This is a genomic window from Ensifer sp. 22460, assembly GCF_052044935.1.
Lineage (GTDB): Bacteria > Pseudomonadota > Alphaproteobacteria > Rhizobiales > Rhizobiaceae > Ensifer.
Genome location: NZ_JBQENZ010000015.1, coordinates 1 through 56,835, shown reverse-complemented (window position 1 = coordinate 56,835; position 56,835 = coordinate 1). Strand labels below are relative to the sequence as shown.

The 56,835-nt window shown below is 63.1% G+C and carries 52 protein-coding genes and 1 pseudogene (1 of these 53 only partly in view); 26 read left to right on the top strand and 27 right to left on the bottom strand.

The window, feature by feature from the left end:
* The 3 genes from ACTJKM_RS19275 to ACTJKM_RS19265 all read left to right on the top strand — a co-directional run.
* Positions 1-42: the 3' end of a HugZ family pyridoxamine 5'-phosphate oxidase gene (locus ACTJKM_RS19275; RefSeq protein WP_058321164.1), read on the top strand. 702 nt of this gene lie to the left of the window's left edge; 42 of the gene's 744 nt are visible here — the last part of the coding sequence; its start codon lies beyond the left edge, outside the window; the stop codon is at positions 40-42.
* Positions 43-161: 119 nt separating this feature from the next.
* Positions 162-506 (top strand): ArsR/SmtB family transcription factor, encoded by a 345-nt coding sequence (locus ACTJKM_RS19270; protein WP_058321165.1) that lies wholly within the window; start codon positions 162-164, stop codon positions 504-506.
* A 185-nt stretch (positions 507-691) separates the two neighbouring features.
* Positions 692-1,726, top strand: coding sequence for a Gfo/Idh/MocA family protein (locus ACTJKM_RS19265; protein ID WP_058326523.1), 1,035 nt, complete (start codon positions 692-694; stop codon positions 1,724-1,726).
* A gap of 38 nt (positions 1,727-1,764) precedes the next feature.
* On the opposite strand, the gene ACTJKM_RS19260 is transcribed toward ACTJKM_RS19265, so the two are convergent.
* Positions 1,765-2,853, bottom strand: coding sequence for a Gfo/Idh/MocA family protein (locus ACTJKM_RS19260; protein WP_057254317.1), 1,089 nt, complete (start codon positions 2,851-2,853; stop codon positions 1,765-1,767).
* 162 nt (positions 2,854-3,015) lie between these two features.
* The gene (locus ACTJKM_RS19255; protein WP_156436817.1) at positions 3,016-5,268 is read right to left on the bottom strand and encodes a glycoside hydrolase family 9 protein; all 2,253 of its coding nucleotides are present in this window, start codon (positions 5,266-5,268) and stop codon (positions 3,016-3,018) included.
* Between the two features lie 272 nt (positions 5,269-5,540).
* Here ACTJKM_RS19255 and ACTJKM_RS19250 point away from each other — a divergent pair, with 272 nt between their 5' ends.
* Both ACTJKM_RS19250 and ade read left to right on the top strand, forming a co-directional pair.
* Positions 5,541-6,866, top strand: a complete 1,326-nt coding sequence (locus tag ACTJKM_RS19250) for an aspartate aminotransferase family protein (protein ID WP_058326521.1) — start codon at positions 5,541-5,543, stop codon at positions 6,864-6,866.
* A 129-nt stretch (positions 6,867-6,995) separates the two neighbouring features.
* Complete coding sequence (gene ade / locus ACTJKM_RS19245; protein WP_057253014.1) at positions 6,996-8,693, top strand: adenine deaminase; 1,698 nt, start codon at positions 6,996-6,998, stop codon at positions 8,691-8,693.
* Positions 8,694-8,717: 24 nt separating this feature from the next.
* Here ade and aac(6') read toward each other — a convergent pair whose 3' ends face one another.
* A complete protein-coding gene (aac(6'), locus tag ACTJKM_RS19240; protein ID WP_058326520.1) occupies positions 8,718-9,182 on the bottom strand; it encodes an aminoglycoside 6'-N-acetyltransferase in 465 nt (154 codons plus the stop codon).
* Positions 9,182-10,816 (bottom strand): beta-galactosidase BglA, encoded by a 1,635-nt coding sequence (bglA, locus tag ACTJKM_RS19235; RefSeq protein WP_440637829.1) that lies wholly within the window; start codon positions 10,814-10,816, stop codon positions 9,182-9,184. Before bglA ends, aac(6') begins: the two co-directional genes overlap by 1 nt.
* Positions 10,817-11,013: 197 nt before the next feature.
* Here bglA and ACTJKM_RS19230 point away from each other — a divergent pair, with 197 nt between their 5' ends.
* Positions 11,014-11,931, top strand: coding sequence for a sugar kinase (locus ACTJKM_RS19230; protein WP_057253009.1), 918 nt, complete (start codon positions 11,014-11,016; stop codon positions 11,929-11,931).
* Positions 11,932-12,219: 288 nt separating this feature from the next.
* Here ACTJKM_RS19230 and der read toward each other — a convergent pair whose 3' ends face one another.
* The gene (gene der / locus ACTJKM_RS19225) at positions 12,220-13,653 is read right to left on the bottom strand and encodes a ribosome biogenesis GTPase Der (RefSeq protein ID WP_057253007.1); all 1,434 of its coding nucleotides are present in this window, start codon (positions 13,651-13,653) and stop codon (positions 12,220-12,222) included.
* Here der and ACTJKM_RS19220 point away from each other — a divergent pair.
* Positions 13,634-13,933, top strand: coding sequence for a hypothetical protein (locus ACTJKM_RS19220; protein ID WP_156436816.1), 300 nt, complete (start codon positions 13,634-13,636; stop codon positions 13,931-13,933). The genes der and ACTJKM_RS19220 overlap by 20 nt on opposite strands.
* Before the next feature lie 51 nt (positions 13,934-13,984).
* On the opposite strand, the gene ACTJKM_RS19215 is transcribed toward ACTJKM_RS19220, so the two are convergent.
* Together ACTJKM_RS19215 and ACTJKM_RS19210 are read right to left on the bottom strand one after the other, a co-directional pair.
* Complete coding sequence (locus tag ACTJKM_RS19215; protein ID WP_057253003.1) at positions 13,985-14,653, bottom strand: tetratricopeptide repeat protein; 669 nt, start codon at positions 14,651-14,653, stop codon at positions 13,985-13,987.
* Between the two features lie 280 nt (positions 14,654-14,933).
* Complete coding sequence (locus ACTJKM_RS19210; RefSeq protein WP_058321172.1) at positions 14,934-15,521, bottom strand: NnrU family protein; 588 nt, start codon at positions 15,519-15,521, stop codon at positions 14,934-14,936.
* Between the two features lie 221 nt (positions 15,522-15,742).
* On the opposite strand from ACTJKM_RS19210, the gene ACTJKM_RS19205 reads away from it, so the two are divergent.
* On the top strand, positions 15,743-16,750 hold the full coding sequence (locus tag ACTJKM_RS19205; RefSeq protein ID WP_082663451.1) for a polysaccharide deacetylase family protein: 1,008 nt from the start codon (positions 15,743-15,745) through the stop codon (positions 16,748-16,750).
* A gap of 21 nt (positions 16,751-16,771) precedes the next feature.
* On the opposite strand, the gene sbmA is transcribed toward ACTJKM_RS19205, so the two are convergent.
* The 5 genes from sbmA to glpK form a co-directional block, all read right to left on the bottom strand.
* Positions 16,772-18,040, bottom strand: coding sequence for a peptide antibiotic transporter SbmA (gene sbmA, locus ACTJKM_RS19200; protein ID WP_058321173.1), 1,269 nt, complete (start codon positions 18,038-18,040; stop codon positions 16,772-16,774).
* A 163-nt stretch (positions 18,041-18,203) separates the two neighbouring features.
* Positions 18,204-19,403: an MFS transporter gene (locus ACTJKM_RS19195; RefSeq protein ID WP_197423418.1), complete on the bottom strand. Its 1,200-nt coding sequence runs from the start codon at positions 19,401-19,403 to the stop codon at positions 18,204-18,206.
* Positions 19,404-19,538: 135 nt separating this feature from the next.
* Positions 19,539-20,288, bottom strand: coding sequence for a type I methionyl aminopeptidase (gene map, locus ACTJKM_RS19190; RefSeq protein ID WP_057252997.1), 750 nt, complete (start codon positions 20,286-20,288; stop codon positions 19,539-19,541).
* A 100-nt stretch (positions 20,289-20,388) separates the two neighbouring features.
* Positions 20,389-21,447, bottom strand: a complete 1,059-nt coding sequence (locus ACTJKM_RS19185) for an LLM class flavin-dependent oxidoreductase (RefSeq protein WP_057252995.1) — start codon at positions 21,445-21,447, stop codon at positions 20,389-20,391.
* 165 nt (positions 21,448-21,612) lie between these two features.
* Positions 21,613-23,100, bottom strand: coding sequence for a glycerol kinase GlpK (glpK, locus tag ACTJKM_RS19180; protein ID WP_057252993.1), 1,488 nt, complete (start codon positions 23,098-23,100; stop codon positions 21,613-21,615).
* 255 nt (positions 23,101-23,355) lie between these two features.
* Between glpK and ACTJKM_RS19175 the strand changes: the two genes are divergently transcribed.
* The 3 genes from ACTJKM_RS19175 to xdhB all read left to right on the top strand — a co-directional run bounded on the left by ACTJKM_RS19175 (position 23,356) and on the right by xdhB (position 28,055).
* On the top strand, positions 23,356-24,132 hold the full coding sequence (locus ACTJKM_RS19175; RefSeq protein ID WP_058326518.1) for a 3-hydroxybutyrate dehydrogenase: 777 nt from the start codon (positions 23,356-23,358) through the stop codon (positions 24,130-24,132).
* A 108-nt stretch (positions 24,133-24,240) separates the two neighbouring features.
* Complete coding sequence (xdhA, locus tag ACTJKM_RS19170; protein WP_440637823.1) at positions 24,241-25,716, top strand: xanthine dehydrogenase small subunit; 1,476 nt, start codon at positions 24,241-24,243, stop codon at positions 25,714-25,716.
* 2 nt (positions 25,717-25,718) lie between these two features.
* Positions 25,719-28,055, top strand: coding sequence for a xanthine dehydrogenase molybdopterin binding subunit (xdhB, locus tag ACTJKM_RS19165; RefSeq protein WP_058326567.1), 2,337 nt, complete (start codon positions 25,719-25,721; stop codon positions 28,053-28,055).
* 18 nt (positions 28,056-28,073) lie between these two features.
* Here xdhB and ACTJKM_RS19160 read toward each other — a convergent pair whose 3' ends face one another.
* Positions 28,074-28,394 carry a hypothetical protein gene (locus ACTJKM_RS19160; protein ID WP_058321176.1) on the bottom strand — a complete coding sequence of 107 codons (321 nt, stop codon included), beginning with the start codon at positions 28,392-28,394 and terminating at the stop codon, positions 28,074-28,076.
* 29 nt (positions 28,395-28,423) lie between these two features.
* Here ACTJKM_RS19160 and ACTJKM_RS19155 point away from each other — a divergent pair, with 29 nt between their 5' ends.
* From ACTJKM_RS19155 to ACTJKM_RS19140, 4 genes are all read left to right on the top strand, one after another.
* Complete coding sequence (locus tag ACTJKM_RS19155; protein ID WP_057252987.1) at positions 28,424-29,338, top strand: LysR substrate-binding domain-containing protein; 915 nt, start codon at positions 28,424-28,426, stop codon at positions 29,336-29,338.
* Positions 29,339-29,411: 73 nt separating this feature from the next.
* Positions 29,412-30,650, top strand: coding sequence for a urate hydroxylase PuuD (gene puuD, locus ACTJKM_RS19150; RefSeq protein ID WP_057252985.1), 1,239 nt, complete (start codon positions 29,412-29,414; stop codon positions 30,648-30,650).
* A complete protein-coding gene (gene guaD, locus ACTJKM_RS19145; protein ID WP_058326517.1) occupies positions 30,647-31,963 on the top strand; it encodes a guanine deaminase in 1,317 nt (438 codons plus the stop codon). The genes puuD and guaD overlap by 4 nt, the downstream gene beginning before the upstream one ends.
* A gap of 115 nt (positions 31,964-32,078) precedes the next feature.
* Entirely contained in the window at positions 32,079-33,215 is a 1,137-nt protein-coding gene (locus ACTJKM_RS19140; RefSeq protein ID WP_057252982.1) for an alpha-hydroxy acid oxidase, read from the top strand.
* Between the two features lie 218 nt (positions 33,216-33,433).
* Here ACTJKM_RS19140 and uraH read toward each other — a convergent pair whose 3' ends face one another.
* The 4 genes from uraH to puuE form a co-directional block, all read right to left on the bottom strand.
* The gene (uraH, locus tag ACTJKM_RS19135) at positions 33,434-33,796 is read right to left on the bottom strand and encodes a hydroxyisourate hydrolase (protein ID WP_058321179.1); all 363 of its coding nucleotides are present in this window, start codon (positions 33,794-33,796) and stop codon (positions 33,434-33,436) included.
* A gap of 59 nt (positions 33,797-33,855) precedes the next feature.
* Complete coding sequence (locus ACTJKM_RS19130) at positions 33,856-34,362, bottom strand: ureidoglycolate lyase (protein ID WP_058326516.1); 507 nt, start codon at positions 34,360-34,362, stop codon at positions 33,856-33,858.
* An 87-nt stretch (positions 34,363-34,449) separates the two neighbouring features.
* Positions 34,450-34,953, bottom strand: a complete 504-nt coding sequence (uraD, locus tag ACTJKM_RS19125; protein WP_058326515.1) for a 2-oxo-4-hydroxy-4-carboxy-5-ureidoimidazoline decarboxylase — start codon at positions 34,951-34,953, stop codon at positions 34,450-34,452.
* Positions 34,953-35,882 (bottom strand): allantoinase PuuE, encoded by a 930-nt coding sequence (gene puuE, locus ACTJKM_RS19120; protein ID WP_057254309.1) that lies wholly within the window; start codon positions 35,880-35,882, stop codon positions 34,953-34,955. The genes uraD and puuE overlap by 1 nt, the downstream gene beginning before the upstream one ends.
* A 192-nt stretch (positions 35,883-36,074) precedes the next feature.
* Here puuE and ACTJKM_RS19115 point away from each other — a divergent pair, with 192 nt between their 5' ends.
* On the top strand, positions 36,075-36,563 hold the full coding sequence (locus ACTJKM_RS19115) for an NUDIX domain-containing protein (protein ID WP_058326514.1): 489 nt from the start codon (positions 36,075-36,077) through the stop codon (positions 36,561-36,563).
* Here ACTJKM_RS19115 and ACTJKM_RS19110 read toward each other — a convergent pair.
* The gene (locus ACTJKM_RS19110; RefSeq protein WP_058326513.1) at positions 36,532-37,332 is read right to left on the bottom strand and encodes a DUF1045 domain-containing protein; all 801 of its coding nucleotides are present in this window, start codon (positions 37,330-37,332) and stop codon (positions 36,532-36,534) included. The two genes, ACTJKM_RS19115 and ACTJKM_RS19110, sit on opposite strands and share 32 nt — an antisense overlap.
* Before the next feature lie 270 nt (positions 37,333-37,602).
* On the opposite strand from ACTJKM_RS19110, the pseudogene ACTJKM_RS19105 reads away from it, so the two are divergent.
* Positions 37,603-37,969 (top strand): annotated as a pseudogene (locus ACTJKM_RS19105) (PRC-barrel domain-containing protein).
* Positions 37,970-38,036: 67 nt separating this feature from the next.
* Here the strand turns inward: ACTJKM_RS19105 and ACTJKM_RS19100 are convergent.
* Entirely contained in the window at positions 38,037-39,179 is a 1,143-nt protein-coding gene (locus ACTJKM_RS19100; protein WP_058326511.1) for an NAD(P)/FAD-dependent oxidoreductase, read from the bottom strand.
* A gap of 39 nt (positions 39,180-39,218) precedes the next feature.
* On the opposite strand from ACTJKM_RS19100, the gene mnmD reads away from it, so the two are divergent.
* Positions 39,219-39,950 carry a tRNA (5-methylaminomethyl-2-thiouridine)(34)-methyltransferase MnmD gene (gene mnmD, locus ACTJKM_RS19095; protein ID WP_058326566.1) on the top strand — a complete coding sequence of 244 codons (732 nt, stop codon included), beginning with the start codon at positions 39,219-39,221 and terminating at the stop codon, positions 39,948-39,950.
* Positions 39,951-40,201: 251 nt separating this feature from the next.
* A complete protein-coding gene (locus tag ACTJKM_RS19090; RefSeq protein WP_058326510.1) occupies positions 40,202-41,788 on the top strand; it encodes a trimethylamine methyltransferase family protein in 1,587 nt (528 codons plus the stop codon).
* 66 nt (positions 41,789-41,854) lie between these two features.
* Here the strand turns inward: ACTJKM_RS19090 and ACTJKM_RS19085 are convergent, their stop codons facing one another.
* Together ACTJKM_RS19085 and ACTJKM_RS19080 are read right to left on the bottom strand one after the other, a co-directional pair.
* Positions 41,855-42,304, bottom strand: coding sequence for a host attachment protein (locus ACTJKM_RS19085; protein WP_058321185.1), 450 nt, complete (start codon positions 42,302-42,304; stop codon positions 41,855-41,857).
* A 126-nt stretch (positions 42,305-42,430) separates the two neighbouring features.
* Positions 42,431-43,105 (bottom strand): helix-turn-helix transcriptional regulator, encoded by a 675-nt coding sequence (locus tag ACTJKM_RS19080; protein ID WP_058321186.1) that lies wholly within the window; start codon positions 43,103-43,105, stop codon positions 42,431-42,433.
* 147 nt (positions 43,106-43,252) lie between these two features.
* Here ACTJKM_RS19080 and ACTJKM_RS19075 point away from each other — a divergent pair, with 147 nt between their 5' ends.
* The 3 genes from ACTJKM_RS19075 to ACTJKM_RS19065 all read left to right on the top strand — a co-directional run bounded on the left by ACTJKM_RS19075 (position 43,253) and on the right by ACTJKM_RS19065 (position 46,533).
* The gene (locus ACTJKM_RS19075) at positions 43,253-43,552 is read left to right on the top strand and encodes a hypothetical protein (protein WP_057252963.1); all 300 of its coding nucleotides are present in this window, start codon (positions 43,253-43,255) and stop codon (positions 43,550-43,552) included.
* A gap of 34 nt (positions 43,553-43,586) precedes the next feature.
* Positions 43,587-44,687, top strand: a complete 1,101-nt coding sequence (locus tag ACTJKM_RS19070) for a DNA alkylation repair protein (RefSeq protein WP_058326509.1) — start codon at positions 43,587-43,589, stop codon at positions 44,685-44,687.
* Between the two features lie 295 nt (positions 44,688-44,982).
* Positions 44,983-46,533 (top strand): DEAD/DEAH box helicase, encoded by a 1,551-nt coding sequence (locus ACTJKM_RS19065; RefSeq protein ID WP_058326565.1) that lies wholly within the window; start codon positions 44,983-44,985, stop codon positions 46,531-46,533.
* Positions 46,534-46,584: 51 nt separating this feature from the next.
* On the opposite strand, the gene ACTJKM_RS19060 is transcribed toward ACTJKM_RS19065, so the two are convergent.
* The 3 genes from ACTJKM_RS19060 to ACTJKM_RS19050 form a co-directional block, all read right to left on the bottom strand.
* Positions 46,585-47,463, bottom strand: a complete 879-nt coding sequence (locus tag ACTJKM_RS19060; RefSeq protein ID WP_058326508.1) for a DMT family transporter — start codon at positions 47,461-47,463, stop codon at positions 46,585-46,587.
* Positions 47,464-47,641: 178 nt separating this feature from the next.
* The gene (locus ACTJKM_RS19055) at positions 47,642-48,097 is read right to left on the bottom strand and encodes a GyrI-like domain-containing protein (protein ID WP_058326507.1); all 456 of its coding nucleotides are present in this window, start codon (positions 48,095-48,097) and stop codon (positions 47,642-47,644) included.
* A gap of 80 nt (positions 48,098-48,177) precedes the next feature.
* Positions 48,178-49,047: a LysR family transcriptional regulator gene (locus ACTJKM_RS19050; RefSeq protein ID WP_058326506.1), complete on the bottom strand. Its 870-nt coding sequence runs from the start codon at positions 49,045-49,047 to the stop codon at positions 48,178-48,180.
* Positions 49,048-49,128: 81 nt separating this feature from the next.
* On the opposite strand from ACTJKM_RS19050, the gene ACTJKM_RS19045 reads away from it, so the two are divergent.
* The 4 genes from ACTJKM_RS19045 to ACTJKM_RS19030 all read left to right on the top strand — a co-directional run bounded on the left by ACTJKM_RS19045 (position 49,129) and on the right by ACTJKM_RS19030 (position 53,636).
* Positions 49,129-50,214, top strand: coding sequence for a YeiH family protein (locus tag ACTJKM_RS19045; RefSeq protein ID WP_197423417.1), 1,086 nt, complete (start codon positions 49,129-49,131; stop codon positions 50,212-50,214).
* A 235-nt stretch (positions 50,215-50,449) separates the two neighbouring features.
* A complete protein-coding gene (locus ACTJKM_RS19040) occupies positions 50,450-51,844 on the top strand; it encodes a circularly permuted type 2 ATP-grasp protein (RefSeq protein WP_058326564.1) in 1,395 nt (464 codons plus the stop codon).
* 4 nt (positions 51,845-51,848) lie between these two features.
* The gene (locus ACTJKM_RS19035; RefSeq protein WP_057252951.1) at positions 51,849-52,787 is read left to right on the top strand and encodes an alpha-E domain-containing protein; all 939 of its coding nucleotides are present in this window, start codon (positions 51,849-51,851) and stop codon (positions 52,785-52,787) included.
* A 15-nt stretch (positions 52,788-52,802) separates the two neighbouring features.
* Positions 52,803-53,636, top strand: a complete 834-nt coding sequence (locus ACTJKM_RS19030) for a transglutaminase family protein (RefSeq protein ID WP_057252949.1) — start codon at positions 52,803-52,805, stop codon at positions 53,634-53,636.
* A 204-nt stretch (positions 53,637-53,840) separates the two neighbouring features.
* On the opposite strand, the gene ACTJKM_RS19025 is transcribed toward ACTJKM_RS19030, so the two are convergent.
* The 3 genes from ACTJKM_RS19025 to ACTJKM_RS19015 form a co-directional block, all read right to left on the bottom strand.
* Positions 53,841-54,431, bottom strand: coding sequence for a hypothetical protein (locus tag ACTJKM_RS19025; protein WP_057252947.1), 591 nt, complete (start codon positions 54,429-54,431; stop codon positions 53,841-53,843).
* 232 nt (positions 54,432-54,663) lie between these two features.
* The gene (gene araD / locus ACTJKM_RS19020; protein ID WP_057252945.1) at positions 54,664-56,409 is read right to left on the bottom strand and encodes an L-arabinonate dehydratase; all 1,746 of its coding nucleotides are present in this window, start codon (positions 56,407-56,409) and stop codon (positions 54,664-54,666) included.
* A 53-nt stretch (positions 56,410-56,462) separates the two neighbouring features.
* Positions 56,463-56,835 (bottom strand): aldehyde dehydrogenase family protein (locus ACTJKM_RS19015; protein ID WP_440660726.1); only part of this gene is annotated, 373 nt, incomplete at its 5' end.

Genomic DNA, 56,835 nt, shown 5'->3' with positions numbered 1-56,835 from the left:
AGTTCCAATTTACGGGCAATTTTGCGTGAACTTTACGGTTAATCGCGGGATAGCTACCCCCATTTCTTGCAGTGGGTGGTTGCCCTTTTATGCATCACGACTAATTATCGTGCTTCGTCAACCATAACTACGTGTGATGTACTTTTCGCATGGAGCACGCAATGCAGCCACTTTCGCCTGAAAAACACGATGAAGCCGAGGTAGCAGCCGGTTTCCTCTCGGCCATGGCAAACCCTAAGCGCCTTCTCATCCTCGATTCCCTCGTCAAGGAAGAGATGGCAGTCGGCGCATTGGCCAACAAGGTTGGGCTGAGCCAGTCGGCTCTCTCCCAGCATCTTTCGAAGCTCCGTGCCCAGAATCTCGTCAGCACCCGCCGCGATGCGCAGACGATCTATTATTCGAGCTCATCCGACGCAGTCATGCGGATTCTAGGCACGCTCAACCAAATCTACGGCGACGAACAGATCGTCACCGCAGAAAAGACTCCGGTCCGCAAGTCGGCCTGATATTCGGTTCGCTCTGCGGACCCGTTCGAACAGCCCCACACGAGAAATCGCGCGGGGCTTATTCTTTTCCGGGGCATCGGCAACAAGCAAAGGCGTCAGCCGCGCCTCGGCCGTTTACCGGGCCTTGAGACTTCGGCGGCACCATGCGCCGCAGCAGGGTCGGCCGGAGCAACGGACACAAGGGAATGCGTGACAAGGTCCGTTGGGGTATTGCCGGAACCGGCACAATCGCAAACAGTTTTGCATCGGATTTCCGCTTCGCGGGTAATGCGACGCTTGTCGCGGTCTCATCCCGCAGCGCTTCGAACGCCGCGGCTTTCGCCACACGCTTCGGCGGAATCCGCAGCTCTCACGATATCGGCGCGCTCGCCGCCGCCCCCGACATCGACGCGGTCTACATCGCCTCGCCCAATGCGCTCCATCGCGACCATGCCGCCCTCTTCCTCGCGGCCGGCAAGGCGGTGCTGGTCGAGAAGCCGCTGACGACATCGGTCGCCGACGCGCGCGCCCTTGAAGACGCAGCCGCCATCAGCGGCACCTTCGCGATGGAAGCGCTGTGGACCTGCTTCCTGCCGGCAATCGCCGAGGTTCGCGCACTCCTGCGTGCAGGGAGACTCGGAACCATCCGCCATGTCCGGGCGGAACTTGCCTATGAGAAACCGTTCGACGCGAACAGCCGCTTCTTCGATCCGGCCCTGGGCGGCGGTTCCCTGCTCGATCTCGGCATCTATCCGATCGCACTTTGCCTGAACCTCTTCGGCCAGCCGAAGTCCATTGGCGGCACTTGGAGAAGCGCCCCCACCGGCGTCGATGTCTCGGCAGACGCCAGGCTGGCCTATGACGGCTTTGATGCTGACCTGAGGTGCGGTTTCGATCGAAACGGCCACAATCGCTTCGTCATCGACGGCGATCGCGGTACGCTCGTCATCGACGCGCCGTTCCTGAAGGCAAGCCGCCTGTTCGTCGCCACCAGCGCCCCGGCACGCAACCTGCTGACATCGACGGGGGAAGCGTTCTTCAGGGCTGCGCGGCGGATCCCCCTGCCCGGTCTCAAACGCTTCGACCATGCGTTTCCCGGCAACGGCCTGCAATTCGAGATCGAGGCCGCCAGCGCGGCCATCCTGGACGGCCGGCGCGAGCATGCGTTGATGCCGCTTTCACGCAGTATCGAAGCTCTGGAAATTATCGAGACGATCCGCGCCAAGGCACCCGTGGCCTGAACGCCTGCCCTTACGCGGGCAGCGCCTTCGGAAAACGCCTAGAGATCGAGCGGACGATAGTCCCGCGCGCCGCTGTTGAGCGCGAGCACGACCTCGGTCAGATGCCGCGCCGTCGCACCGGAGAAGAATGGCGTTTCGCCCTGCGCAATCGCATCCGCCTGGACTGCGATCCCCCGCACGAAATCGATCTGCGACGGAAAGGCCGGAAGCGCCGGCGCTGACGATGTCTTGGGGTAGCGCACCCTCATACCGGGGTAGAGCCGGATGGGCAGCTTGCGCCCCATCTTCCATTCCAGCCAGTCGAGACCGCGATGCATCAACGAGCGCTTGGCGCCGACCGCTTCGACATGAACGGGCGAGCGATTGTCCCAGAGATCCCGCACCACGATCGTGCCCTTGTCGCCGATAACAGTCAGCGACCGGTCGCGCGGTGCCGCCAGGCCGCAGGTGACGCGCGCCGTCACGCCCGAGCGGAACTTCAGGCAACCCACCGAGAAATCAGGGCCGAGCGTCAGCGTCTCGGTTCCCGGGCCTTTGTCCGGAAAGGTCAGGGCCGAAATGGCGCTGACCTCGGCGACCGGCCCGAAGAGCGAGACGAGCCAGCTTGCGGCGTAGCCCGCGTGCTCGAGCGTGCAGCCAACCTCGAACTCGTGCACGCCCGGCCAGCGGGCGCCCGAGCGGCTGCGCCAAGCGCGCCAGTTCGCCTTGAAGACCGGCCCATCCTCCATCTCGGCATAGACCAGACGTGGCGTGCCGATGGTCCCAGCCGCAAGCAGGCTCGCACAGAGCGCCTGCGCATCGCTAAGGCCATTGGCCGGCGCGCCGGCAAGCACCAGAGCACGCTCGCGGGCAAGCGCGACCAGTTCGCTCGCCTCCTCCACGGTCATCGCCAGCGGCTTCTCGCAATAGACGTGCTTGCCGGCGGTGAGAGCGGCGCGGTTGACCGCGTAATGGCTTTCCGGCGTCGTCAGATTGACGACGATCGAGACGGTAGGATCGGCGAGCACCGCATCCAGCGAGGCATAGGGCGAAACCTTCCAGTAGCGCGCAAAGGCGTCGAGACGCACCGCGTCGCGATCCCAGACGCCGACAAGCCGGAGCTGCGGATGATTGGCAAGCGTCGTCATGTAATAGTCGGCGACGAAGCCGGTTCCGACAAAAGCTATTCCGGTCACGCTTTCAGTCTCCTAGCGCAATTCCAGGAAAAGTGTGAAACGGTTTTCCGTCCGGAATTGCGTAATTTCAAACAGTTAGAGTATTTCACTGTTTCAATGAAATAGTGAAATACTCTAGCGCGCATCGGCAAGGAACGAGGCAACATAGGCGAGCGGCGCATTCCAGTTGATGGCGATTTCATTGGATCCATAGGCTTCGATGTCGTCGGCATAACACGTCTGCGGCGCACATCCCTTCAGGTGTTGCCGTGCGACGTCATCGACGAAGGTGGAATTCGGACCGCCGGCGAGAGAGCCAACCGGCGGGTTCGGCAGTTGCGGGTCCCGCTGGTGCGCATACCAGCGACTGTGCTGGTTCTTGGGCGCGCGGGTGCCATAGCCTGTGACGTAGGACAGTGCCATGGCATTGCGGCCGAGAATGTAATCCATGCCCTCGCGCGCACCATCGAGAAAGCTCTTCTCGCCGGAGAGATCGAAAGCGGCCGACAACACGATGATGTTCTGCAGCATCAGCTGGTTCGATCCCCAGTCGTAGCGTCTGCCCTCGGGTCGGTAGACGAGCCCGAAGGGCTCTGTTTGCTGCACCGACAGAAAATGCCGCGCTGCCGCAAGCACTGCGTTTCGGATCAGTTCACGCTCGTCGTCCGGCAAGCCCGTACCATAAAGGGCCAGTTGCAGCCGCGCGAAGCCGGCGACGTTGCGCCAGTCAAAGGCCCCGCCGGGAGACAGCGTATCCGCCGCCCAAAGCGGCGACGCCCGCAGCACGTTGAGATAGGCCTCGTCACCGGTCGTCAGATAGAGTTCGGTCGCCGCCCAGAAGAGTTCGTCCGAAATGCTGTCGTCGTCGTAGTCGCCACCACCGCCAAGTCCGTCCGACTTCGGCGCAAGGAGTGCGGGATTGGCATTGGCGGCCATCCAGGCCTTGCGCGCAGCCGCGAGCAGACGTGCCGAGAACGTCGGATTCTGATCGGCGAAAAGCCGGGCGCCCTGAGCCGCGACGGCTGCGACATCAAGCGTTGCGGCAGTCGACGGACGGTAAAGCGCCCGCGGCTGCGGATCGTCGCTCGGCAGCAACGGCGGCGCGGTCCAGGTGGTGTCGTGTACCTTGTGGTGCACCATACCGGCGAGCGGCGCGCCATCCGGAACCATCATGCGCAACAGGAACTCGAGCTCCCACCGCGCCTCGTCGAGAATGTCGGGCATGCCGTTGCCGTTTTCGGGAATGCGAGAGAGACCGTCGCGCGTCACCGGCGAAGCCGCGGCGTAGACACGCCCGCGTTCGTAGGCGGCAAGCAGTTGCGCGGCGGACAGGGCGCCGGTCACCGCGTATTTGCCGTGGTCGCCTGCGTCGTACCAGCCGCCGGAAACGTCCAGTCGATAGGAACAGGACCAGCCACCGTAAAGCGCCACGGCCTGCTTGCTGTCGAGGCATGGGACTGCCGTATCGCCCTGGTTCGGCGCCACGCCGACATGGCCTGCGGACCGGGCGTAGGCCTTGCCGGCGATCGCTGCCTTGATCTCGATGCCGCTTCGTTGCGGATAGAACCAGGAAAGCGCATCGACGCGAAGGCGATCGTAAAGATTGTCGCCGATCGAGAAGCGATCACTCGCCCAATCGCCGGACACGAGACGATAGCCATCTCCAGCCGTTGCGAAGGATGAGAAATCCGCGACCTGCGTTTCGACGCCCGCCGTCGGATCGAAGCCGCTTGGTTGCGTCTTGCCTTTGCCGACGACCTTGTCCTTGGCGTCGAGCAACTGGAAATCGATGGGGCGCTTCACATCGGCAATGAAGGTCGCGCGCTTCGGACCGCCGGTGAAGTAGCCGAGCTGGTTTACTCGAATGACGGGCCCCTCGGTCGCCCGCTTCGCCGCCTGCGACACGGCGCCGGTCGCGACCAGCGATACATCGTCAAGACAGATGCGACCGGCCTCCGCACCCCCGAGCAGCAGCACCAGTTGCGCCTCATCCGGTTCGGTTGCTTCGAACTCCACGGAGAACGGGCTGCCATCCGGCGACCCCGCCGTCGTAAACTCGGCAACGGCAGTCCAGGGATCTGCGGCCCGCTGCACCCTGACAGCGATCGCCCGCGCCGGCTTGGCGGCAATCCTCAGCGACAGGCGATAGATGCGCCCGGGCACCAGCGTCAAACCATTGACGCCGACGATCTGGCTCCAGACTTCTCCACCGCCCTGGGTCTCCACGCAGAGCCGCCCGTTTTCCCGCTCGAGGGTCGGCCCGTCGCTCGCCCAGAACGTGTCCTGCCCCTTTTCAAAGCGACCGTCGGCGATCAGTTCGGCAGCGACTGCCGGACCTGGCAGGAAGAGCGCAGCAATTGCCGCGTGTACTATCCCGAACCTCGACACGTCCCAGCTCCCGATTGGTCAGGCCGGGCCGCGGGGCGCGGGTGCCCATTCACAGGCGGCCATGGACCCGGCAAGGCATGGCAACGCAGCGTTGCCGCAAACAAGTTAAGCTAGAGAAAATTTCCAGCCAGAAGACAAAAAATCGCCACCCCACAGGCTCTCTGTGCGGGGCTTCCGAGGCTTGACGCGTCCCGGCGCGCTGATAGTTTGACCAAAGGGTAAAAAATGCGGGCGGCGAGCGCCTGACGAAGAACTGACCGAGGAGAACTGCAATGTCGAACCGTCTCAACACCCCGAATGATCTGCGCGCCTTCTGGATGCCGTTCACCGCCAACCGGCAGTTCAAGAAGGAACCGCGCCTGTTCGTCGGCGCCAAGGACATGCACTACACGACCCATGACGGTCGGACGGTTCTGGACGGAACGGCAGGTCTGTGGTGCGTCAACGCGGGCCATTGTCGCCCGAAGATCACCGAGGCGATCCGCGAGCAGGCGGGCGAGCTCGACTATGCGCCGGCCTTCCAGCTCGGCCACCCCAAGGCCTTCGAGCTCGCAAATCGCCTGGTGGATATCGCGCCCGAAGGCATGAACCATGTTCTCTATACCAACTCCGGTTCGGAATCGGTCGATACGGCGCTGAAGGTCGCGCTCGCCTACCACCGCGCCAAGGGCGACGGCTCGCGCTTCCGCCTGATCGGCCGCGAGCGCGGCTATCACGGCGTCAACTTCGGCGGCATCTCGGTCGGCGGCATCGTCTCCAACCGCAAGATGTTCGGCACGCTTCTGACCGGCGTCGACCACATGCCGCACACGCACCTGCCGGCGCAGAACGCCTTTACCCGCGGCGAACCGGAACATGGCGGCGATCTCGCGACCGAGCTCGAACGCATCGTCACGCTACATGACGCCTCGACCATCGCCGCAGTGATTGTCGAACCGGTGGCCGGCTCCACCGGCGTGCTGATCCCGCCGAAGGGCTACCTGCAGAAACTGCGCGAGATCTGCACCAAGCACGGCATCCTGTTGATCTTCGATGAAGTCATCACCGGTTTCGGCCGCCTCGGCACGCCGTTTGCCGCGCAGTATTTCGACGTCAAGCCCGACATCATCACCACGGCGAAGGGCCTGACCAACGGCGTCATCCCGATGGGCGCCGTCTTCGTCACCTCCGAGATCCATGATGCCTTCATGAATGGCCCGGAGCACATGATCGAGTTCTTCCACGGCTACACCTATTCCGGCAACCCGATCGCCTGCGCCGCCGCGCTTGGCACGCTCGACACCTACAAGGAAGAAGGCCTGCTCACCCGCGCCGCCGAACTCGCCCCTTACTGGGAAGAGGGCCTGCACTCGCTGAAGGACTGCCCGAATGTCATCGACATCCGCAATCTCGGCCTGATCGGCGCGATCGAACTGCAGCCGATCGCCGGCGAACCAACCAAGCGCGCCTTCTCGGCTTTCCTCAAGGCCTATGAGAGCGGCCTCTTGATCCGCACCACCGGCGACATCATCGCCCTGTCGCCGCCGCTGATCATCACCAAGGCGCAGATCGACGAACTCTTCGGCAAGCTGCGCGCCGTTCTCAACAGCAACATCTGAGCAGGCTGACCGCCAACGATCTTGACCCTTTCCCCGGCGACGGGGGAAGGGTTACTGTTATCTGCCACATCGAACCTGGGCGCGATCACACCGATCGCACCGGGCGCCAAAGAAAACTGGAGTTGCCTCATGTCCGAAGCGCTGGAACGTTACATCGATCAGGGCGTCGGGCGCGAACCGGCAGACATCGTGTTGAAGGGTGGGCGCTTCTTCGACCTCGTGACCGGCGAACTCGTCGCCTCCGACATCGCGATATCAGGTGACCGCATCGTCGGCACCTTCGGCAACTACGACGGACGCGAGGAAATCGACATTTCCGGCCGCATCGTCGTGCCCGGCTTCATCGACACGCATTTGCACATCGAATCTTCGCTCGTGACACCGCATGAATTCGACCGCTGCGTCCTGCCGCTCGGCATCACGACCGTCGTCTGCGACCCGCACGAGATCGCAAACGTGCTCGGTACCGAAGGCATCCAGTTCTTCCTCGATTCGGCGCTCGAAACGATCATGGACATCCGCGTCCAGCTCTCGTCCTGCGTGCCGGCGACACATCTGGAGACGTCGGGCGCCGATCTGCCAATCGAAAGGCTTCTGCCTTTCCGCCACCATCCAAAAGTCATCGGCCTCGCCGAGTTCATGAATTTCCCCGGCGTCGTGCACAAGGACCCGGTCTGCCTCGCCAAGCTCGACGCCTTTCAGGGCGCGCATATCGACGGCCACGCGCCGCTGCTGTCCGGCAAGGACCTGAACGGCTACCTCGCCGCCGGCATCCGCACCGACCATGAATGCACCTCGGCTGAGGAGGCGATGGAGAAGATCCGCAAGGGCATGCACATCCTGGTGCGCGAAGGCTCGGTCTCCAAGGATCTGCACGCGCTGATGCCCATCATCACCGAGCGCCTGTCGCCGCATCTGGCGCTCTGCACCGATGACCGCAATCCGCTCGACATTGCCGAACAGGGCCATCTCGACCACATGATCCGCACCGCGATCGCCGCCGGCGTCGAGCCATTGGCGATCTACCGCACCGCCTCGATCTCGGCCGCCCGTGCTTTTGGGCTGCGCGACCGCGGGCTCGTCGCGCCCGGCTGGCGCGCCGATCTCGTGGTGATCGACACATTGGAAAACTGCAAGGCCGAGACGGTGTTTTCCGGCGGCCGCCGCGTCACCGATGCGCTGTTTGCGACCCGAAACCCGGTTGAGCCCGTCGGCCTCGACAGCGTCAAAGCCGGCCATGTCCATGCCAGTGCCTTCGGCATCCCCGTCTCGGATGGCGATACGTCGGTCATCGGCGTGCTCCCCGGTAAGATCATCACCGAACACCGCCGCTACCGCCTGCCGGCCGTCGGCAACCAGACCGGCCTCGACCTCGGCCGCGATATCATCAAGGTCGCGGTGATCGAGCGCCACGGCGTCAACGGCAACCACGCCAACGGTTTCGTCCAGGGTTTTGGGCTGAAGAAGGGCGCGATCGCCTCGACCGTCGGTCATGACAGCCACAACATCTGCGTCGTCGGCGTCAATGACGAGGACATGGCGATCGCCGCCAACCGGCTCGGCGAGATCAAGGGCGGCTTCGTGGTGGTCGAGGACGGCAAGGTGACCGGAGAGATCGCGCTTCCGGTCGCGGGTCTGATGAGCCTCGAACCTTACGAGTCCGTCCGCGACACGCTGCACCACCTGCGCCACGCCGCTTTCGCCCTTGGCGCGACGCTGGAGGAGCCGTTCCTGCAGCTTGCCTTCCTGCCGCTGCCGGTCATCCCGCACCTGAAAATCTCCGACCGCGGACTGGTCGATGTCGACAAGTTCATGCTGATCGGGTGAGTTCCATCCCTCACCCCGGGAGCCTCAGTTGTCTGCCACGGCCGGCGACAGTTCCTTGCGGAAATAGACGACGCGCTCCGTCTCCTCGAAACCAAGCGCCATGTGCAGGCTCTGGCTCCTGAGATTGTCGGTCGCCGTGTCGGAGGCGAGTTCCTGGCATCCTTGCGAGGTTGCCCAGCGTTCCACCGCCGTGATCAGCGCACGCGCCACACCACGGCGGCGGTAACGCGGCAACACATAAATCCCTTCGAGAAAGGCCACGGGCGAGGTTTCGCAGCCGTTGACATAGTCCCGGCGGATAGACGCCTCGGCAAAACCAGCGGCAACACCAGCCTCGTCCTCGCACAGGAACGACGCATAGCGATCAGGCTCGGCAAGAGAGGACTCGACCTCCGCGCGGTGCTCCGCTTCCGGCGTATCCGGCCATAGCGCCAGACGCATCTCGACCCAGCGGCCGATGGTTTCGCCATCCATCAACAATACGCGCATCAAAGCTTCCCGCAGAAGGCCGATAATCCGTCAACCTGGATGCTACCCGCTTCGAGGCGCGCCGGATATCCGGGCAAATCCAGGGGCTCGACGACAGCGGGGGCCAGAAACGCCTGCGGTTCGCGGGTGAGATTGAAGACGAAGAGCAAGCGCTCGCCATCTTTTTCGCGAACGAAGGCCAGGAGATCGCTGTTGCTATCGAGGAAATGCATCGCGCCATCGTGCAGAACCGGTAGCGATTTGCGGAAGGCGAGCGTCGCGCGGTAGTGGCCAAGCACCGTATCCGCGCCTTCGGTCATGGCATCCACGGCCAGGCGGCGGTGTTCAGCCGGAACCGGCAGCCAGGGCTTGCCGCCGGTAAAGCCGGCATTGGCCGCCGCCTCTTCCCAGACCATCGGCGTCCGGCAGCCATCGCGGCCCTTGTAGGAGGGCCAGAAGCGGATGCCATAGGGGTCGCGCAGGTCCTCGAAAGCGAGTTCCGCCTCCGGAAGTCCCAGCTCCTCGCCCTGATAGAGACAGATCGACCCGCGTAGGCTCGAAAGCAGCATGATGGCGAGCCGCGCCACCCTCTCCCGCTCTGCTTCGTTCCGAGCGAAGCGGCTGACGTGGCGCGTCACGTCGTGGTTGGAGAAAGCCCAGCAGACCCAGCCGTCGGTGACGGCCTTCTGGAAATTCTCGACGCAGCGGCGGATATGGGCCGCGGTGAAGTCCGGACCGAGCAGGTCGAAGGTGTAGCACATGTTGAGCTTGTCGCCGCCGCCGGTATAGGCAGCCACGGTCTTCAACGAGCGGGCGCCGTCGCCCACCTCGCCCACCGTCATGCGGCCCTCGTAGCGGTCGAGCAGCGCCCGGAACCGCCTCAGGAAAGCGATGTTTTCCGGCTGGCTCTTGTCGTAGAGATGGTCCTGCATGCCATAGGGGTTGACGTCGGGCGCGTCGTTGCTGGTGGCGTCCGGATCGGGAACGAGCGGCGGGTTGTCGCGCAGATACCGGTCGTGAAAATAGAAGTTCACCGTGTCGAGGCGGAACCCGTCGACGCCGCGATCGAGCCAGAAGCGGGCGGCATCGAGCACCGCGTCCTGTACCGCCGGATTGTGGAAGTTGAGGTCCGGCTGCGAGCCGAGGAAATTGTGCATGTAGTACTGCTTGCGCACCCCGTCCCACTCCCAGGCGGGGCCGCCGAAGATCGACAGCCAGTTGTTGGGCGCAGTGCCATCCGGCTTCGGATCGGCCCAGACATACCAGTCGGCTTTCCCGTTCGTCCGGCTCGAGCGGCTCTCAGCGAACCAGGGGTGGCGATCGGAGGTGTGGGAAATCACCTGGTCGATGATCACCTTGAGGCCGAGACGGTGGGCCTCACCAAGCATCTCGTCGAAATCCGAGAGCGTGCCGAACATCGGATCAACGTCGCAGTAGTCCGATACGTCATAGCCCATGTCGGCCTGTGGCGAAGTGAAGAACGGCGACAGCCAGATCGCGTCGACGCCAAGCGAGGCGATATGCGGCAGCCGCCGGGTAACGCCCTTGAGATCGCCGATGCCGTCGCCGTCGGTGTCCTGAAAGGAGCGCGGATAGACCTGGTAGATCACCGCGCCGCGCCACCAATCGTCATTCGATGCCTGCCGAGACGTCATGAAATGCCCCTTGAAGACCGATGCTCCACGCCAGAGCGGGATGATGAGGAACCAAGGTGTATCGCCGCCCGGCGCGGGAGTAAACGCCGTTCCTTCCTCTCGGTCCGCCGCGAGCCCTTCACCAGAAACAATCTCTTGCCGAGATCGGCTGAGCCCCTTATCCCGTCTCAGGCGAAATCTTGTGAGGAGGAAAGTCGTTGGCCGGGAAGATGCTTGCGATCGGGGAGTGCATGGTCGAGCTCATGCAGGCGGAAGGCGGGCTGCTGCGTAAAGGTTATGCCGGCGACACCTTCAACGCCGCCTATTATGCGCGGCTGTTCATGCCTGATGACTGGACCGTCGGCTATTGCTCCGCGGTCGGCACCGACACGGTTTCCGACGAGATGCTGGCCTTCATGGCGGAAAAGGCGATCGACACGTCAGCCGTGCGCCGGATCGAGAGCCGCTCGGCCGGGCTCTACATGATCCATCTGAAGGACGGCGAGCGCAGCTTCTCCTACTGGCGTTCGCACTCGGCAGCCAAGCTGCTCGCCGACGATGCCGATCATCTGAGAAGCGCGATCGAGGGCTCCGACCTGATCCTCTATTCCGGCATCACGCTGGCGATCCTTGCACCCGACGCGGTCGAAACGCTGCTGTCGGAACTGCGCCGTGCGAAAGCGGCCGGCAGCCAAGTGGTCTTCGACCCGAACATCCGCCCGCGCCTCTGGGACGACGCCGAGCGCATGCGCCGGACGCTGACCGATGGCGCCCGCGCCGCAACCCTCGTCATGCCGAGCTTCGACGACGAGGTCACGCATTTCGGCGACGCCTCCATCGAGGCGACGATCGCGCGTTACAGGGGCCTTGGCGCCACCAATGTCGTCGTCAAAGATGGCGAGAAGGGCGTGACGCTCGCCTTCGGCGATGCGCCGATTGAGCACGTACCGGCAACACCGGTCGAACGCGTCGTCGACACCACCAGCGCCGGCGACAGCTTCAATGGCGCCTTCGTCGCCCGCCTTGTTGCAGGCGACACGCCGGCTGAAGCCGCCGCCTTTGCGGCAAGCGTCGCCGCCGGCGTCATCGGTCATCATGGGGCACTCGTCGCCCGGGAGAAGCTGCCCGTGGCGTAGGTGGCAGAAGGAAGGGCCTAACGGCGCTTCTCAGGCTGCTGATTAAGATATTTCTGATTGTTGTAAGCTTGCCGGAAAAACCTTTGCGCCAGCCAAAATCTCCGTCATTCCTGTACTTGTCACAGGTATCTAGCCGGCCCAAGTCCTTACGCTCAAGTCCTTGGGCTGAAGGGTCTCTGACCCGACGGACGTCGGGTCGCTGGATCCCCGCCACGGGGGCGAGGGGAGCTTGGGGTCGCGCTATCGCCAGAAAACCATCTTCAAGGTTTGTAGCAGTCTGGGAAGCGCCTATCGGCGCTTCTTCGCCTTGGACTCGTAAGGATTATCGCCCGCGCGGAAATGCATGCGAATCGGCACGCCCGGCAGATCGAAATCGTTGCGCAGGCCGTTGATCAGGTAGCGCACGTAGGATTCCGGCAGCGCGTCGGGACGCGTGCAGGAAATCATGAAGCCCGGCGGACGTGCCTTGACCTGCGTCATGTACTTGAGCTTCAGGCGGCGACCGGACACGGCCGGTGGCGGATGCTGAACCGTCTGCGATTCCAGCCAACGGTTGAGCCGCGCGGTGGAGATGCGGCGGTTCCAGGTCTTGTCCGTCTCGATGATGGCCTGCATCAGTCGGTCGAGACCGTAACCGGTGTGGCCGGAAATCGGCACGGCGCGGATGCCGCGCGCCTGCGGCAGGAGCCTCTCGGTCTTTTCGCGAAGGTCGGCGAGCACCGCCTGCCAGTCCTCGACCAGATCCCACTTGTTGAAGGCGAGCACCGCCGCGCGGCCCTCACGCAAGACGAGATCGACGATCTGCAGGTCCTGCTTCTCGAAGGGAATGGTCGCGTCGAAGACGATGACAACCGTTTCGGCAAAGCGGATCGCGCGCAGCGCGTCGGCGACCGAGAGCTTCTCCAGCTTCTCCTGTACCTTCGCCTTGCGGCGCATGCCGGCGGTGTCGAACATCTTGATGGTACGGCCGCGCCAGTCCCATTCGACCGAGATGGAATCGCGTGTAATGCCAGCTTCCGGCCCGGTCAAAAGTCGGTCTTCGCCGAGGAAGCGGTTGATCAGCGTCGACTTGCCGGCGTTCGGGCGGCCGACGATCGCCACGCGCAATGGCTTGGTCTCGTCATAGGCTGTCTCCGCCTCTTCCTCTTCGCCCTCTTCGTCTTTGAACGTCGGGCGCAGATCGATATCGGTCTCGGCCACGTCGTCTTCCGGCGGATAGGCCCGCTCTTCGCCGATCGCAGCGACGATCGCGTCGCGCAGGTCCAGCATGCCCTGGCCGTGTTCGGCCGAGATCGGGCAAGGTTCGCCAAGGCCGAGCGTAAACGCATCGTAGAAGCCGCCATCGGAGCCGCGCGCCTCGGACTTATTGGCCACCAGCACCACCGGCTTGCCGCGCCGGCGCAGCATTTCGGCCAAGGTTTCGTCGGCCGGCGTCAGGCCGCCCTTGGCGTCGACCAGGAACAGCGAAAGATCCGCCTCGTCGATCGCGGCTTCCGTCTGCGCCCACATGCGACCCTGCAGCGTGTCGGGCCCCGATTGCTCGAGACCGGCCGTGTCGATGATGCGGAAGCGCAGGTCGATCAGCTTTGCCTCGCCCGGACGACGGTCGCGGGTGACGCCCGGCGTATCGTCGACGAGCGCCAGCTTCTTGCCGACCAGGCGATTGAACAAGGTGGACTTGCCGACATTGGGACGCCCGACGATGGCGACGGTGAAGCTCATGGATCTATCCGTTTCCGCTTGGAGCGCGGCAGCCGATGGGCGGGGCCGCGCTCGTAATTTCGTTCTCTGCCGCATTCAGGCGGCTCGCGAGCGTTCCTCTGGGGAACTGCTCTTGTTCACGCTGTCCCCGAACGCAAAACCGCTGCGCACTTTTGCTGGAACTGCCTGTCTGTCTTTCGCAGTCCCGGACGCAAAACCGCTACGCACTTTTGCTGGAACTGCTTTAAATGCTTTAGCGCACAACCCCAAGATCGAGATCGATTTTGGGGTCATGCGCTGATTCGAAAGGGTCGTGCACCCTGTGCCCATCCACGTGGAATGGGTGGAAACCTTAGGCCTTGCCGCTGGCCGTGATCACGTCGAGCAGCATCTGGGCGCGACCGGTGATGTTGCGCGGGCTCTGCGTGTCGTCGACGATCTGCTGGAACCAGGTCTTCGCCTTGGCGTAGTCGCCGGCCTTGTAGGCCGAGAGACCAAGCGCTTCGCGCGCCGAGTGGCGCATGTTGTTCTGCGGCGTCGCAAGCTGCTCGACTTCAGCCGAAACCTGATCGTAGCTGCCGGTATCGACGAGCAGATAGGCCGCACGCAGTCGCGCCGCTTCCTGAATGGCAGCCGGAACGCTGCCGTCCTTGCCGATGGCGGAGAATGCCTTCACCGCCGCATCGGTGTCGCCCTTCTGGGCCTGAAGCGTCGCCGCGCGCAGACGAGCCAGCACCGGATAGGCGCCGTAGCCGTCTTTCTCAAGCGCGTTCAAGGCAGCGAGCGCCTCGTCCGTCTTGTTTTCCTTCGCCAGATTGAGCGCCTGCAGGAAGGCGTCGCCCGACTTCGAGGAGGCCCCCTCCTGCCAGTACTCGAACCCGACCTTGCCGATAGTGCCGAGAACGATAAGCACGGCGATCGCCGCGATGAGACCGCCGAAACGAGCCCAGATGCTCTTCATCTGGTCGGAACGCAGTTCCTCATTGACCTCGCGGATAAAGCTGTCGTCTTGGTTCGCCATCTACTGCCCCGGCCTTGCCTGCCCACTGGTACGCCATTCCGACCGTCATCGACGGGAACAGCGCACAATCTCAAACTGTTCGAGCATGCACGACGCGTTCTAGCGCACGCATCGCGCTCTCATGGATTTTGCGCCTTCTACCCGATTTTGCGGCGCTTGTAAGGGGGCCGACGTTATTTAGAGCGCCTAGGGTCGACACGAAGTCACCTCCGTCGCTCTAAATTTTTTGTTACACGCAAGTCGGGACGCAAAACCGCTGCGCACTTTTGCTGGAATTGCCTTAGCCCATCACCACCGGGGCAACCCCGATCAACCACTCGTGAAGCTTCCAGACGAAGAGCCCGTAGGCGACGAGACCGATGACGATGGCCAGCACGTCGTTCGTCGATGACTTGAACACCGGCAGCACGCGCTCCCCTGCCCGCTCGCGACGCTTCAGCGAGATGCGCAGGATCACCGCCCAGGCGAGAAACGATCCGAAAAGCAGGACCGAGGATGTCTCGCCGTTCGCCAGCAGGTGCGCCAAAGCCCAGGTCTTGATCGACAGGATCTGCGGATGCTTGACCGCCACCGCAATGCGGCCCGCCGGCAGGAAGCCTGCAGCAAGGAAGACGAAGGCGAAGAGCATCAGGAGCAGCGCTATGTGGCGCAGGAACACCGGCGGATTGTAGAGCATGCCCGTTTCGCCGCGCGCCTGGCCGAAACCATAGATGATCAGACAGAGGCCGATGAGGCTGAGGATCGCATAGATCCCCATCCAGGTGCCCTTACCGCGACTCTCGATGATGCCGGCGCGAAAGCCGGGCGCAACCACGCGGATGAGATGCATGCCGAGAAAGATGATGATGCCGAGAACGAGTATCGCCATGGGGCCACCGCTTTGTTCGAGATATCGGAGATAGCGTCGCGTGCCGAATCTGGCGCGCTTGAGTCGCTGTAGCTCTTTGATTTTCTATGCCATTCGCCCTTGGACTGATTCCAGTCCAGGTTGCTATGGAGTAGCCTTGATGGCGTCTTTTTTCCAGCCCGATCAAAGGATTGCCGCAATTTCGAACCATCTGCGACAAAAATTCATCGCTGCAGTTGATCATGATCCGAACATTTCTCGCCTTTTCCCTTGCCCTGGTTCCGGCGCTTGCGCGGGCCGAACCGGCGACGCCGGCCACCGTCCCCGCCGCTGACCGGCAGCTGGTCATCGTCTCCTTCGACGGTGCGCATGACAACGCGCTTTGGGAAAAGAGCCTGGCGATGGCCAAGCGCACCGGCGCGCATTTCACCTATTTCCTGTCCTGCACCTTCCTGATGACCAGGGCCGACGGCAAGGAGATCTACAGGCCGCCGGGCCAGAAGCCCGGCCGCTCCAATGTCGGCTTCGCCCAGAGCCGCGAGGAGATTGCAGCACGCGCCGGCCATATCTGGCAGGCCCATCTTGATGGTCACGACATCGCCAGCCACGCCTGCGGTCATTTCGACGGCAAGGGCTGGAGCAAGGCCGATTGGCAGAGCGAATTCTCGACTTTCAATGCGGCGCTCAGCGACGCCTGGAAGAAAGCCGGCAAGCCTGAGGCGGAACCGGCCGGCTGGGCGGAGTTCGCTAAGACCGGCGTCAAAGGCTTCCGTGCCCCCTATCTATCGCTAAGCGACGGCCTGCTGCCGGCGCTGAAGGCGGACAACTTCACCTATGACGCAAGCCTGGTGACCAAGGGTCCGGGCTGGCCGGCAACGAAGGACGGGCTGCCGCGCTTCGGCCTGCCGCTGATCCCCGAGGGACCGTCGCAGCGCCCTGTCATCGGCATGGACTACAATCTCTTCGTCCGCCACTCGATGGGTGTCGAGAACAAGAAGGACAGCGCCCGCTTCGAGGCGCGCACCTACGAGGCCTACCGGAAAGCCTTCGACCGCGAATATGGCGGCGACCGCATTCCCCTGCAGCTCGGCTTCCACTTCGTCGAGATGAACGGCGGCGCCTATTGGCGTGCGCTCGATCGACTGCTCTCGGAAGTCTGCGGAAAACCCGACGTCGCCTGTGTCAGCTATGCCCAGGCGTTGCCTGTCATCGAGCAGGCAAAAAAGAAGGCGGGTCGCTCCGCCTTCTGATTGTCGTAGAGAGCGCCGGCCTTAGGCCGGCTGCGCATCTTCTGCAGCGCCGCGCTCCAGATAGCGCTGGTCAATTTCCGGCAGCGGTTCGTCGGAGATTGCCGCCTCAAAGGCTCTCAGGCGCTTGTGGATCGACAGCAGCTCGATGATCGTCGACCAGTAATTCACCAGATATTGGAACGAGTTGCTGACTTCGCCGAAGGCCGTGGCGATCTGCTGCCAGATACCCATCGTGATCTTCCCGGCGACGAATGTCGGGATCAGGATGAAGTTCAGGAAAATCGCATCGAGCTGGCCATAGGAATAGCGCGCGATGTTGAAATATAGATAGTGCCAGTACATGCGGAAGTAGTTTCGGCGAACGTTGCCGAAAAGCTCCCTCACCGTGACCGGTTGCGCGCGATCCTCATTGTCCTCGCCGTAGACCAGTTCCTTGCGGTAGGCCGCCTCAACGCGCTGGTTCTTGAAGTTCAGCCCCGGCAGCTTGATACCGGCGAGCGCCAGCAGCGCCGTGCCGAACACCGACCACACGATCGCCAGCCAGAAGAGCGCGTGCGGGACTGCGCCGATGATCGGAAGGTCGGAGACGTGCTGCGACATGTTGAACAGCAAAGGCAGGAACACCACCAGCGTCATCACCGAATTGATCAAGGTAACGCCGAGCCCTTCGAGAATATTGGCGAAGCGCATCGTGTCTTCCTGCACACGCTGCGACGCCCCCTCGATGTGGCGCAGCTTGTCCCACTTCGACATGTAGAAATCGTTCATGGCGGTGCGCCAACGGAACACATAGTGGTTGGTGAAGAACGCGGTGACGACGTTCAACGTGACGCCGACGAAACCGATTTCAAGGAAGCGCAGTTGCAGCGTGTAGAACTGAGTGGTGGTAATGCCGGGCTTTCCGGCAAGCGCATCCTGCAAGAGATCGAAGAACGGACCACGCCAATTGTTGAGCGCCACTGACGCCTGCACAGCGAAGTAAGCGATGAAGATGATAAAGGCCGAGCCCCAGATCGACCAGTTCGCCCAGGGGTGATCCTTGGCGATGATCTTCCAGGCACCGCCGAATATCGCCACGAAGATGGTGAAGTAGAGATAGAACCAGAGATTGTCCGGGGTGAAGAAGTACGCAAGGCCGATCGGTGGCTTTTCGCCCGGGGCCAGTGGCGGCAGGCCAACCGCGGCGCCGATTTGCGGGCCGACCGTGTACCAGACGAGAATGCAGATAATCGACCAGAGGGCACCGGAGGTGAAGAACAGCTTCGGCTTCGGAAAGAAGGAATGGAACAAAGGGTCTACTCACGTTTCGGTAAGGCGATGTGTCACCGCTCGAAGCGCCGAAACTAGGGCAAAGCGCCGTCGTCAACAATCGGATAATATAAACGTTACTGTTTTTTCATCCGGGCAAACCACGGCGAACAAGACCTTTTTCCGCCACAGCGCATGGCACCCGTCAGCCGCTTAGCGCCGCAGAAATCCGCTTTAGTTCAGCAAGGATGACGCCGCCGCAGAGGAAGAGCACGGCTGCCGCAATCAAGGTTGGCGCGGAAAAGCTGCCGGTGCGTTCCGCCAGCCAACCGGCGACCAGGGGACCGATAATCTGACCGATTCCGAAGGCGGCGGTCATCAGCGCAAGCGCCTTGCGCGGGCTTTCCGGCGCGAGCTGCCGGCCGATCTGCAGCCCGTAAGCCGTGATCATCATGAAGGTGGCACCGAGCATCAGGCCGCCGGCAACCGGCGCATAGGGCAAGGGCAGGCTGACCGTCAGAACCAAGCCGACCGCCTCGACCAGAAGGCCGATTGCGTAAACACCGGCAAGGCCGAAGCGCGGGACGGCAAAGCGCCAGAGATAGACGGACAGTGCGGCGGCAAGGCCCGTCAGCAGCCAGGCGAGAAACTCGATGCCGTGGCCGCCACTCGGGTCACGCGCCATGGCGACGAGGAAGGTGGCAGTGATCACGTAACCGAAGCCGAAGAGTGCGTAGGTGAACGTCACCACCGTAAACGGTCGCGTCCAGCGTAGCGGCTTCTCGCGCACCGTGCCCGCACCGGACGAAGGAACGCCGGGAAGAAGTGCGGCGACGACAATGGTCCCGATCAATCCAACCAGAGCCCCGGTGAACCAGTCGCCCATGGAGGTCGTCAGGCCGGCATGACCCGCAAGTGGGTTTGCCCAGACGCAGAGCGACGAAAATGCGATGCCAAGGCCCACGCCACCGAAATGGACGGCCGGCACATGCTCCGACCGCGCGAGCAGGCCATGGCCAAGCACGATGCCGGAGATGAAGATCATGGCAAAGGCGCTGGCAAGGCCGGCTACGAACCGGATCAGCGCCAGCGCGGCGACAGAGGACGACAGCCCCATGGCCGCCAGCAGAGCCGTCGTGGCGATGAGCGATAGAAGACCGATCCGGCGCTCGTGCCCGTGCGCCCAGCCATAGGCGGCGAGAATGGCACCGGCGAGATAGCCGACGAAATTGGCCGAGGCGATGAGGCCGGCATCGCCAGGCGAGAGACCAAGATCCGTCATCATCGCCGGCAGGATCGGCGTATAGGAGAAACGACCGAAGCCCATGGCGACGGCCATGGCAATGGCGCCGGCGGTTGCCGTGGCGGAGATATTGGCCTGAAGCGGTCTGTCGAGCGTGGTCATGCCCTTTTATTGCACCGCAACACGACGCGCCACAAACGACAATAATTGAAGGACCTATTGAAGAAATCGAACGATCGCCGATTTCAATGGGTTAGAGGAGCGATGACGGCCGCGGCCCGCAATCGCATCCCTGATCTAGCCCGGCAGCGTCACCACCAACGGCCCGCCGCGCGTGACGACGACGGTGTGCTCGTATTGCACCGTTGGCGCCCTTGGATCGCTGTAGAGCGTCCAATCGTCGTTGCCGCCTTCGGCCCATTGCGCGCCCATCGACAGGAAAGGTTCGACGGTGAAGACCATGCCGTCCGTCATCCGGCGCCGTTCGCGCGGATCTGGCCAAGTGGCGATCTCGGTCGGCTCCTCGTGCAGCGAGCGGCCGATGCCGTGGCTGGCGAGGTTGGTGACGAGCGAATAGCGGTTCTTGCGGGCGAAGTCGCCGATCGCGTTGCCGATGGCCGCCAGCGGCTGGTCGGGACGCACCTGCTTGAGGCCCACCCACATCGCCCGCTTGCCGTCGCGGCAAAGCCGGTCGATCGCGGCCGTGACCGGTGGCACCGGGAACGAGGCGCCGGTATCGGCGAAGATGCCGTCCTTCTCGGCCGAGACGTCGATATTGACGAGGTCGCCCGCCTGGATCACCCGGCTGCCGGGAATGCCGTGGGCGATTTCCTCGTTGACGCTGATGCAGGTGGCGCCGGGAAACTTGTAGCAGAGCTCGGGCGCCGAGCGCGCGCCGGCCTCTTCCAGCACCTTGCGGCCGATCGCGTCCAGTTCCGCCGTGGTGATGCCGGGCTCCAGCGCCTCGCCCATCGCCTGCAAGGCATTGGCGCAGATGCGGCCGATTTCCTTCAGCCGCAGCAGATCTTCTTCGTTGTTGAGGGTCATCCGTGTCTCGCTTTCGCGCTCACATGTAGCGTGTCGCTATACGTTATGCCAGCGCCGAACGGGACGGTCGGCAATCGAACACTGAACCCGGCGTTTGAGGTCAGACGGCGGCCCGTGCCGCCGCCTTCTCTTCCGCCAGCGCCGTGCGCACCAGCGGCGCCACCCTGGTGCCGTAGAGCTCGATGCCGCGCATGATCTGGTCATGCGGCATCGGCCCGATCGCCATCTGCAGCAGGAAACGATCGTTGCGGAACAGCTTCCAGTTCTCGACGATCTTTTCCGCCACCGTCTCCGGGTCGCCAAGGAAGAGGTTCCCGTTCGGGCTGCGTGCCTGGTCGAAATGCGCCCGGTTGGTCGGTCCCCAGCCGCGCTCGCGGCCGATGCGGTTCATCACCTCTGCCTGCGGTCCGTAGAACTGGTCTGCGGCGAGGTCCGTCGTGTCGGCAATGAAGCCGTGCACGTTGATGCTGGTTTTCAGCTTGGTCGCATCCTGGCCGGCCCGGCGCGCGGCCTCGCGGTAGAGATCGAAGAGCGGCGCAAAACGGCGCGGCTCGCCGCCGATGATGGCGAGCGCCACCGGCAAGCCGAGTGCTCCTGCCCGCGCCACCGATTGCGGCGTGCCGCCAACGGCGATCCAGAGCGGCAGCACCTCCTGCAGCGGCCGCGGATAGACGCCGCGATCATGGATCGCCGGCCGCATCTCGCCCGACCAGGTGACCTTCTCGCTGTCGCGCAGCGCCATCAGCAGATCGAGCTTCTCGGCAAAGAGCTGGTCGTAATCGTCGAGAGACTGACCGAAGAGCGGGAAGGATTCGATGAAGGAGCCGCGACCGGCCATGATCTCGGCGCGGCCATTGGAGATCAGATCCAGCGTCGAAAACTGCTGGAAGACGCGCACCGGATCGTCCGAGCTCAGCACCGTCACGGCGCTGGTCAGCCGGATGTTTTTCGTCTTTGCGGCGGCAGCGGCCAGAATGACCGAGGGTACCGAGGCCGCATAGTCAGGGCGGTGATGCTCGCCAAGACCGAAAACGTCGAGGCCGACCTGATCGGCAAGCTCGATCTCTTCGAGAAGGTTCTTGAGGCGCCGCTGCCCCTCTTTGCCCTTGTCTGCCGCATTCGGATCGACATCCGCAAATGTATAAAGCCCGAGTTCCATGATGCCCGTCCTATTTCTGTTGTGACAACAGATAGTTGCCGCGCGCGTGGGCAGCAAATGCTCATCCGGGAAACGCTGTGTTTCCCGGATGAGCATGAATGGAGCCTGTGTCGGATGATTGGCAGGAACCGGATGATGCGGGCGAAAACCGCCCAGTCCTGGTTCTCAGCTCAGCGTGCGCTTGACGGCGTTGCGCCAGCCCCTGAGCTTGGCCTTTCGCGTCTTCTCGTCCATGGCCGGCTCGAAGCGATGGTCACGCGCCCAGGACTGGGCGAACGCCTCCTGCTTCGGCCAGACGCCAGCACGGCTGCCGGCAAGCCAGGCGACGCCGAGCGCGGTGGTCTCGAGAATGACGGGCCGGTCGACCGGCGCGTCGAGCAGATCGGACAGCCGCTGCATCGTCCAGTCGGAGGCGACCATGCCGCCATCGACGCGCAGCACCGTTTCCTTGCCGTTGTTGCGCCAGTCCTTGTGCATCGCCTCGAGCAGGTCGCGCGTCTGGTAGCAGACGGCTTCGAGCGCGGCGCGGGCAAACTCGGCGGGGCCGGTGTTGCGGGTCATGCCGAAGATCGCGCCGCGCGCATCCGGATCCCAGTGCGGCGCGCCAAGCCCTGTGAAGGCCGGCACCAGGTAGACTTCCTGCGTCGGATCGGCGCTCTCGGCGAGCGTCCCGGTATCGGGTGCCGCCTTGATCACCTTCAGGCCGTCGCGCAGCCATTGCACGGCAGCACCGGCAACGAAGATCGAACCTTCCAGCGCATAGGTCGTTTCGCCGTCGAGCCTATAGGCAATGGTGGTGAGCAGCCGGTTCTTCGACCGCACCATGTCCTTGCCGGTGTTGAGCAGCGCGAAGCAGCCGGTGCCATAGGTGGATTTCAGCATGCCCGGCTTGAAGCAGGCCTGGCCGATCGTCGCCGCCTGCTGGTCGCCGGCAACGCCAAGGATCGGGATGGCGGCGCCGAAGATTGCCGGGTCGGTGACGCCGAAATCGGCGGCGCAGTCCTTGACCTCCGGCAGCATGGCGCGCGGCACTTTCAGGATCTTCAGCAGTTCGTCGTCCCAGGCATTCTCCGAGATGTTGTAGAGGAGCGTGCGCGAGGCGTTGGTGGCATCGGTCACGAAGGACTTGCCGCCGGTCAGCCGCCAGATGAGAAAGGTGTCGATCGTGCCGAAGCAGAGCTCACCCTTGGAAGCGCGCGCCTGGGCCCTGTCGACGTTGGTGAGCAGCCAGTTGAGCTTGGTGCCGGAGAAATAGGGATCGAGCAGCAGGCCGGTCTTCCTGGTGAAGGTCTTTTCCAGCCCCTGCTTCTTCAGCCTGTCGCAATAGGACGCAGTGCGGCGGTCCTGCCAGACGATGGCATTGTGGATCGGATTGCCGGTTTCGCGATCCCATACGACGACCGTCTCGCGCTGATTGGTGATGCCGATGCCGTCAAGGTCGCCGGCGGTGATGCCCGCCTTGGCGATCGCTTCCTGGACCGTCGAAAGGACCGTCTGCCAGATTTCCTCAGGATCGTGCTCGACCCAGCCGGATTTGGGGAAGTGCTGCTTGAATTCCTTCTGGCTGGCGCCAGCGATCTGCTGCTGACCGTCGAAGACGATCGCCCGGCTTGAGGTCGTACCCTGATCGATCGCGAGAATATATCCGCCCATATGCCCCTCCCCGGCCACACGCATGTTTATTCACCCGTCCTCAAGGGCGGGATCTCATTTCGAAAACTTCAATACGATGGCAAAACGAATGTCAAACGAAAACAAAACGCAACCGATCGGCTTCGCTGGCCCCCGCAGCAACTCTGCGGCCCGGAGCTTAAAAACACAATTGTCAGTGCGCCCGTTTTACGCGTAGGCTGGCGCTGTTGCGCCGCAACAAAGCAGCCCGTAGCGCCACGAAGGGAGAGAGCAACAATGACGAAAACAGCGGTCATCACCGGTTCGACGAGCGGAATCGGGCTTGCGATCGCCAAGGCTTTCGCCAAGGGCGGTGCCAACATCGTGCTGAACGGCTTCGGCAGCCCGGATGAGATCAGACAAGCGACGGACGACGTCAGCGCGCTGACGAGCGGAACGGTGCTTTATCACGGCGCCGACATGACGAAACCCGCCGAGATCGCCGATCTGATCGTGACAGCAACCGAGCGCTTCGGCAGCGTCGATATCCTCGTCAACAATGCCGGCATCCAATATGTCGAGAAGGTCGAGGATTTTCCGGTCGAGCAATGGGATCGTATTATCGCGATCAACCTCTCCTCCTCCTTCCACACGATCCGCGCCGCCATTCCCGGCATGAAGGCGAAGGGCTGGGGCCGCATCATCAACATCGCTTCCGCCCATGGCCTCGTCGCTTCGCCATTCAAGGCGGCCTATGTCGCCGCCAAGCACGGCGTCCTCGGCCTGACCAAGACCGTCGCTCTCGAAGTCGCCGAAAACGGTATCACCGCAAATTCGATCTGCCCGGGCTACGTGCTGACGCCGCTCGTCGAAAAGCAGATCCCCGATCAGGCACGCACCCGCGGCATCACCGAACAGCAGGTCATCAACGACGTGATGCTGAAGGGCCAGCCGACCAAGAAGTTCATCACCGTCGAACAGGTGGCAGCGCTTGCCGTCTATCTCGCCGGCGACGATGCCGCCCAGATCACCGGCACGCATGTGTCGATGGACGGCGGCTGGACGGCACAGTAGCCACACGCACGGACACAGCCAAAAATTTCCACGGCCCTTTGCTTTTCTGCATAACCACCTAAGATCAAAGTGATTTCAGGCAATATGCAGCAGCAGGGAATGAGTGGCATGCCCCAGCCAAACGGAAGCATCAGCTTCATCCTCAACGATCGCGAGGTCGCGCTTTCCGACATCGCACCGGCCGCGACCCTGCTCGATTACCTGAGGTTGGAGCGTCGGTTGACCGGCACCAAGGAAGGTTGTGCGGAGGGCGACTGCGGCGCTTGCACCGTGCTCGTCGGAAGGCTTGCCGGCGACAGGCTCGTCTATGAAGCCGTCAACGCGTGCATCCGTTTCCTCGGCTCGCTGCAGGCAACCCATGTCGTCACCGTCGAGCATCTTGCCGGCCAGGACGGGACGCTGCATCCGGTGCAGCAGGCGATGGTCGATTTCCACGGATCGCAATGCGGCTTCTGCACGCCCGGCTTCGTCATGTCGCTCTATGGCCTGTGGCTCGCAAACGACGATCCCAGCCGCGCTGATATCGAAAAGGCGCTGCAGGGCAACCTCTGTCGTTGCACCGGCTATGAGCCGATCGTGCGCGCCGCGGAAGCGGCGGCAAAGGCGCGCGCCTCCGAAATCTTCGACCCGATCACGCGAGAACGCGAAACGATCACCGCCCGGCTGAAGGCACTGGCGCCGACCGAGACGATCACCATTCGCCAGGGCGACACCTGTCTGATCGTGCCTGCGGACGGCGACGGCCTGGCGACAGCGCTTGCCGACAATCCGGGGGCGACCGTGGTTGGCGGTTCCACCGATGTCGGCCTCTGGGTGACCAAGCAGATGCGGCCGATCAACCCGGCCATCTTCATCAACGGCATTGCCGAGTTGCAGCGCATCGAGGAGACGGAGCCGGGTCTGACGATCGGTGCCGGCGTTAGCTACACGATGGCCTATGCCGCGCTTGGCAAAGCCTTTCCCGGCCTCGGCCCGCTGATCGACCGGATCGGCGGCGAGCAGGTGCGCAACATGGGCACGATCGGCGGCAACATCGCCAACGGCTCGCCGATCGGCGACAGCCCGCCGCCCCTGATCGTGCTCGACGCCACCGTGACGCTGCGCTCGACGGAGGGTCGCCGGACGCTGCCGCTCGAAGAATTCTTCATCGCCTATGGCAAACAGGACCGTAAGCCGGGCGAATTCGTCGAAAGCATCTTCGTGCCAAGTCTTCCGGCCGGCGATCTCTTTGCCGCCTACAAGATCTCAAAACGCCGCGATGAGGACATTTCCGCCCTGCTCGGCGCCTTCCGCCTGTCGGTAGACGGCGGAGTGGTCCGCTCCGCCCGCATCGCCTTCGGCGGCATGGCCGGCACGCCGAAGCGCGCCACGAATGTGGAAACGGCGCTGATCGGCAAGCCCTGGACCGAGGAGACGGTTCGCGCAGCACAAGTCGCCTTCGAGACCGACTACCAGCCGCTCACCGACTGGCGGGCGACAAGCGACTACCGCATGCTAGCGGCGAAAAACCTCTTGATGCGTTTCTTCCTGGAAAGCGGTGGCGAGCCCGCGCAACTGGTGCGCTACGCCGCGGGAGACAGATGATCATGGACAAGTCCACCTTCGAGGAACGCAAGGCAATCCGGGGCGAGATGCACGCGGCGCAGCGCCACGACAGCGCCCACAAGCATGTCGCCGGCACCGCCGACTATATCGACGACATGCCGGAACCCGTGGGCACGTTGCATGGCGCACTCGGCATGACCGACCGGGCGCACGCGGAGATCACCGCGATGGACCTCTCGGCCGTCGCCGCCGTACCCGGCGTCGTCTGCGTGCTCACCGCCAGGGACATGCCGCATTCCAACGACATCAGCCCGAGCCACCTGCATGACGAGCCAGTGCTTGCCGATGGTCTCGTGCAGTTTCATGGGCAACCCGCCTTTGCGGTGATCGCCGAGACCCGCGACATCGCCCGCCGGGCCGCACGGCTGGCGAATATCACCTATCGCGACCTTCCGCATTTCACCGACATCCTCGACTCGGTCGCCCATGGCGGCGAGCTGGTCACCCAGCCGCTGACCCTGCAGCGCGGCGACGCCGAGGCGGAGCTGGAAAAGGCCCCACGCCGGCTCAAAGGGCAAATGCGCATCGGCGGCCAGGAGCACTTCTACCTCGAAGGCCATATCGCGCTCGCCATTCCCGGCGAGGACGACGAGGTCACCGTCTGGTCCTCGACCCAGCATCCGAGCGAGATCCAGCACATGGTCTCGCATGTGCTCGGCGTGCCCTCAAATGCGGTGACGGTGAACGTCCGCCGCATGGGCGGCGGCTTCGGAGGCAAGGAAACGCAAGGGAATCAGTTCGCAGCGCTTGCGGCGGTTGCGGCGAAGAAGCTCAACCGCGCCGTGAAATTCCGCCCGGACCGGGACGAGGATATGACGGCAACCGGCAAGCGCCATGACTTCCTCGTCGACTACGACGTCGGTTACGACGACGACGGCCGCATCCATGCGGTTCATGCCAACTATGCGGCGCGCTGTGGCTTTTCGTCGGACCTCTCCGGCCCCGTCACCGACCGGGCACTCTTCCATGCCGACAGCTCCTATTTCTACCCACATGTGAAGCTCACCTCGCAGCCGCTGAAGACCAACACGGTCTCGAACACCGCCTATCGCGGTTTCGGCGGGCCTCAAGGCATGCTCGGCGGCGAACGCATCCTCGAGGAAATCGCCTACCAGCTCGGCAAGGATCCGCTCGAAATCCGCAAGCTGAACTTCTATGGCGAGAGCGGCTCGGGCCGGGACGTCACGCCCTACCACCAGAAGGTCGAAGACAACATCATTGCCCGCATCGTCGCCGAGCTTGAGGAGAGCGCCGACTATCAGGCACGCCGTCAGGCAATCCTCGACTTCAACAAGACGAGCCGCATCATCCGCAAGGGCATCGCGCTAACGCCAGTGAAGTTCGGCATCTCCTTCACCATGACCGCCTTCAATCAGGCGGGGGCTCTGGTGCACATCTACCAGGACGGCTCGATCCACCTGAACCATGGCGGCACCGAAATGGGCCAGGGCCTCTACATCAAGGTGGCGCAGGTGATCGCCGACAGTTTCCAGGTCGACCTCGACCGGGTGCGCATCACCGCGACAACCACCGGCAAGGTGCCGAACACCTCTGCGACCGCCGCCTCCTCGGGCTCGGACTTGAACGGCATGGCGGCTCATGACGCCGCGCGCCAGATCAAGGAGCGGCTGGTCGCCTTCGCCTGCGAGCGCTGGCAGACGACGCCTGATCATGTCAGCTTCGTGCCCAACCATGTGAAGATCGGTGAAGAGCTGGTGCCTTTCCCCGAATTCATCAAGCAGGCCTATATGGGCCGCATCCAGCTGTCGGCGGCCGGCTATTACAAGACGCCGAAGATCCACTGGGACCGTGCCAGCGGCCGCGGCACACCCTTCTACTATTTCGCCTATGGCGCTTCGGTTTCGGAAGTGTCTGTCGATACGCTGACCGGCGAATACATGGTCGACCGTGTCGACTTGCTGCACGATGTCGGCCGTTCGTTGAACCCGGCGATCGACATCGGCCAGATCGAGGGCGGCTTCGTGCAAGGGATGGGCTGGCTAACGACGGAGGAACTGTGGTGGGACGACAAGGGCCGGCTTCGCACCCACGCCCCCTCCACCTACAAGATCCCGCTCGCTTCCGACCGGCCGAAGATCTTCAATGTGAAGCTCGCCGAATGGTCGAGCAATACCGAGAAGACCATCGGCCGCTCCAAGGCGGTAGGAGAGCCGCCCTTCATGCTGCCGATCTCGGTTCTGGAGGCGCTTTCCATGGCAGTCGCCAGTGTCGCGGATTATCGCGAGTGCCCGCGGCTCGATGCCCCGGCAACACCGGAGCGTGTGCTGATGGCCGTCGAGCGTCTGCGAGATCGCTGACGGCCATCAAGATTTGCCTCAAATCCGCGGCAACTCATTGATGCTGAGCAGGCGACGGGCGTTGGCCATCGCCTCCTCGTCGTCGCTATGCGGGCTATGGACATCCATGAAACCCATATCTCTCTTCATGTGGTCGGAGAGAGCGTTGACATCCAGCATCGGCTTGGGGGCAACGAGGCCGCCGAACAGGGCAGCCGTGAGCCGTATGACCGGCTCGATTGAAAGAAATGGTTTTCTTTCAGTACGTTCGAATGTGTCGCAACTCATTTCAGCACCTGTTCGTCTTGGGAAGTTGACTTGGAGGATGCCGTGGAGGAGGATCGAAATCCAATCGAACATCCGTCTGCATGCATCAAGAGAACTTATCCATGAAGATGTCGAAGCAGTTTCCGCTGAATGCGCTGCGGGTCTTCGAAGCGGTCGCCAGGCTCGGCAGTTTCACCAAGGCCGGCGAAGAACTGGGCATGACCCAGACCGCCGTCAGCTACCAGATCAAGTTGATCGAGGAGAATGTCGGCGAACCGCTTTTCCTGCGGCGCCCGCGTCAGATCTCGCTGACCGACGTCGGCCAGCGGCTGGCACCGCGTGTGACCGAAGCCTTCGAGATGCTGCAGGAAGCCGTCTCCAATGCCCGCGGCGATATCGACAGCGCGCTCCTCATCAGTTCGACCCCGACCTTCGCCTCGCAATGGCTTGCCCGCAACATCGGCAGCTTCCAGCTTGCCCATCCCAACATCGCCGTGCGGCTGACGACGAGCGACTCGCTCACCGATTTTAGCCGCGAGCCCGCGGACCTCGCGATCCGCTCCGGCGGGGGCGTCTGGCCCGGCCTCGACACCCATCCGCTCATGCGCGTCGAGTTCAGCCCGATGCTGAGCCCGGCGCTCGCCGAGACCATCGGCGGCGTACACGAACCACGTGACCTCTTGAAGCTTCGCATCATCGATGCCGGCGATCCCTGGTGGCCGATGTGGTTCAAGGCGGCCGGGGTCGACGATCCCGATCTCGAGGGACGGCCGCACAGCCGGCTTGGCGCACAGACCTTCGAGGCACGCGCAGCCGTCGCCGGCCAGGGTGTCGCCATCCTGACGCCGGAATTTTACCCCGACGACGTGGCGCTCGGCCGGCTCTACCAGCCGTTCGATCTGCGCTGCAGCGACGGCTGCGACTACTGGCTTGCCTATCCGCACGCGCGCCGCAACACGCCCAAGATCCGGATTTTCCGCGACTGGATCCTCGGCGAGCTTTGTCCGCCGAGCTTCCTGCACGCAAATAGCGCTTGACGAGAGCCCTGCCCCCTTTTCCCCTCCGTCGTTTTTGCGCAAGGTGCAGCGATAGAGACAAAAGGGGATCTGAATGTACGAGTTCGCCATTGCCTGGGAATGGCTGGCCTTTGCCGTCCGCTGGCTGCACGTGATCACGGCCATCGCCTGGATCGGCTCATCCTTCTATTTCATCGCGCTCGACCTCGGCCTCACGAAGCGCGACCACCTGCCGGTCGGCGCCTATGGCGAGGAGTGGCAGGTGCATGGCGGCGGCTTCTACCACATCCAGAAATACCTGGTGGCGCCGGCCTCGATGCCTGAGCATCTCACCTGGTTCAAATGGGAATCCTACATGACGTGGCTCTCGGGCTTCGCCATGCTCTGTCTCGTCTATTACGGCGGCGCCGATCTTTTCCTGATCGACCGCCATGTGCTTGATATCTCCGCAACCACAGCGATCCTGATCTCGCTTGCCTCGCTCGGCATCGGCTGGATCTTCTACGATCTGCTCTGCAAGTCGCCGATCGGGGGCAACACCTGGGGGCTGATGGCGCTGCTCTATGTGGCGCTCGTCGTCATGGCCTGGGGCTACACCCAGGTCTTCACCGGCCGCGCCGCCTTCCTGCATCTTGGCGCGTTTACCGCGACGATCATGTCGGCCAACGTCTTCTTCATCATCATCCCCAACCAGAAGATCGTCGTCGCTGACCTCATAGCCGGGCGCACGCCGGACCCGAAGCTCGGCGCCCAGGCGAAACAGCGCTCGCTCCACAACAACTATCTGACGCTGCCGGTCATCTTCTTCATGCTGTCGAACCACTATCCGCTGGCCTTCGCGACGGCTTTCAACTGGATCATCGCCGCACTCGTCTTCCTGATGGGCGTCACCATTCGCCACTGGTTCAACACCACCCATGCCCGCAAGGGCAAGCCAACCTGGACCTGGCTCGTCACGGCGCTTCTCTTCATCCTGATCATGTGGCTTTCGACCGTGCCGAAGGTGCTGACCGGCGGCGAGAAGGCCGAGGTCGCACCGGTCTTTTCGCGCTTCGCCGCGAACGCGCACTTCCCCGCCGTCAAGGACACGGTCTCGACCCGTTGTTCCATGTGCCATGCGGCCGAGCCGGTTTATGAGGGCATCACCCAGGCGCCGAAGGGCGTTGTGCTGGAAAGCGACGCGGAGATTGCCGCACATGCCCGCGAAATCTATATCCAGGCCGGGCGCAGCCATGCGATGCCGCCCGGAAATGTAACGGACATGACGACGGACGAGCGCCAGTTGCTGACAGCCTGGTTCGAAAGTGCCGTCGAGGAAGGCAAGACACAATGACCACCACCCTCATCCGCGGCCGACTGCTGAGCTTCCACCGCGCGCCAACGTCGATCGACGACAGCGCCGCCTATGGCTATGAGAGCGACGGCGCACTTCTGGTCGAGGGTGGCCAGATCCTTGCGAGTGGCGCTTACGCCGCGGTGAAGGCAGACGCTCCTGAAGGTGTGGCGGAAATCGATCATCGCCCGCACCTGATCGTGCCCGGCTTCATCGACACGCACCTGCATTTCCCGCAGATGCAGGTGATGGCCTCCTATGCCGCCAACCTGCTCGAATGGCTGAACACCTACACCTTCCCGGAGGAGTGCCGTTTCGTCGAAACCGCCCATGCCGAGCGGATTGCGAAGCGCTTCTTCGACGAGATGGTCCGCCATGGCACGACGACGGCGACGGCCTATTGCTCGGTGCACAAGGCGTCCGCCGACGCTTTCTTCGCCGAGGCGCTGCGCCGCGACATGCGCATGGTCGCCGGCAAGGTGATGATGGACCGCAACGCCCCGCAAGGCCTGCTCGACACGCCGCAGATGGGCTACGACGAAACCCGCGCGGTGATCCGCGAATGGCACGGCAAGGGCCGCAACCACGTGGCGATCACGCCGCGCTTCGCCATCACTTCGACGCCGGAGCAGATGGACGTTGCCAAGTCGCTCGTACGCGAGTTTCCCGACCTGCACGTACAGACCCATCTGTCGGAAAATCGCGACGAGATCACCTTCACCTGCGAGCTCTATCCGGAAGCCAAGGACTATACCGACGTCTACGCCCGCTACGGCCTGCTCGGGCCGAAAAGCCTGTTCGGCCACTGCATCCATCTGTCCGAGCGCGAGGCGGATGTCATGAGCGAGACCGGCTCGGTCGCCGTCTTCTGCCCGACCTCCAACCTCTTCCTCGGCTCCGGCCTCTTTCCGCTGCGGGCGCTTACCCGCAGGGACAAGCCGGTGCGCGCCTCGGTCGCCTCCGATATCGGCGGCGGCACCAGCTATTCCATGCTGAAGACGCTCGATGAGGCCTACAAGATCCTGCAGTTGCAGGGCGAGCGGCTGAACCCCTTCGACAGCTTCTTCATGATGACCCGCGGCAATGCCGAGGCGCTCTCGCTCGTCGACAGGATCGGCACGCTCGAAGCCGGAACCGATGCCGACTTCATCGTGCTCGACACGGCGGCGACGCCGGCAATGGCGCTTCGGGCCGAAGTGGTCAATTCGCTCGCCGACGAACTCTTCCTGCTGCAGACCATGGGCGACGACCGCGCGATCGTCGAAACCTATGTCGCCGGCAAGCCGGCGAAATCGGCACTCGCCGCCGCGTGACCGCGCAAATCCAGAGAGGTCAAAAAAATTGACCTCTCTGCGTTCTGGCTATTAACAAGCCTCCGGCAAACATGGTAATGGCTCGTTCAATCTCCGTTGGACGAAGGCCGTTTTCATGACGCAAATCCTCGAAATTAGCGATCTCAAGGCGCTCGCCAAACGTCGCGTGCCGAAGCTCTTCTTCGACTACGCCGACAGCGGCGCCTGGACCGAAGGCACCTATCGCGCCAATGAGGAGGATTTCGCCAAGGTCAAGTTGCGCCAGCGGGTGCTGGTCGACATGACCGACCGGTCGCTCGAAACGACGATGATCGGTCAAAAGGTTTCGATGCCGGTGGCGCTTGCCCCAACCGGCCTCACCGGCATGCAACACGCCGATGGCGAGATGCTGGCGGCCCAGGCCGCCGAAGCCTTTGGTGTCCCCTTCACGCTCTCGACCATGAGCATCTGCTCGATCGAGGACGTCGCCTCGGTCACCACCAAGCCCTTCTGGTTCCAGCTTTACGTCATGCGCGAGCGCGAATTCGTGCTGAACCTTATCGACCGCGCCAAGGCGGCGAAGTGCTCGGCGCTGGTGCTGACGCTCGACCTGCAGATCCTCGGCCAGCGTCACAAGGACCTGCGCAACGGCCTCTCCGCGCCGCCGAAGATGACGCCGAAGCATCTCTGGCAGATGGCGACGCGCCCCGGCTGGTGCATGAAGATGCTCGGCACCAAGCGCCGCACCTTCCGCAACATCGTCGGCCACGCAAAGAGCGTTACCGATCTTTCTTCGCTCGGCGCCTGGACGGCGGAACAGTTCGACCCGCAGCTTTCGTGGAAGGACGTCGAGTGGATCAAGGAGCGTTGGGGCGGACCGCTGATCCTCAAGGGCATTCTCGATCCCGAAGACGCCAAGATGGCGGCGGCGACCGGTGCCGATGCGATTATCGTCTCCAACCATGGCGGCCGCCAGCTCGACGGCGCCCACTCCTCCATCAGCATGCTGCCGCGCATCGTCGATGCGGTTGGCCACCAGATCGAAGTGCATCTCGACGGCGGCATCCGCTCCGGCCAGGATGTGCTGAAGGCCGTCGCCATGGGCGCCAAGGGCACCTATATCGGCCGCCCCTTCCTCTATGGCCTCGGCGCCATGGGCAAGGACGGGGTGACCAAGGCGTTGGAAATCATCCGCAAGGAGATGGACATCACCATGGCGCTCTGCGGCAAACGCAACATCAACGACGTCGACCGCAGCATCCTGGCGGAATAGGCCACGGCATCAGCCACTCCCGCCCTCATTCCTGTGCTTGTCACAGGAATCTCTAGCAGTTCCGATGGAACTGCGGGACCAGCCCAAGTCCTTGGGCTGAAAGGTCTTTTGACCCGACAGACTTCGGGTCGCTGGATCCCCGCCACAAGGGCGAGGATGAGGGAGCTTGGAGTGACCCTTTCGGCAAAACGCGAAGCGAGCGCAAGACCCCTTACGCCTCAGCTCCCCCGATAGGTCGAGTACCCATAGGGCGAAAGCAGCAGCGGCACGTGATAGTGGCTCGCCGGATCGGCGATGCCGAAGCGCAATGGGATGCGGTCGAGGAAGGCCGGTTCCGGCAGCGTCGCGCCTGACCGGCGCAGATAGTCGCCGGCATAAAAGACCAGCTCGTAATTGCCGACCATGAAGCCGACGCCTTCGACCATCGGCCCGTCGACGCGCCCGTCGCTGTTGGTATGAACGGTGCGGATCAACTGCCGCTCCTCGCCTTCGAGCCAGTAGAGATCGATGCGCAGCCCCTCGGCCGGCTTGCCGAGCGCGGTGTCGAGAACGTGGGTCGTCAGTCTGCCGGTGCTGCTCATCCTATCCTCTCATTCATCAGTTGGCACGGGATGGGCGCGGAAGACCGCACACGATTTCCTCATACCGCCAGATTGGGGCTCTCAATGACGAAGGGCTCGTCGTAGAAGTATTCCTCAAGATTGTTGCCCGGCCCATCGCGATCGACGATCAGGAAATCGCTGACGGCGCCGATCGACATCAGCGGGTGATGCCAGACGTTGCGGCCGTAATTGACTCCTTGCTTGCCGCTCGCTTGGAATACCCGCGGCGTGCCCGGACGCCCGTCCTCGTCTTCGGCGACGACGACGAGCCAGGGGCGATCGTCGAGCGGTGAAAAGCTCTGGCTGCCGAGAGGGTGGCGCTCCATCATCGTCACCGCATAGGGAAAAGCGCGGGGCTGACCGCGGAAGATGTTGATGATGACATTGGCGCCGTCGCCGATCACATCGGCGCGCGCCAGCCCGTGGAAACGTTCCGTGTTGCCGCCGTTGATGTAGCGCATCGTCGCCGGATCGGCTTCGATGATGGTTCCGAAGGGTGCAAAGGCGTCGCGCGTCAGCGGTTCGATCGTAAGCAGGCGCGACATCAGGCGTTAACCTCCTGCATTGGCGCGCGTGCGAAGTCCGGTTCGATGGCCTCCCCCATGTGCGAGGACGCGTATCGAACGGTTTTGTCAGGCATTTTCGTCTCCAAGAAGCATCGACTGCAGCCGCAGGCGGGCGATTTTCTCCACCTGCGCGCAAGCGGTTTCAAATTCCTCTTCGGGCGAATTGTCAATGCGGCTTTCGAAGGAGGCGAGAATCTGACCCTTGGTGAGCCCCTTCACGGCGATGATGAAGGGGAAGCCGAATTTCTTCGTGTAGGCATCGTTCAGCGCCGTGAAGCGCTGATGTTCCTCGGGCGTCAACCGATCGAGGCCAGCAGACGCCTGCTCGGCGGTCGAGTCTGCCGTAAGCTTGCCCGCGATCGCCAGCTTTCCGGCGAGATCCGGGTGGGCGCGCAGCACTTGCAGCTTTTCGCGCGGCAACGCCGCACGAAAAGCCTGGCAGAGCGCCGAATGCACGTTGCCCGCCATCAAACCCGCCGCCGCGGCGCGATCGTAAGCGCGTTCGGCCACCCAGGGCGAATGCTCGAACACGCCGCCGAAACGGGCGACGAAGGCGTCGCGGTCGGACATCAGAGCGTCCCTTCCGGCTTGTGGTGCTGGTACCAGTGGTTGGCGATGTCGATGCGCCTGGGCACCCAGACCTTATCGTGCGACATCACGTAATCGATGAACCGGGCAAGGGCTGCGGCGCGGCCAGGGCGGCCGACGAGCCGGCAGTGCAGACCGATGTTCATCATCTTGGCATCGCCCTGACGGCCTTCCTCATAGAGCACGTCGAAGCTGTCCTTGAGATAGGTGAAGAACTGGTCGCCGGAGTTGAAGCCCTGGTTGGTGGCAAAACGCATGTCGTTGGCATCGAGCGTATAGGGGATGATCAGATGCGGCTTGTCGGCCGGCAGCCCCGGCACCCAATAGGGCAGTTCGTCGGCGTAGCTGTCGCAGGAATAGAGGAAGCCGCCCTCCTCCAGCACCAGCTTCAGCGTATTGGCCGAAGGCTTGCCCTGGTAGATGCCGAGCGGGCGCTCGCCGGTCAGTTCCGTATGCAGACGGACGACTTCGCGGATATGCTCGCGCTCGACCTCCTCCGGAAAATCCTTGTATTCCAGCCAGCGCAGGCCGTGGCTGGCGATTTCCCAGCCGGCTTCCTTCATGGCCGCAACCGCTTCCGGATTGCGCGCCATGGCGAGCGTCACGCCGTAGACCGTCAGCGGAACGTTACGGCTCGTGAACATGCGCCACAGCCGCCAGAAACCGGAGCGTGCGCCATATTCGTAGATCGATTCCATGTTGAGATTACGCTGTCCCTGCCAGGGCTGCGCGCCGACGATCTCGGACAGCAGACATTCGGACGCCGCGTCGCCATCGAGAATGCAGCTCTCGCCGCCCTCCTCGTAGTTCAGCACGAACTGCACGGCAATGCGCGCATCGCCCGGCCAGTTTGCCTTCGGCGGATTGCGGCCGTAGCCAACGAGGTCGCGCGGATACTTAGTCTCAGACATCAAATCACCCTTCGATTTTTCCAGAACGGTATCACCGCCGACCGGATTGTCGATACCGAAATGACGTGAGGCGAGGCAGCGATATCGTCAGGATCTGGGCTGAAATCGCCAGAAAAGCTCGACTCAAGCCCAGGTTGAGGGATTATCTGAAACGACGTTAAATGGATCGACAAATCGAGCGGCCTCGTTGAGATGAAATCCTACATTCAAACGCTTCGCGAGAAAATCGGCACCAGCCTTCTCCTTTGTCCGTCGGTGGCAGCCGCCATACTTGATTCCGATGGCCGGATTCTGCTGCAGGAGAAAACAAGCGGCGAAGGCTGGAGTTTGCCGGCAGGCGCAATCGAACCAGGTGAAATGCCGGCGGAAGCCTTGGTCCGGGAGGTGATGGAAGAAACGGGCTATCCGGTCTCGATCGAAACGATCCTAGGCGTCTTCGGCGGGAAAGAGTTTCGGCACACCTACCCGAACGGCGACCGTGTCGAATACGTGGTTACCCTGTTTAGGTGCCGGATCATCGGCTGTCAGACCGCGATCACCGACGGGGAAACAAAGTCGCTGCGCTACTTCTCGCAAGCGCACATGCCGCCACTGGGCTTGCCTTATCCAATTGCGCTCCTGTTTGGAGACAACTCCAATGGCGACAGGTCTAGCGATGCGCCATCAATGCCGCGACGATGAGCGGCAAGGGCCGGATCGATCCCGAACCAACAGAGGGATCGGCGGCAACGCGTTTGGCGCGTTCGGCGCGCGCATTCGTAGAGATCTTGCCGAGCGGGTGCTGCGAATGTACACGCAGGGGCGCGCCGGTCTCCTGCTCGACGAACAGGGCAAGACTGCCGATGGCAAGCGGCGTCGACAGGCATGGCTCGAACAGGTCACGAAGCGGCGCCTCGACCTGGCGCAGCGCATCCGACGCCAGCGGGCCAGTCAACATCATGTGGAAGCGGTACTCGTCCATCACATGAGGATCGCCCCAGCGATGCAGATTGGAAAACTGCGGTGCGGACAACCGATCCGGATCGGAGCGCTCGATCTCGTCTTCACTGAGCGGCGCACGAAAAGCATCGAACTCCTGAACGATATTGGCTGCCAGCAGATGCATCACGGTGCTCGGGACCTGCGGCATCAGTCCGAAGCACCGGCCGATGCGGGCGACCTCCAGGCGATCGATTTCGAACGGTGTCTGCGCGCCGGCAAAATGCATCAGCGCCTTCAGGAGTTGTGATTCCGTCATATCCGGATGCAGACGAAACGGCGACATCATCACCGCATGGAAACCGAAGCGGCGCGGTACGGCCGTATGGTAGGCGATGTCGGCAGAACTCAGGCCCGCAACCGAAGGCAGCTCCGTCGGTTCGCCGGAATAGACGTTGCGCCCAAGCCAGCTTGCGGCGACCGCGGAAAGCGAGTCGGCCATCGGCGGCGTAAAACAAATGGCGTAGCGCATGTCTGGCTCCGGTTATCCGTGTCGAGCGGGACGAGGAAAAGTGCCTGCGGTTTTCCGCCCCGCTCCAATGAGATCGATCACGCTTATGAGTATCGATCCGACCCGGGATCTTCGTGATCTATTGGCCGCGTCTTAGGTGATTTGCGTGACAGATTGACGAAGTGGATCGTGCAAAACCACGCGATCCCACCGGTTTGCGCACCAGATTTTCGGAACCATCCGGCCCAACGGCCGTTCACTCAAGGTAACAATCAAGGATGGAGAAGAAGCGTGAGCTATCACAACGCAAACCTGCAGGATGCCCGGATCAAGGAAACCCATGACCTGATCGCGAGCGACAAGGTTGAAGGCACGAAGGTCTATGGCTCCGACAACAAGCACATCGGCTCGATCGAGCGCGTGATCATCGAAAAACGCAGCGGTCGCGTTGCCTACGCCGTGCTCGGTTTCGGCGGCTTCCTTGGCCTTGGCGAAGACCACTATCCGCTGCCCTGGGCGAAGTTGACCTATGACGAAAACCTCGGCGGCTATCGCACCGACGTTACGCGCGATCAGGTCGAGCGCGCGCCGAAACTGGAACGAGGAAAACGGCCGTCGCGTCTACGACTACTACGGCGTGCCACCCTACTGGATGTAAGGTCGAACTTTCGAATGTCCGAATATGTGAGGCTCCGCCTGCGGCGGGGCCCTTCCCATGCCCAAGCCTAGAGATGCTTCTCGCGAAGCGCCGCGATGTGGTTCCGGCACAGGAAGGATTCCGGCAGATCGAGCGTCGGGAGACCGGCGATCTCGTCGACAACGAAGCGCGCCAGCTGATGCGCAATCCCGAAGCTCACCTTGAAGCCGCCGGTCAGCACGGAAATGTTCGAATGGTCAGGGTGCCGCCCGACCATGGGTTCGCGCCCCGCCGACTTTGGCCTGAGCCCGGCCCAACGCTCGACCACCTCCGCATCCGCCAGACGCGGCGCCAGCAACGTGGCGCGTCGAAGGAGATCGTCGAGTTGTTCGTCCGTGGACAGTGGATCGGCAAAGCTGTTCTCGCTGGTGCTGCCGATCGCCACATGGCCATCGTCATGAGCGATGATGTAGACGCCGTCGGTGAAAATAACCGGCAGGCCTGGATCGACATCCGCCTTCAAGAGCGCGGCCTGGCCCTTGACGGCCGTGCCGCTCGTCGCTTTCAGCGGCCCCGACACGGCATCGATCAGCGGGAAACTGCCGATGCCGGCAGCGATGATGCAATGGTCGAAGCTGAGCCGGCTGCCATCGTCACGCTCGGCCCTGCCGTGCGCCGGAAGGATGGCGCGCACGCCCGAGCCTTCATCGATCTGAACATTCTGCAACTGCAACAAGGCGGCACGCAGGGCCGACAGCGTGCGGCGCGGCGACACCCGCGCGGCGAGCGTATCGAAAACGACGCCATGCGCCGTTGCCTCCGTGCCTGGCCAACCCTCCGGGCCGCCCTCCTGGACATGCCAGAAGAATTGCCGGTCGCCCGCGCGCCATTGTTGTCGCGCGTCCTGCTCATGCCGGAGCGCAATGTCGCGTAAGTGCGGCTTGGCGAGCGGCATCAGCCGCCCGGTGCGGCGATAGCCGGTCGACACCCCCGCCTCGGCTTCGAGCTGCGCGATCTCCTGTTCTAGCGACACCAGCGCTTCGAACTGGAATTGTTTCTTGGCATTCCGGCGGTCGGGCATATGCGGCATGAGCGCGCCCAGCAGGCCGCCGCTCGCGCCGGCACCGATCGCCTGTTGCTCGACGAGCCGCACAATCATGCCCTTGCGCGCGGCGGAAAGGGCGGCCCACAGCCCCATGATGCCGCCGCCGACGACCAAAAGCTCGCTCATCGATTGACCTTCTCCGGCCGGCGGATTATCGCCTTTGCCATGACAGGACCAGCAGACCCGATCGACCCGCCAGCGCACCAAAACCTTGATTGGCACGAGGGCGATATGCCCTATTCCCGGGAGTTTGGCGATCACTTTTATTGCCGCACCGATGGGCGGCTGGAATGCGGCCACGTCTTCCTTTCTGGCAACGGCCTGCCGGATCGCTGGGTCGGCGTGGGCACCTTCCGCATCGGCGAACTGGGCTTCGGCACTGGGCTCAATTTCTGCGAGACATGGCGCCAGTGGAAGATGACCGCGACCGCCGCCGACCGCCTGCATTTCGTCTCGTTCGAGCGGTTTCCCATGGCCGCCGACGAGATTTCCCGCGCGCTCAGCCACTGGCCGGAAATCGATGCGGAACGGCTGGCCCTGGTCTCCCGCTGGCCGGCAGACCCCGACGGTGACCTCCGCATCGACTTTAGCGACGGCGTCAGCCTCACGGTCGTCTGCGGTGCGGCGCTCGAAGGTGTCGCCCGCACCGAACATCCGTTCGACGCCTGGTATCTCGACGGTTTCGCCCCCTCGCGCAATCCCGACATGTGGTCGGAAGAGCTGATGCGGCACGTCTTCGAAAAAACCGCGCCCAGCGGCAGCTTCGCGACCTATGCGGCCGCCGGTTTCGTCCGCCGCAATCTTCAGGCCGCCGGTTTCGTCGTCGAAAAACGCAAGGGTTTCGCCGGCAAGCGCGAGATGCTGCGGGGCGACCGCTCCTACTGCATGTCTCCTTAAATCGATCTCGATTTAAGGAGACATGCAGAAAATCAAAGTGCTACAGCGACCTTTGCGCGTCTGATAAGACGCGCGGCGCTGTAGGCGCCCCGCCCCGATTTCGATGTGTCTTGAACGGTTGCGCCATCGCACTGCGAAAATGCGTCAGCGGAAACGATTTACTCCACAAGAGAACTGAACTGTCGCAAATGGCGGGCCATCGCCGCCGAGAATCTGCGACACAACCCCATCGGCAACACGGTGGGTCCTTCATGAACGACGATCAGTTTCCCGATGCAGCAACCGGTGATGCGGCCTCGACCCCGCTGGAGCGGCGACGCAGGCCAGGTGGCCGCGGCGCTGAGCGGACCCGCAAGTCCACAGGCGGAAAATATCTCAATCTTGTCAATACGCTGGCAAAGTCCACGGTGCTTTCGGAAGATGCGCTCGAAGCGATCCATGACGCGTCGCTGACCATCCTCGAAGAGATCGGCATGGACATCATCCTGCCGGAAGCACGCGACCGGATGAAGGCCGTCGGCGCCGACGTGACGCCCGGCACCGACCGAGTGCGCTTCGACCGCGGGCTGATCATGGACATGATCGCCTCCGTGCCTCCGGCCTTCACGATGCACGCCCGCAACCCGGCGCGCAACGTCGCGATCGGCGGCAACAATCTCGTCTTCGCCCAGATCGCCAGCGCGCCCTTCGTCGCCGATCGTGATGGCGGCCGCCGCACCGGCAACCATGAAGACTTCCGCAAGCTGGTAAAGCTCGCCCAGTCCTACGACATCGTGCACACGACCGGCGGCTATCCGGTCGAGCCGGTCGATCTGCATGCCTCAGTCCGCCACCTCGACTGCCTCTCCGACATGGTGAAGCTTACCGACAAGGTCTTCCACGCCTATTCGCTTGGGAAGCAGCGCAACACCGACGGCATCGAGATCGCCCGCATCGGCCGCGGCATCTCCATGGAGCAGATGGAGCGCGAGCCTTCGCTGTTCACCATCATCAACACCTCCTCTCCGCTACGCCTCGACGGACCGATGCTGCAGGGCATAATCGAGATGTCCTCGCGCAACCAGGTGGTGGTGGTCACGCCCTTCACATTGGCCGGCGCGATGGCACCGGTGACGATCGCCGGCGCGCTGGTCCAGCAGAACGCCGAGGCACTTTGCGGCATCGCCTTCACCCAGATGATCAGGCGCGGCGCGCCTGTCATGTATGGCGGTTTCACCTCGAACGTCGACATGAAGACCGGCGCACCCGCCTTCGGCACGCCGGAATACATGAAGGCGGTGGTCGCCGGCGGCCAGCTCGCCCGCCGCTACAACATCCCCTACCGCACCTCGAACACCAATGCCGCCAACACGCTCGACGCTCAAGCCGCCTACGAGTCCGCCATGTCGCTCTGGGCGCTGACCCAGGGCGGCGGCAACTTCGTCATGCATGCCGCCGGCTGGACCGAGGGCGGGCTCACGGCCTCCTTCGAGAAGTTCATTCTCGACGTCGACATGCTGCAGATGGTGGCGGAGTATTTGACGCCGCTCGATATCAGCGAGGATGCGCTCGGCCTCGATGCAGTGCGCGACGTCGGCCCCGGCGGCCATTACTTCGGCACGCTGCACACGCTGCAGCGCTACGAGACCGCCTTCTATTCGCCCATCCTTTCCGACTGGCGCAACTTCGAGACCTGGACAGAAGCCGGACGGCCGACCACGTACGATCATGCCAACCGGATCTTCAAGCAGAAGCTCAACGAATATGAGCGCCCGCCGCTCGATCCTGCGATCGAAGAGGAACTTGATGCCTTTGTCGCCAGACGCAAGGCAGAGGGCGGCGTCCCGACGGACTTCTGACGGAGCGCCGCGATGGCTGATTGCACGAGCAGCCGCTAGTATGGAGGCGAGCCCTACAAGCCGGGCTCAGGGAAAGACGGCAGCCCGCGCCGTAGCGATCAGTTGATCCGTGGTTGAGGCGACACAATTGCGGTCAATCTCAGCGACCGTCCGCTCCCTGACATGCGCGGACAGGTGTTTTCTGAAATCGCCGAGGGTCCTTGGGGCGGCGCAGATCACGAGGCTGTCGAAAGCGTGGTTGGCGGCGTAACTTTCGAGCCTTTCAGCAACGTCGGCGACGAAGCGCTGCTGCTCCTCGCGAACGGGATCGCTCTTGTATTCCATGGCGGAGCGGCCGTGCCCGTCGGACGAGTGCGCTCTGCCCGGCTTATCCGCCATGATGTCCTGAACGCGTTTCGGTTCGGTGTGAAAAGTTTCCTCGTCCGGCCGCTGGCGTTCCTCCTTCAACAGGTTCACGCCCTTGACGATGCGCGCGGTGTTGCCATCCGCGACCAGTATCCATGTCCGGTTCTGCACGATTGTCTCCCAGTGAAAGGTGTTGATCGTGGCGGGCCGAAGAGGCCCTTGAAGGAAACGCGCGAGGCTCGGTTCGGTTCCATCAAAACGCCGCTCAGCACCAATTGTTTCGGCCTGTAACGGCGATCACATCCGTGCGACATAGGCCTCGAAGCTGCGCTCCGCTGTCACCTCGTAACGCTCACGCTCGACGTGAACGGAGCTGATCCTGTCGACGCGAAAATCGCGGAAATCCGACCTCAGCTCGCACCAGCCCGTCAGCAGCCAGAAGTGGCCGAAGACGCTTAAGCCCAGCGGCCAGATGATCCGCTCGGAGTGCTCGTTCTTGAGGCTGTCATAGCTGAGGCGAAGCTTGCGCCGCTCCGCGATCGCCTGGCGCAGATCGCCGAGCAGTGCCGGCGGTTCCGGCTGGAGCGCCGAGCGGAAGGCGCGAAGTGGTGCCGCCATCAGCCGCTGCCGGTGTTCGGGAGGCAAGCCGTGGGCGATCTTCTCCATCGCCTCGCGCGCCGATCGAGCAAGCCGCCCGTCGCCCAGCATCTGCACCGCTCTGGCACCGAAGGCGAGCGCTTCGAGCTGCTCGAAGGTGAAGGCGAGCGGCGGCGCGTCGAAGGCCCCGCGCAGCAGATAGCCGACACCACGCTCGCCGTCGATCGGCGCGCCGGAAGCGATCAGATGCTCCATGTCGCGATAGATCGTCCGCTGCGCGACCTCCATTTTCTCGGCAATCTCCCGCGCCGTCATCGCCCGGCCGGTCGCGCGCAGGAGCTGGATGATGCGAAACAGCCGGTCGGCGGGTCTCATGCATGGCCTCCCTTCGCCATTCTCTCCCACGTTTGAAAGGGCTATAGCGACCGTCCGGCACGCACAAGCATGCCAGTGTCGACTATGGCCATAAGGCTGTCAGTTGCCCTATGCTAAATCAAGCTCCAACAGACATGGAGCATGAACATGACCAGCGACCACATCCTTGAGCTTGCCGTTTGCATCGTTCTCGACAAACCCGCGGCGACAGCCACGCGCCGCCGGGCGATGCAGGCCGTTTCCCGCTACCCCGGGTTCGTCTCCTGGCGCGCCGTCGATTCCTGCGAGACCTCGGGCATGTTTGCGGACCTGGTCGAATGGGAGACGCTGGAGGCCGCCCAATCGGCCGGTGAGCGCGTTCGGGTCGATCCGGAGTTTGCGCCTTACGCGGCGACGATCAGCGCGGTAATGCTGGTGCAGCATTTTACCGACGGCCAGAAGATCTGAGCGGCCAGAAAAACGAGCGAAGGACTGCCGAGCGATGGCCGAGCCACTGAAGAACCTGCTGCACCCCGGCGTCGTCACCGATATCGCCGACCGGATCGCCCGTGGCGCCAGCGTCTTCGATCGGGAGAAATTCCTGCGGCTCGCGGGCGATGGCCTCGAAACGCTGGAACTGATGCAGCGTTCGCTCAAGATCCGTGATGCGCTGGTCGAAACACTGCCGCAGCCGTTCGCCGAAGCGGCCGCCATTCTTGCGGCCTGCCTGCCCCGAGACGATGCGCCCGGTCTCAGCGGCTGGGCATTGCTCCCCCTCAGCCAGTACGTCGCCTTGCGCGGCCTTGGGGAGTTCGACCTGTCGCTGTCGCTGCTGCGTGCACTGACGCCGCATTTCACCGCCGAGTTCGGCATTCGCGTCTTCATCGACCGCGATCAGGACCGCGCTCTTGCCACGATCCACTCCTGGACCCAAGACACCAACCATCACGTCCGCCGGCTGGCGAGCGAAGGCACGCGCCCGCGCCTGCCCTGGGCAATGCGGCTGCCGAAACTCATCCGCGATCCGAAGCCAATCCTGCCGATCCTGACGGCCCTTCTCGACGACCCCGAGGACTATGTGCGCCGATCGGTCGCCAACAGCCTCAACGACATCGCCAAGGACCATCCGGATCTGGTGGTGGCTTTCGTCGCGGGGCATATCGTCGACGCATCACCGGAGCGCCGCCAGTTGCTGCGCCATGCCTCGCGCACGCTCCTGAAGCATGGCCACCCGGACGCGCTTGGCAATTTCGGCTTCGCTCCCCCGGCCGGCATCAATGCCAGGTTCTCACTCGACCGCTCCGAGATCGTGCTCGGCGAAAGCGTCGGCCTGCGCCTGGCCGTCAGTCATGACGCCGAGACGAGCCAGAAGGTGATGATCGATTACGCCGTGCATCACCGCAAGGCGAACGGTGCGACATCGCCGAAAGTGTTCAAATGGACCTCGGCGACGCTTGAGCCCGGCGGCTCGATCGAGATCGAAAAGCGCCATGCGATCCGACCGATCACCACCCGGCGTTACTATCCGGGCGCGCACCGCATCGTCATCCTCGTCAACGGCCAGGAAGCGGCTGAAGCCGGCTTTGATCTCGCGCTGGAGTAGATCTCATTTCGCACCTGCGAAAAGATGCACCTTGACTTTTTCGCCCAAAACGACGACATGGTGCCCAGCGTCACCTTCAGGCCGCCGCGTGAGCGCGCCCTCGGCACCACAGAAAGCCGTGAAGAAGGAAAAGCGCACCCATACGCCGTAAGCGGCGACAGCACAGGCGCTTGACGACTTTTTTCTTAACCCACAAGTTCCCAATTCACGCGGGGTTCTTGACGCCAAACGACACCGGAACAGCAAGGATGCGGTTCCGGCGAATGCGTTTGGCGCCCCCAAAAGGTATATGCATTTGTCCACCTTTAAAGATCTCGGCCTCTCCGAGCACATTCTGGAGACCCTGTCCGCCAACGGCTTCGAAAAACCGACGCCGATCCAGGCGCAGGCAATTCCTCAGGTGCTGAAGGGCAACGATCTCATCGGTCTCGCCCAGACCGGCACCGGCAAGACGGCCGCCTTCGGCCTGCCGATGATCGAAAAGCTCGTTGCCGAAGGCAAGCGCCCCGATCCGCGCAACATCCGCGCCCTCGTACTTGCCCCGACCCGCGAACTGGTCAACCAGATCGCTGCCAACCTCAAGCTCTTCGTCAAGAAGTCTCCGCTGAAAATCGGCGTTGTCGTCGGCGGTGTCTCGATCAACAAGCAGACCGAGCAGCTCGCCCGCGGCGTCGACATCCTGGTCGCAACACCGGGCCGCCTGCTCGATCTCGTCAACCGCAAGGCCGTGACGCTGACGCAAGGGCGCTACCTCGTCCTTGACGAAGCCGACCAGATGCTCGACCTCGGCTTCATCCACGACCTGCGCAAGATCTCCAAGCTCGTGCCGAAGAACCGCCAGACGCTGCTGTTCTCGGCCACCATGCCGAAGCAGATTGCCGAGCTTGCCGGCGAGTACCTGACCAACCCGATCAAGGTTGAAGTCACACCTCCGGGCAAGGCCGCCGACAAGGTCGAACAGTATGTTCACTTCGTTCCCGGCAAGGACCTGAAGACGACCATCCTCAAGAAGACGCTGACCGACAATCCGGACGGCCTGTCGCTGATCTTCAGCCGCACCAAGCATGGTGCCGAGAAGCTGATGAAGCACCTCGACCACGTGGGCTTCAAGGCCGCCTCGATCCACGGCAACAAGAGCCAGGGCCAGCGCGAGCGGGCACTGAAGGCCTTCCGTGATGGCGAGATCCGCGTGCTTGTCGCCACCGACGTCGCCGCCCGCGGCATCGACATCCCCGGCGTCACCCACGTCTACAACTATGACCTGCCGGAAGTGCCTGATGCCTATGTTCACCGCATCGGCCGCACCGCGCGCGCCGGCCGCGACGGCATCGCGATTGCCTTCTGCGCTCCGGACGAAATCCGCCTGCTGCGCGACATCGAGAAGCTGATGGGCATCAACATTGCTGTTGCCAGCGGCGAAGCGCCAGCCGACCAGGCCCGCCCCTCCAAGAGCCGCAGCGGCCGAGGCAATAACGGCGCCGGCCACCGCAAGGGCAATGGCGGCGGCCAGCACCAGAACGGCGGCCGTCCCGCGCGCCGCGAACGCCCCGCCGGCGAGCCGGTGGCAGCGACCAGCGGCTTTACCGGCGACGACCTGTTGCGCGACGATCGCCGCCCGCAGCGTCAGGAGCGCCGCGACCATGGCCATCCGCAAAACGACGGCCGTGGCGAAGGCAACCGCAATCACGAAGGCAAGAAGCACCACGGACGTCCCGGCCAGAAGCAGGGCGACCGTCGCGACCGCAACCATGGCGGCCGCACCGAAAACCGTGGTGGTGGCGAGCGTCGCGAAGGCGGCCAGGGCCAGCGTCGTGGCAACGGCGGCAACCGCGGCCACCAGGGCTGATTTCTAAAAATCGCTGAAATGAACGGCGGGCCTAAGCGACCCGCCGTTTTTTTATGCCCGCTGCTTGCGGTTGGTAAGATAAACGCCCGCGACGGCGATCACCGTTCCGATGACCATCGGCAGCGTCAGCGCTTCGCCGAAGAAGAGCCACGCCTGCACTGCGGCAAGCGGCGGAACCAGATAGATCAGCGACGCCGCGCGGGACACCTGGCCGCGGCGGATGAGATAGAGCAGCAGCGCAATCGCCCCCATCGAAAGCCCTAGGACCGACCAGGCGAGTGCGAGCACGACCTGGAGGTTCCAGGTGACGTGCAGATCTTCCAGCATCAGCGCCAGCGGGATCGTCACGATCAGTGCCCCGAGATACTGAAGCGCTGCGATGCTGCGAATGTCGCCACTCTGCAGATGGCGCTTCTGATAGAGCGTGCCATAGGTGACGGCGGCCATGCCGAGCACGTTGACGATGACAGGCAGGAGGTGGATCGGCGTCGCGCCGGTATCTATCGCCAGCACCTTCGGCAGCACGGCTAGCGCAATGCCGAAGAAACCGAGCACCAGTCCGAGCTTCTGTTGGGTCGTCAGCTTTTCGTCGATCACGAAGGCCGCCGCGACGGCAGTCATCAACGGCTGCAGGCCGGCAATGATGCCGGAGATACCGGCGGGAACACCCTCACCGATCGCCCACCAGACGGCGCCGAGATAGAGCCCGTGCAAAAACATGCCTGACACCACGGCATGGCCGGCCACCGACCAGGACTTTGGCCACCGGGCGCCGGTGACGATGCAAAACAGGATGAAGAGCACGATCGCCAGCGTGTAGCGCAAAAGCAGAAAGGTCAGCGGATCCGCATAGGCAGCCGCATATTTCGCGACGACCCAGCCGGTCGACCAGAGCAGAACGAAGATGGCGGGAGCCAGGCGGGCGAGCATGATGGGCCTATCGGATGACGGCGGCAGATCGGCGGCGTGCAGCCCACGGAAGGCGGCCTCAAGTCGCTGAATACTCTGATCTACCGGATGATTTCGAGCCTAATCATTGCGATTTAGGCATTGAGGCAAGTAGACGCGACCACACTGATGGTCAAAGCAATTTTTCTGATGGCAAGCATCAGCCAATCGGAACCATCAGCCGGAGCGAGGAAAGCGACAGCGAAACGAAGCCGGGCTCGTACTCCTCGCGATAGTGCAGCACGGTGGTATCGGCAGCGTGTCCCTCAGCCGCCATCCAGTCGAACATTCTCTGATAGTGGGCAAAGGCGTCGCCGCTTTCCGGATGATGCAAGGCGGTGACAAAACGCATGGCCGGGAGGTCGACATGGCCGGGATGAACCGTTGTCTCGGCCTTGTCGGAGATGTAGCCGACAAGATAGCGGAAGCCGTCCGGGCGGTCGTTCCAGGAAAGGCCGACCAGCGCCGCATGATCCCCCGGGTGAAGATGTTGGTGGTGCCCCTGCATCTCAGCGATCAGCCGGCGCACGGCTCCATCGGCCGCCTCACCAAACGTGCCTTCCCAAAACGAGCCGGCTATACGCTGGGCCGGTCTTTCAACGATTTCGAACGCCATGACCACCTCATCAAACGAAGGTCCTGCAATTTTTGGCCTGTCACACGAAGGCCAATCGCAGGAGTAGAACGGAATTTGCCTCAAAGCAGTTCCACGAAGGCGCGGGCCGCGTGGCTGAACTGCCTCTCGCGATGGGTCAAGAGTTCGAAATTGCGCTCCGCCAGTTCAAACGGCAACTCGACCAGCCGGCCGCTATCAACGAAGGGCTGGGCGGCGAGCCGGGACACGGCCGTGACGAAAGGACCGCTTTCGACGGCCGTCAGTACCGCTTCGTTCGAAGGCAGCTCGAGCTCGATCTTCAACCCGTCAAGCTCCGCTCCATAATCCCCCATCGATTGCAGGAACATTGCCCGCGTGCCGGAGCCCTCTTCACGCAGCACCCAGCGCGCGGCAAGCAGCATCTCCAGGTTGACCGGGGCGCCGACAAGCGGATGCATGGGCGAAGCATAGACCGCGATGCGATCGACCGCGACGCGGCGGTGGTCGAGCTTGGCACCATCGACCCGCCCTTCGACGAAGCCGAGCTGCACCGTCCCCTCCTCTACCGCCTCGGCAACGACGGCGGTGTTGCGCACGGTGAGTTTCACGTCGACCTGCGGATAGTCGTGGGTGAAGCGCGCCAAACGCGCCGGCAGCCAGTAGCTCGCAACCGTCTGGCTGGCGGCGATCGACAGTTCGCCGCGGCGAAGCTGGGATAGATCGTTGAGGCAGGCGGTGGCCGCGGCCGCCCGGGCGAGAACCGCTTTTGCCTCCGGCAGGAAGACCTTGCCGGCATCGGTCAGCGTAAGACCGCGGCCGACACGATCGAACAACCGCACGTCGTGCTGGGTTTCAAGCGCGGCGATCGCGGCACTCGCGGCCGACTGGGTGACGTTCATCGCCTCGGCGGCTTTCGTCATGTGCAGCCGCTCGGCGACCGCGACGAAGATTCTAAGCTGATCGAGTGTCATGGCAAATCAATCGCAAAAATCGATCAGAATGACAAGAATAATCCGTTAGACTGATTCATGGATCGGCGTAGGTTGCGCGCCATGTCCAGATCGCATCCCACATTTCGCTCCGCATTTTCCTCCGCCTCCTCCCGCCTGACCTGCATTCTTCCGGGCCTTTTCCTCTGCTGCCTCGTCGCGCTCGCGGCCATCGGCCTTGAATGGATCGAGTGGCGCTGGACAGGTCGCGCATGGCTGGAGGCCCTCGTTCTTGCCATTCTGCTTGGCGCCACCGTCCGCACGATCTGGACGCCCAGCGCCCGCTTCCTCTCCGGCATCCATTTCTCCGCCAAGGTTCTACTGGAGACCGCAATCGTCCTGATCGGCGCCATGCTGAGCTTCGACGCGATCGCCGAAAGCGGGCCGACCCTGCTTGTCACCATCGTCGCCATGGTTGTCATGTCGATCGCCACCGGTTACCTGATCGCCCGTCTACTCGGCCTGCCGAAGCGGCTCGCGACATTGATCGCCTGCGGCAACGCCATCTGCGGCAACTCGGCGATTGCCGCCGTCGCTCCCGCAATCGGCGCCCGCGGCGAAGAGGTTGCCGCCGCCATCTCCTTTACCGCCATTCTCGGCATCGCCGTCGTCCTGTCTCTGCCCTTCGTCGGCGGCTGGCTCGGCATGACGCCACAGGGCTACGGTGTCTTTGCCGGCATGACCGTCTATGCCGTGCCGCAGGTTCTCGCCGCTGCCAGCCCTTTCAGTTCGCTCTCGGTTCAGGTCGGCACGCTCGTCAAGCTCGTGCGCGTGCTGATGCTCGGCCCCGTCGTCTTCTGTTTCTCGCTGATCGGCGGCCGCGATGCTGAACCTGAAGCCGCGCCGGGCGAACGCCGCACAGTGGGATCGCGCCTCGCCACGGTCGCCCACTTCGTCCCCTGGTTCATCCTCGGTTTCCTGGTCGTCGTCATTGCCCGCAATAGCGGCGTAGTCCCCGACCCGGTCGCGACAGGCGCCGTGAAGGTCTCCACCTGGCTGACCGTCATCGCCATGGCCGCTCTCGGCCTCGAGGTCGACGTCCGCACGCTCGCCAATGCCGGCCCGCGCGCCAGTGCCGCTGCCCTGCTCTCGCTTCTCGTGCTCTGCATCCTGTCAGCGCTCGCGATCGCTTGCCTTGGCCTCGGCTAGCACCGAAAACCGGCGCCCAATTTTAGAGCATATGCATATTTTGCAGCCGCTCGGCCGCCACACCTTTCGGCGGTCGAATCCCGCTGCCGGGTTGTTGGGCAGTTTTCCCCGTGAATGGGCGAGAAGATCGATGCCAATTTTCTTTTCCGGCGACTGAGCACGCTTCTTGCATTGCAACCAGCGTTGTACTCAAATGGTCAAAAATAAGGGGACCACGCCTTTGGCATTTGACGAAATGATGAATGCGGACAGCAGTCCGCGCCAGCCATATTCGACCTATCATGAATGGTATGCCAGCCAGGACAAAAATCGGCTCATAGCCAAATCCAGGGAAGCCGAGAACATATTCCGGAAAACCGGCATCACCTTCGCGGTCTACGGACACGCAGACTCATCCGAAAAGCTCATCCCCTTCGACCTCATCCCCCGCATCATTTCCGGCCGCGAATGGCGCAAGCTCGCCCAAGGCATCGAACAGCGGGTCATCGCGCTCAACGCCTTTCTCGACGACATCTACCACAAGCAGGAAATCATCCGCGCCGGACGCGTGCCGCGAGAGCTGATCGAGAAGAACGTCGCCTTCCTGCCGCAGATGATCGGCTTCAGGCCGCCGGGCGGCGTCTACACCCATATCGTCGGCACCGACATCGTGAGAACAGGTGAAGATCAGTTCTACGTGCTCGAGGACAATGCGCGCACGCCATCCGGTGTCAGCTACATGCTGGAAAACCGGGAGACGATGATGCAGATGTTCCCCGAACTCTTCCATCAGAACCGCGTGCGCCCGGTGGAGAACTACCCGAATCTCTTGCGCCAGAGCCTGGCGTCGCTGGCACCCCCCGGCTGCAGCGGCAAGCCGCGCGTCGCCGTGCTCACGCCCGGTATCTACAACTCCGCCTACTATGAACATGCCTTCCTCGCCGACATGATGGGCGTCGAACTGGTCGAGGGTTCGGATCTGCGCGTCATCGACGGCAAGGTGAAGATGCGCACCACCCGCGGCTACGAGGCGATCGACGTGCTTTACCGCCGCGTCGACGACGACTTCCTCGATCCGCTCACCTTCCGTCCGGATTCGGCGCTTGGCATTCCCGGCATCATGGATGTCTACCGCGCCGGCAACATCACAATTGCCAATGCGCCCGGCACCGGGATTTCCGACGACAAGGCGATCTATTCCTATATGCCCGAGATCGTCGAGTTCTATACCGGCCGCAAGCCACTGCTTGAAAACGTGCCGACCTGGCGCTGTTCCGAGCCACAGAGCCTGAAATACGTGCTCGAACATCTGGAAGAGCTGGTGGTCAAGGAGGTGCACGGATCCGGCGGTTACGGCATGCTGGTCGGCCCGACCGCCAGCAAAAAGGAGCGCGCCTTCTTTGCCGAAAAGCTGAAGAGCCGCCCGACCAACTACATCGCCCAGCCGACGCTTTCGCTTTCCACCGTGCCGATCCTCGTCAACAAGGGTATCGCGCCCCGGCACGTCGACCTTCGCCCCTATGTCCTCGTCTCCGACAAGGTGCAGATCATTCCCGGCGGCCTGACGCGCGTGGCACTCAAGGCTGGTTCGCTCGTCGTGAACTCCAGCCAGGGTGGCGGGACCAAGGACACCTGGGTACTGGAGGACTGAGACCATGTTGGGAAGAACTGCAAACGGTCTCTACTGGATGTTCCGCTACATCGAACGCGCCGAAAACAGCGCCCGACTGATCGATGCCGGTCTGCGCATGGCGCTGACCCGCAGCGAAGCGACGGAGGGCGACTGGGACGGCGTGCTGCAAAGTGCGGGCGTGCGCGAACTCTACGACGAAGTGCACGAGACGCTGACGAGCATCGACGCGATCGATTTCCTTTTGCGCGACCGCGCCAATCCGTCGAGCGTGATGTCGTGCATCGAGGCGGGACGCCACAATGCGCGCATGGTCCGCACTGCGCTGACGCGCGAGACCTGGGAAGCGACGAACGAATGCTACCTCGAAATGAAGACGATCCTCTCCAGGAAGGCCCGTCCGACCGACATGCCCGAGATCATCGATACGATCAAGCGCCGCGCCGGCCTCATCCGTGGTGCCTTCCACGGCACGATGCTCCGGAACGAGATCTTCAACTTCTCGCGCATCGGCACCTTCATCGAAAGGGCCGACAACACCGCCCGCATCCTCGACGTGAAATACTACGTGCTCCTGCCGGCAGTCGCCGCCGTCGGCTCGTCGATGGACAATGTTCAGTGGGAATCGATCCTGCGCTCGGTCTCGGCCCACCGCGCCTATGGCTGGGTCTATGATGCCGAGCTCCGCCCCGCCAACATCGCCGACTTCCTGATTTCCAACGGCCGCATGCCGCGCTCACTTGCCTATTGCTACGAGAAGATCGCCAGTAATCTCGGTTACCTCGAACGAGAATATGGCGAGCGCCACGCCGCCCACGACACGGCCGACCGCACGCTCGCGTCGCTGCGCAGCCAGTCGATCAAGGACATCATGGATGTGGGCTTGCACGAATATCTCGAAGACTTCATCAGCCACAACAACCGTCTGGGACAGGAAATCTCCGACGGTTACCGGTTCAACTGAGTTCGGGAGGATGGCATGCACCTGAAGATCAGCCACACGACCGAATACCACTATGACGAACCCGTGCAATACGCGCTGCAGCGCCTGCGGTTGACGCCACTGACCCAGGCCGGCCAGACCGTTCTCGGCTGGGATACCCTTGTCGATGGCGCGGCAATCGAAGTGAGCTACGACGACCACTTCGGCAACCGGGTTCATCTCGTCAGCGTCGACGGCGACCGCGACGCGATCCGCATCACCGCCTCCGGCGAGGTCCATACGGAGGACCGCGCCGGCGTCTTCGGGCCGCACCAGTCCTACGTACCGCTCTGGCTCTATGCCCGCGAAACGCCTTTGACCAAGGCCGGCAAGCTGATCCGCGAACTCGCAAAATCCGCCGAAGGCGACACCGACCTTGCCCGCATGCATGCGCTGATGGAGACAATCTACAAGGCGGTGGAATACAAGCCCGGCGAGACCCACGCGGAGACGACGGCCGAGGATGCGCTCGAAAGCGGCAGCGGCGTCTGCCAGGACCACGCCCACATCCTGATCGCAGCGGCGCGCTCGCTCGACCTGCCGGCGCGCTACATCTCGGGCTATCTGATGATGGAAGGCCAGCCGGATCAGACGGCAAGCCACGCTTGGGCCGAAGTGCATCTGAACGGGCTCGGCTGGGTCGGCTTCGACGCCGCCAACAAGATCTGCCCCGACGATCGCTACGTTCGCATTGCTTCCGGCCTCTGCTACCGCGACGCCGCGCCGATCTCCGGCCTGATCCATGGGGAGGCCAAGGAGACGCTGAAAGTTTCGGTCACCGTCGAGCAAAAGCAGCAAAGCCAGAGTCAGAGCCAGTCACAAAGCCAGTAGCCTCTGCGCCAGTAACCTCTTCGATGGGGCGCCATCGACGCCCTATCGAAAGCTGGATCTCCCGGCATGAAAGCCGCAGACACCCGCCCGGTCGTTTGTATTTCTAGATCACTTCATTGTTTCATCGAAACACTGAAGTGATCTAAGTCTTTGAAATTACGCAATTCCTGACGGAAACCGTTTCGCACTTTTCCTGGAATTGCTCTAGCGCGAGGCGCTCGCCTGCAGGATGCGGCAGAGCGAAACCAGTCCGCCGTCATAGCCGCCACTGACCACGTCGCGGCAACGCTTGATGAGCTTGACCCGTTCGGCGCTCGACAGCTTGTTGAACGCTGTGAGCGGGGCGCCTGGAGAAACTGCGCCACCGGAACCAACACCTGCACCGCCACCGCCGGTATTGACGTCGAGGCCGGCAGTCAGGCCACGTCGGCCACCAACACTGGCGTCAACGGAAGAGTTGAGCCCGTTGTCACCGCCGAGACCGATATCGGCATCCGCGTTGATGCCATTGCTGCCACCGACGCTCGCCTGCGCATCGGCGTTGACGCCGCGCGAACCGCCGACCGTGGCATTGGCGGCGGCGTTGACGCCGTTGGCACCGCCCAGCGACGCGTCGACGTCGGCATTCACGCCGTCCGATCCTCCGAGCCCCACACTGGTGTTCAGCCCGTTCGCTGCGCCGACGGACAGCCCGACACCGAGACCATCGCGCTCCGCGCTTTGGCCAAATGCCGGCGCGGATAACGCCACCGTCGCAAGAAGACCCAGCGACAACGCAAGCACATTCTTCCGCATGATCGTCCTCCTTCTCAAGCGTAGGGCCGGAATGACCCAGGCTAGAGGAGACGTCGGAAGATCAAGTCTGGTTGCGCTGACTCTACCGGAAGCCAAACGTTTCGGAGGTTGTAGATAATACAAACCGAAGACGTGCAAAGATTGCGCTTCTTTTTGAAACGACTGGCCGGAGCGCGAATGGAAATGCCGCACCGACGAGCGGTGCGGCATTGCACGCCAGCAAACAGAAAAGTCAGTGGCTGTCGCGGTTCATCGGGATTTCCGAGCCGCGCGGGCCGACGAGGAAGTCGAGATCCGCCCCCGTATCGGCCTGCATGACCGTCTTGACGTAGAGACCGCCATAGCCGCCGGCAAGCGGCTTGACCGGCGACACCCAGGCCGCACGACGACGGGCGAGTTCCTCGTCCGAAATGTCGAGGTGAATGGTGCGGGCCGGCACGTCGACGGCGATCATGTCGCCGTTCTCGACCAGCGCCAGCGGGCCACCATCGGCCGCTTCCGGTGCCGTGTGCAGGATGACCGTGCCATAGGCCGTGCCGGACATACGCGCGTCCGAAATGCGGATCATGTCGGTGATGCCCTTCTTCAGCACCTTCGGCGGCAGGCCCATATTGCCGACCTCGGCCATGCCCGGATAACCCTTCGGGCCACAATATTTCAGCACCATCACGCAGGTCTCGTCGATGTCGAGATCGTCGCGGTTGATGCGGGCGTGATAGTCCTCGATGCTCTCGAAGACGACCGCGCGGCCCTTGTGCTGCATCAGATGCGGCGAAGCGGCCGATGGCTTCAACACGCAGCCCTTCGGTGCCAGGTTGCCACGCAGAACAGCGATGCCGCCCGACTGCGTCAAGGCCTTTTCGCGCGGCACGATGACGTCGTCATTGTAGTTGGTGACGTCCTTGACGTCGTTCCAGATCGTGTCGCCGGTCACGGTCAAGGCATCCTTGTGCAGGAGACCCATTTCGCCGACCGCCTTGATCACGACCGGGAGACCGCCGGCGTAGTAGAACTCCTCCATCAGGTATTTGCCCGACGGCTGGAGGTTGACGATCGTCGGGACGTCGCGGCCGAGGCGATCCCAGTCGTCGAGGCTGAGATCGACGCCGATGCGGCCGGCAAGCGCCAGGAGGTGCAGCACGGCGTTGGTCGAGCCGCCGACGGCGCCGTTGACGCGGATGGCATTCTCAAAGGCTTCCTTCGTCAGAATGTCGGACGGCTTCAGGTCCTCCTTCACCATGTCGACGATGCGGCGGCCGGAGAGCTGGGAGATCACTCGACGGCGTGCGTCGACGGCAGGAATGGCCGCGTTGCCGGGCAGCGTCATGCCGAGCGCTTCGGCCATCGAGGCCATGGTGGAAGCCGTGCCCATGGTCATGCAGCTTCCGGCCGAACGGGCCATGCCCTGCTCGGCGTCCATGAATTCTGCCAGCGACATCTCGCCGGACTTCACCATCTCGGAGAACTGCCAGATCGCCGTACCGGAGCCGACATCCTTGCCGCGCCATTTGCCGTTCAGCATCGGGCCGCCGGAGACGAGAATAACCGGGATATCGACGCTGGCAGCCCCCATCAGCAGGCTCGGCGTGGTCTTGTCGCAGCCGCCGAGCAGCACGACGCCATCGACCGGATTGCCGCGGATCGCCTCTTCGACGTCCATCGCTGCAAGGTTGCGGAACATCATCGCCGTCGGACGTAGCGTGCTCTCGCCGACGGAGAACACCGGAAACTCGACCGGGAAACCGCCGGCCTCATAGACGCCACGCTTCACCCGCTCGGCGAGATCACGCAGATGCGCATTGCACGGCGTCAGCTCCGACCAGGTGTTACAGATGCCGATGATCGGCCGTCCATCGAACGTATCGGCCGGCAGGCCCTGGTTCTTCATCCAGGAGCGATGCATGATGGCATTCTTGCCGGTGCCGCCGAACCAATCCTGCGAACGCAGCTTGCGCGGCCATTCAGCTTTCTTCTTCATCTTATCCTTCCTTAGGCGGCCCGCGCAGCCACGCGAGCCTGTGACGGCGCCCGTTAGGCGAGCGTGTATGCCGTCTTGACGGTTGTGTAGAATTCGGCGGCGTAGCGGCCCTGCTCGCGCGAACCGTGGGACGAGCCCTTGCGGCCGCCGAACGGCACGTGGAAATCGACGCCTGCCGTCGGCAGGTTGACCATCACCATGCCGGCCTCGGCATTGCGCTTGAAATGGGTCGCATGCTTGAGGCTGGTGGTGGCGATGCCGGACGACAGGCCGAAGGGGGTGTCGTTGGCGACGGTGAGCGCCTCGTCATAGTCCTTCACCCGGATCACCGAAGCGACCGGCCCGAAGATCTCTTCCCGCGAAATGCGCATCTGATTGGTCGCCTCGGTGAACAGCGCTGGCTGCAGGTAGAAGCCGGGCGTGTCG

Bases quoted from the DNA above. Each gene is read 5' to 3' on its own strand.
- ade (WP_057253014.1), top strand. From the start codon at position 6,996: ATGTCCGAAGCGCTGGAACGTTACATCGATCAGGGCGTCGGGCGCGAA.
- ACTJKM_RS19265 (WP_058326523.1), top strand. From the start codon at position 692: ATGCGTGACAAGGTCCGTTGGGGTATTGCCGGAACCGGCACAATCGCA.
- ACTJKM_RS19060 (WP_058326508.1), bottom strand. From the start codon at position 47,463: ATGCTCGCCCGCCTGGCTCCCGCCATCTTCGTTCTGCTCTGGTCGACC.
- ACTJKM_RS19215 (WP_057253003.1), bottom strand. From the start codon at position 14,653: ATGGCGAACCAAGACGACAGCTTTATCCGCGAGGTCAATGAGGAACTG.
- uraH (WP_058321179.1), bottom strand. From the start codon at position 33,796: ATGAGCAGCACCGGCAGACTGACGACCCACGTTCTCGACACCGCGCTC.
- ACTJKM_RS19030 (WP_057252949.1), top strand. From the start codon at position 52,803: ATGCACCTGAAGATCAGCCACACGACCGAATACCACTATGACGAACCC.
- bglA (WP_440637829.1), bottom strand. From the start codon at position 10,816: ATGACGTCTCGGCAGGCATCGAATGACGATTGGTGGCGCGGCGCGGTG.
- ACTJKM_RS19175 (WP_058326518.1), top strand. From the start codon at position 23,356: ATGACGAAAACAGCGGTCATCACCGGTTCGACGAGCGGAATCGGGCTT.
- ACTJKM_RS19250 (WP_058326521.1), top strand. From the start codon at position 5,541: ATGTCGAACCGTCTCAACACCCCGAATGATCTGCGCGCCTTCTGGATG.
- ACTJKM_RS19090 (WP_058326510.1), top strand. From the start codon at position 40,202: ATGAACGACGATCAGTTTCCCGATGCAGCAACCGGTGATGCGGCCTCG.
- ACTJKM_RS19210 (WP_058321172.1), bottom strand. From the start codon at position 15,521: ATGGCGATACTCGTTCTCGGCATCATCATCTTTCTCGGCATGCATCTC.
- ACTJKM_RS19270 (WP_058321165.1), top strand. From the start codon at position 162: ATGCAGCCACTTTCGCCTGAAAAACACGATGAAGCCGAGGTAGCAGCC.
- ACTJKM_RS19140 (WP_057252982.1), top strand. From the start codon at position 32,079: ATGACGCAAATCCTCGAAATTAGCGATCTCAAGGCGCTCGCCAAACGT.
- ACTJKM_RS19080 (WP_058321186.1), bottom strand. From the start codon at position 43,105: ATGAGACCCGCCGACCGGCTGTTTCGCATCATCCAGCTCCTGCGCGCG.
- araD (WP_057252945.1), bottom strand. From the start codon at position 56,409: ATGAAGAAGAAAGCTGAATGGCCGCGCAAGCTGCGTTCGCAGGATTGG.
- ACTJKM_RS19050 (WP_058326506.1), bottom strand. From the start codon at position 49,047: ATGACACTCGATCAGCTTAGAATCTTCGTCGCGGTCGCCGAGCGGCTG.
- ACTJKM_RS19195 (WP_197423418.1), bottom strand. From the start codon at position 19,403: ATGACCACGCTCGACAGACCGCTTCAGGCCAATATCTCCGCCACGGCA.
- ACTJKM_RS19205 (WP_082663451.1), top strand. From the start codon at position 15,743: ATGATCCGAACATTTCTCGCCTTTTCCCTTGCCCTGGTTCCGGCGCTT.
- ACTJKM_RS19045 (WP_197423417.1), top strand. From the start codon at position 49,129: ATGTCCAGATCGCATCCCACATTTCGCTCCGCATTTTCCTCCGCCTCC.
- ACTJKM_RS19185 (WP_057252995.1), bottom strand. From the start codon at position 21,447: ATGGAACTCGGGCTTTATACATTTGCGGATGTCGATCCGAATGCGGCA.
- ACTJKM_RS19040 (WP_058326564.1), top strand. From the start codon at position 50,450: ATGATGAATGCGGACAGCAGTCCGCGCCAGCCATATTCGACCTATCAT.
- ACTJKM_RS19130 (WP_058326516.1), bottom strand. From the start codon at position 34,362: ATGTCGCGCCTGCTTACGATCGAACCGCTGACGCGCGACGCCTTTGCA.
- ACTJKM_RS19115 (WP_058326514.1), top strand. From the start codon at position 36,075: ATGAAATCCTACATTCAAACGCTTCGCGAGAAAATCGGCACCAGCCTT.
- ACTJKM_RS19100 (WP_058326511.1), bottom strand. From the start codon at position 39,179: ATGAGCGAGCTTTTGGTCGTCGGCGGCGGCATCATGGGGCTGTGGGCC.
- ACTJKM_RS19110 (WP_058326513.1), bottom strand. From the start codon at position 37,332: ATGCGCTACGCCATTTGTTTTACGCCGCCGATGGCCGACTCGCTTTCC.
- mnmD (WP_058326566.1), top strand. From the start codon at position 39,219: ATGACAGGACCAGCAGACCCGATCGACCCGCCAGCGCACCAAAACCTT.
- ACTJKM_RS19260 (WP_057254317.1), bottom strand. From the start codon at position 2,853: ATGACGACGCTTGCCAATCATCCGCAGCTCCGGCTTGTCGGCGTCTGG.
- ACTJKM_RS19075 (WP_057252963.1), top strand. From the start codon at position 43,253: ATGACCAGCGACCACATCCTTGAGCTTGCCGTTTGCATCGTTCTCGAC.
- uraD (WP_058326515.1), bottom strand. From the start codon at position 34,953: ATGTCCGACCGCGACGCCTTCGTCGCCCGTTTCGGCGGCGTGTTCGAG.
- der (WP_057253007.1), bottom strand. From the start codon at position 13,653: ATGAGCTTCACCGTCGCCATCGTCGGGCGTCCCAATGTCGGCAAGTCC.
- ACTJKM_RS19155 (WP_057252987.1), top strand. From the start codon at position 28,424: ATGAAGATGTCGAAGCAGTTTCCGCTGAATGCGCTGCGGGTCTTCGAA.
- ACTJKM_RS19055 (WP_058326507.1), bottom strand. From the start codon at position 48,097: ATGGCGTTCGAAATCGTTGAAAGACCGGCCCAGCGTATAGCCGGCTCG.
- puuD (WP_057252985.1), top strand. From the start codon at position 29,412: ATGTACGAGTTCGCCATTGCCTGGGAATGGCTGGCCTTTGCCGTCCGC.
- ACTJKM_RS19025 (WP_057252947.1), bottom strand. From the start codon at position 54,431: ATGCGGAAGAATGTGCTTGCGTTGTCGCTGGGTCTTCTTGCGACGGTG.
- ACTJKM_RS19160 (WP_058321176.1), bottom strand. From the start codon at position 28,394: ATGTTCGATTGGATTTCGATCCTCCTCCACGGCATCCTCCAAGTCAAC.
- guaD (WP_058326517.1), top strand. From the start codon at position 30,647: ATGACCACCACCCTCATCCGCGGCCGACTGCTGAGCTTCCACCGCGCG.
- ACTJKM_RS19070 (WP_058326509.1), top strand. From the start codon at position 43,587: ATGGCCGAGCCACTGAAGAACCTGCTGCACCCCGGCGTCGTCACCGAT.
- ACTJKM_RS19035 (WP_057252951.1), top strand. From the start codon at position 51,849: ATGTTGGGAAGAACTGCAAACGGTCTCTACTGGATGTTCCGCTACATC.
- glpK (WP_057252993.1), bottom strand. From the start codon at position 23,100: ATGGGCGGATATATTCTCGCGATCGATCAGGGTACGACCTCAAGCCGG.
- xdhB (WP_058326567.1), top strand. From the start codon at position 25,719: ATGGACAAGTCCACCTTCGAGGAACGCAAGGCAATCCGGGGCGAGATG.
- ACTJKM_RS19220 (WP_156436816.1), top strand. From the start codon at position 13,634: ATGGCGACGGTGAAGCTCATGGATCTATCCGTTTCCGCTTGGAGCGCG.
- puuE (WP_057254309.1), bottom strand. From the start codon at position 35,882: ATGTCTGAGACTAAGTATCCGCGCGACCTCGTTGGCTACGGCCGCAAT.
- xdhA (WP_440637823.1), top strand. From the start codon at position 24,241: ATGCCCCAGCCAAACGGAAGCATCAGCTTCATCCTCAACGATCGCGAG.
- map (WP_057252997.1), bottom strand. From the start codon at position 20,288: ATGACCCTCAACAACGAAGAAGATCTGCTGCGGCTGAAGGAAATCGGC.